The organism is Kribbella sp. CWNU-51 (assembly GCF_054073265.1).
In genome coordinates this window covers 1-53,812 of the sequence record NZ_JBSXMZ010000011.1, presented here as the reverse complement: position 1 = coordinate 53,812, position 53,812 = coordinate 1, and the positions used below count along the sequence as shown (strand labels likewise).

At 68.8% G+C, this 53,812-nt stretch carries 50 protein-coding genes and 1 pseudogene; 21 read left to right on the top strand and 30 right to left on the bottom strand.

What is annotated here, in order from left to right; all coding sequences use genetic code 11:
- Nucleotides 1-102: 102 nt before the first annotated feature.
- A pseudogene (locus ACXC9Q_RS15835) lies at nucleotides 103-760 on the bottom strand (GDSL-type esterase/lipase family protein); the annotation flags it as partial.
- Between the two features lie 856 nt (nucleotides 761-1,616).
- Here ACXC9Q_RS15835 and ACXC9Q_RS15830 point away from each other — a divergent pair.
- Nucleotides 1,617-4,118 carry a DEAD/DEAH box helicase gene (locus ACXC9Q_RS15830; protein WP_457057269.1) on the top strand — a complete coding sequence of 834 codons (2,502 nt, stop codon included), beginning with the start codon at nucleotides 1,617-1,619 and terminating at the stop codon, nucleotides 4,116-4,118.
- Here ACXC9Q_RS15830 and ACXC9Q_RS15825 read toward each other — a convergent pair.
- Nucleotides 4,105-5,316 (bottom strand): MFS transporter, encoded by a 1,212-nt coding sequence (locus ACXC9Q_RS15825; protein ID WP_457057268.1) that lies wholly within the window; start codon nucleotides 5,314-5,316, stop codon nucleotides 4,105-4,107. The genes ACXC9Q_RS15830 and ACXC9Q_RS15825 overlap by 14 nt on opposite strands.
- A gap of 128 nt (nucleotides 5,317-5,444) precedes the next feature.
- On the opposite strand from ACXC9Q_RS15825, the gene ACXC9Q_RS15820 reads away from it, so the two are divergent.
- Entirely contained in the window at nucleotides 5,445-5,996 is a 552-nt protein-coding gene (locus tag ACXC9Q_RS15820) for a CGNR zinc finger domain-containing protein (RefSeq protein WP_457057267.1), read from the top strand.
- A gap of 15 nt (nucleotides 5,997-6,011) precedes the next feature.
- On the opposite strand, the gene fabV is transcribed toward ACXC9Q_RS15820, so the two are convergent.
- Both fabV and murA read right to left on the bottom strand, forming a co-directional pair.
- Nucleotides 6,012-7,181, bottom strand: a complete 1,170-nt coding sequence (gene fabV / locus ACXC9Q_RS15815; protein ID WP_457057266.1) for an enoyl-[acyl-carrier-protein] reductase FabV — start codon at nucleotides 7,179-7,181, stop codon at nucleotides 6,012-6,014.
- A gap of 71 nt (nucleotides 7,182-7,252) precedes the next feature.
- Complete coding sequence (gene murA / locus ACXC9Q_RS15810) at nucleotides 7,253-8,539, bottom strand: UDP-N-acetylglucosamine 1-carboxyvinyltransferase (RefSeq protein WP_457057265.1); 1,287 nt, start codon at nucleotides 8,537-8,539, stop codon at nucleotides 7,253-7,255.
- Nucleotides 8,540-8,588: 49 nt separating this feature from the next.
- On the opposite strand from murA, the gene ACXC9Q_RS15805 reads away from it, so the two are divergent.
- Entirely contained in the window at nucleotides 8,589-9,176 is a 588-nt protein-coding gene (locus ACXC9Q_RS15805; RefSeq protein ID WP_405068172.1) for a cob(I)yrinic acid a,c-diamide adenosyltransferase, read from the top strand.
- Nucleotides 9,177-9,183: 7 nt separating this feature from the next.
- Here the strand turns inward: ACXC9Q_RS15805 and sppA are convergent, their stop codons facing one another.
- The 5 genes from sppA to ACXC9Q_RS15780 form a co-directional block, all read right to left on the bottom strand.
- Nucleotides 9,184-10,836: a signal peptide peptidase SppA gene (gene sppA, locus ACXC9Q_RS15800; protein ID WP_457057264.1), complete on the bottom strand. Its 1,653-nt coding sequence runs from the start codon at nucleotides 10,834-10,836 to the stop codon at nucleotides 9,184-9,186.
- A gap of 79 nt (nucleotides 10,837-10,915) precedes the next feature.
- On the bottom strand, nucleotides 10,916-11,866 hold the full coding sequence (locus ACXC9Q_RS15795; RefSeq protein WP_457057263.1) for a hypothetical protein: 951 nt from the start codon (nucleotides 11,864-11,866) through the stop codon (nucleotides 10,916-10,918).
- A 110-nt stretch (nucleotides 11,867-11,976) separates the two neighbouring features.
- Complete coding sequence (locus tag ACXC9Q_RS15790; RefSeq protein ID WP_457057262.1) at nucleotides 11,977-13,098, bottom strand: CU044_5270 family protein; 1,122 nt, start codon at nucleotides 13,096-13,098, stop codon at nucleotides 11,977-11,979.
- The gene (locus tag ACXC9Q_RS15785; protein ID WP_457057261.1) at nucleotides 13,095-13,712 is read right to left on the bottom strand and encodes an RNA polymerase sigma factor; all 618 of its coding nucleotides are present in this window, start codon (nucleotides 13,710-13,712) and stop codon (nucleotides 13,095-13,097) included. The genes ACXC9Q_RS15790 and ACXC9Q_RS15785 overlap by 4 nt, the downstream gene beginning before the upstream one ends.
- Nucleotides 13,713-13,844: 132 nt before the next feature.
- Complete coding sequence (locus ACXC9Q_RS15780) at nucleotides 13,845-14,177, bottom strand: hypothetical protein (RefSeq protein WP_457057260.1); 333 nt, start codon at nucleotides 14,175-14,177, stop codon at nucleotides 13,845-13,847.
- 127 nt (nucleotides 14,178-14,304) lie between these two features.
- On the opposite strand from ACXC9Q_RS15780, the gene ACXC9Q_RS15775 reads away from it, so the two are divergent.
- The 3 genes from ACXC9Q_RS15775 (at nucleotide 14,305) to ACXC9Q_RS15765 (ending at nucleotide 19,055) form a co-directional block, all read left to right on the top strand.
- Entirely contained in the window at nucleotides 14,305-14,673 is a 369-nt protein-coding gene (locus ACXC9Q_RS15775) for an STAS domain-containing protein (RefSeq protein ID WP_457057259.1), read from the top strand.
- A gap of 74 nt (nucleotides 14,674-14,747) precedes the next feature.
- Nucleotides 14,748-16,730, top strand: coding sequence for a protein meaA (locus ACXC9Q_RS15770; protein ID WP_457057258.1), 1,983 nt, complete (start codon nucleotides 14,748-14,750; stop codon nucleotides 16,728-16,730).
- Between the two features lie 687 nt (nucleotides 16,731-17,417).
- Nucleotides 17,418-19,055, top strand: coding sequence for a hypothetical protein (locus ACXC9Q_RS15765; protein WP_457057257.1), 1,638 nt, complete (start codon nucleotides 17,418-17,420; stop codon nucleotides 19,053-19,055).
- On the opposite strand, the gene ACXC9Q_RS15760 is transcribed toward ACXC9Q_RS15765, so the two are convergent.
- Nucleotides 19,024-19,626 carry a TetR/AcrR family transcriptional regulator gene (locus ACXC9Q_RS15760; RefSeq protein WP_457057256.1) on the bottom strand — a complete coding sequence of 201 codons (603 nt, stop codon included), beginning with the start codon at nucleotides 19,624-19,626 and terminating at the stop codon, nucleotides 19,024-19,026. The genes ACXC9Q_RS15765 and ACXC9Q_RS15760 overlap by 32 nt on opposite strands.
- Before the next feature lie 77 nt (nucleotides 19,627-19,703).
- Here ACXC9Q_RS15760 and ACXC9Q_RS15755 point away from each other — a divergent pair, with 77 nt between their 5' ends.
- Entirely contained in the window at nucleotides 19,704-20,660 is a 957-nt protein-coding gene (locus ACXC9Q_RS15755) for a patatin-like phospholipase family protein (protein WP_457057255.1), read from the top strand.
- 182 nt (nucleotides 20,661-20,842) lie between these two features.
- Complete coding sequence (locus tag ACXC9Q_RS15750) at nucleotides 20,843-21,673, top strand: aldo/keto reductase (RefSeq protein WP_457057254.1); 831 nt, start codon at nucleotides 20,843-20,845, stop codon at nucleotides 21,671-21,673.
- Here ACXC9Q_RS15750 and ACXC9Q_RS15745 read toward each other — a convergent pair.
- From ACXC9Q_RS15745 to ACXC9Q_RS15730, 4 genes are all read right to left on the bottom strand, one after another.
- The gene (locus ACXC9Q_RS15745; protein ID WP_457057253.1) at nucleotides 21,628-22,860 is read right to left on the bottom strand and encodes an MFS transporter; all 1,233 of its coding nucleotides are present in this window, start codon (nucleotides 22,858-22,860) and stop codon (nucleotides 21,628-21,630) included. The genes ACXC9Q_RS15750 and ACXC9Q_RS15745 overlap by 46 nt on opposite strands.
- A 41-nt stretch (nucleotides 22,861-22,901) precedes the next feature.
- Nucleotides 22,902-24,089, bottom strand: coding sequence for an amidohydrolase (locus ACXC9Q_RS15740; RefSeq protein WP_457057252.1), 1,188 nt, complete (start codon nucleotides 24,087-24,089; stop codon nucleotides 22,902-22,904).
- Nucleotides 24,067-24,747 carry a GntR family transcriptional regulator gene (locus tag ACXC9Q_RS15735; RefSeq protein ID WP_457057251.1) on the bottom strand — a complete coding sequence of 227 codons (681 nt, stop codon included), beginning with the start codon at nucleotides 24,745-24,747 and terminating at the stop codon, nucleotides 24,067-24,069. The genes ACXC9Q_RS15740 and ACXC9Q_RS15735 overlap by 23 nt, the downstream gene beginning before the upstream one ends.
- Nucleotides 24,748-24,832: 85 nt before the next feature.
- On the bottom strand, nucleotides 24,833-25,321 hold the full coding sequence (locus tag ACXC9Q_RS15730) for a pyridoxamine 5'-phosphate oxidase family protein (RefSeq protein WP_457057250.1): 489 nt from the start codon (nucleotides 25,319-25,321) through the stop codon (nucleotides 24,833-24,835).
- 84 nt (nucleotides 25,322-25,405) lie between these two features.
- Between ACXC9Q_RS15730 and ACXC9Q_RS15725 the strand changes: the two genes are divergently transcribed.
- A complete protein-coding gene (locus ACXC9Q_RS15725) occupies nucleotides 25,406-27,295 on the top strand; it encodes a hypothetical protein (protein ID WP_457057249.1) in 1,890 nt (629 codons plus the stop codon).
- A gap of 15 nt (nucleotides 27,296-27,310) precedes the next feature.
- Here the strand turns inward: ACXC9Q_RS15725 and ACXC9Q_RS15720 are convergent, their stop codons facing one another.
- From ACXC9Q_RS15720 to ACXC9Q_RS15710, 3 genes are all read right to left on the bottom strand, one after another.
- Nucleotides 27,311-28,033, bottom strand: coding sequence for an isocitrate lyase/PEP mutase family protein (locus ACXC9Q_RS15720; RefSeq protein WP_457057248.1), 723 nt, complete (start codon nucleotides 28,031-28,033; stop codon nucleotides 27,311-27,313).
- Nucleotides 28,034-28,039: 6 nt separating this feature from the next.
- On the bottom strand, nucleotides 28,040-28,504 hold the full coding sequence (locus ACXC9Q_RS15715) for a carboxymuconolactone decarboxylase family protein (RefSeq protein WP_457057247.1): 465 nt from the start codon (nucleotides 28,502-28,504) through the stop codon (nucleotides 28,040-28,042).
- A gap of 184 nt (nucleotides 28,505-28,688) precedes the next feature.
- On the bottom strand, nucleotides 28,689-29,405 hold the full coding sequence (locus ACXC9Q_RS15710) for a TetR/AcrR family transcriptional regulator (RefSeq protein ID WP_457057246.1): 717 nt from the start codon (nucleotides 29,403-29,405) through the stop codon (nucleotides 28,689-28,691).
- 127 nt (nucleotides 29,406-29,532) lie between these two features.
- Between ACXC9Q_RS15710 and ACXC9Q_RS15705 the strand changes: the two genes are divergently transcribed.
- From ACXC9Q_RS15705 to ACXC9Q_RS15680, 6 genes are read left to right on the top strand one after another with little or no spacing between them, the layout of a single operon-like run.
- Nucleotides 29,533-30,531: an NAD(P)-dependent alcohol dehydrogenase gene (locus ACXC9Q_RS15705; protein ID WP_457057245.1), complete on the top strand. Its 999-nt coding sequence runs from the start codon at nucleotides 29,533-29,535 to the stop codon at nucleotides 30,529-30,531.
- The gene (locus ACXC9Q_RS15700; RefSeq protein ID WP_457057244.1) at nucleotides 30,528-31,427 is read left to right on the top strand and encodes an ABC transporter ATP-binding protein; all 900 of its coding nucleotides are present in this window, start codon (nucleotides 30,528-30,530) and stop codon (nucleotides 31,425-31,427) included. The genes ACXC9Q_RS15705 and ACXC9Q_RS15700 overlap by 4 nt, the downstream gene beginning before the upstream one ends.
- Nucleotides 31,424-32,227, top strand: coding sequence for an ABC transporter permease (locus ACXC9Q_RS15695; RefSeq protein WP_457057243.1), 804 nt, complete (start codon nucleotides 31,424-31,426; stop codon nucleotides 32,225-32,227). Before ACXC9Q_RS15700 ends, ACXC9Q_RS15695 begins: the two co-directional genes overlap by 4 nt.
- 4 nt (nucleotides 32,228-32,231) lie before the next feature.
- Nucleotides 32,232-33,092 carry an SDR family oxidoreductase gene (locus ACXC9Q_RS15690; RefSeq protein WP_457057242.1) on the top strand — a complete coding sequence of 287 codons (861 nt, stop codon included), beginning with the start codon at nucleotides 32,232-32,234 and terminating at the stop codon, nucleotides 33,090-33,092.
- Between the two features lie 25 nt (nucleotides 33,093-33,117).
- On the top strand, nucleotides 33,118-34,494 hold the full coding sequence (gene pdxR / locus ACXC9Q_RS15685) for a MocR-like pyridoxine biosynthesis transcription factor PdxR (RefSeq protein ID WP_457057241.1): 1,377 nt from the start codon (nucleotides 33,118-33,120) through the stop codon (nucleotides 34,492-34,494).
- A gap of 2 nt (nucleotides 34,495-34,496) precedes the next feature.
- Nucleotides 34,497-34,895: a VOC family protein gene (locus ACXC9Q_RS15680; RefSeq protein ID WP_457057240.1), complete on the top strand. Its 399-nt coding sequence runs from the start codon at nucleotides 34,497-34,499 to the stop codon at nucleotides 34,893-34,895.
- A gap of 1,057 nt (nucleotides 34,896-35,952) precedes the next feature.
- Here ACXC9Q_RS15680 and mmuM read toward each other — a convergent pair.
- From mmuM to ACXC9Q_RS15645, 7 genes are all read right to left on the bottom strand, one after another.
- Complete coding sequence (gene mmuM, locus ACXC9Q_RS15675; protein ID WP_457057239.1) at nucleotides 35,953-36,885, bottom strand: homocysteine S-methyltransferase; 933 nt, start codon at nucleotides 36,883-36,885, stop codon at nucleotides 35,953-35,955.
- On the bottom strand, nucleotides 36,869-37,795 hold the full coding sequence (locus ACXC9Q_RS15670; protein WP_457057238.1) for an FAD-dependent oxidoreductase: 927 nt from the start codon (nucleotides 37,793-37,795) through the stop codon (nucleotides 36,869-36,871). The genes mmuM and ACXC9Q_RS15670 overlap by 17 nt, the downstream gene beginning before the upstream one ends.
- A 51-nt stretch (nucleotides 37,796-37,846) precedes the next feature.
- Nucleotides 37,847-38,929 (bottom strand): esterase-like activity of phytase family protein, encoded by a 1,083-nt coding sequence (locus tag ACXC9Q_RS15665; protein WP_457057237.1) that lies wholly within the window; start codon nucleotides 38,927-38,929, stop codon nucleotides 37,847-37,849.
- Nucleotides 38,930-39,005: 76 nt separating this feature from the next.
- Nucleotides 39,006-40,328, bottom strand: coding sequence for an enolase C-terminal domain-like protein (locus tag ACXC9Q_RS15660; protein ID WP_457057236.1), 1,323 nt, complete (start codon nucleotides 40,326-40,328; stop codon nucleotides 39,006-39,008).
- Nucleotides 40,325-41,239 (bottom strand): 5-dehydro-4-deoxyglucarate dehydratase, encoded by a 915-nt coding sequence (gene kdgD, locus ACXC9Q_RS15655; RefSeq protein ID WP_457057235.1) that lies wholly within the window; start codon nucleotides 41,237-41,239, stop codon nucleotides 40,325-40,327. The genes ACXC9Q_RS15660 and kdgD overlap by 4 nt, the downstream gene beginning before the upstream one ends.
- Before the next feature lie 52 nt (nucleotides 41,240-41,291).
- The gene (locus ACXC9Q_RS15650) at nucleotides 41,292-41,984 is read right to left on the bottom strand and encodes a FadR/GntR family transcriptional regulator (protein ID WP_457057234.1); all 693 of its coding nucleotides are present in this window, start codon (nucleotides 41,982-41,984) and stop codon (nucleotides 41,292-41,294) included.
- Entirely contained in the window at nucleotides 41,981-43,102 is a 1,122-nt protein-coding gene (locus ACXC9Q_RS15645; RefSeq protein WP_457057233.1) for an L-talarate/galactarate dehydratase, read from the bottom strand. Before ACXC9Q_RS15645 ends, ACXC9Q_RS15650 begins: the two co-directional genes overlap by 4 nt.
- A 104-nt stretch (nucleotides 43,103-43,206) precedes the next feature.
- Between ACXC9Q_RS15645 and glsA the strand changes: the two genes are divergently transcribed.
- Complete coding sequence (glsA, locus tag ACXC9Q_RS15640; protein WP_457057232.1) at nucleotides 43,207-44,562, top strand: glutaminase A; 1,356 nt, start codon at nucleotides 43,207-43,209, stop codon at nucleotides 44,560-44,562.
- 19 nt (nucleotides 44,563-44,581) lie between these two features.
- Here the strand turns inward: glsA and glmS are convergent, their stop codons facing one another.
- The 5 genes from glmS to nucS all read right to left on the bottom strand — a co-directional run bounded on the left by glmS (nucleotide 44,582) and on the right by nucS (nucleotide 48,019).
- Nucleotides 44,582-46,402, bottom strand: coding sequence for a glutamine--fructose-6-phosphate transaminase (isomerizing) (gene glmS, locus ACXC9Q_RS15635; protein WP_457057231.1), 1,821 nt, complete (start codon nucleotides 46,400-46,402; stop codon nucleotides 44,582-44,584).
- A 34-nt stretch (nucleotides 46,403-46,436) separates the two neighbouring features.
- Nucleotides 46,437-46,718 (bottom strand): hypothetical protein, encoded by a 282-nt coding sequence (locus tag ACXC9Q_RS15630; RefSeq protein WP_442914021.1) that lies wholly within the window; start codon nucleotides 46,716-46,718, stop codon nucleotides 46,437-46,439.
- Nucleotides 46,719-46,789: 71 nt separating this feature from the next.
- Nucleotides 46,790-47,098 carry a metalloregulator ArsR/SmtB family transcription factor gene (locus tag ACXC9Q_RS15625; RefSeq protein WP_457057230.1) on the bottom strand — a complete coding sequence of 103 codons (309 nt, stop codon included), beginning with the start codon at nucleotides 47,096-47,098 and terminating at the stop codon, nucleotides 46,790-46,792.
- Entirely contained in the window at nucleotides 47,095-47,346 is a 252-nt protein-coding gene (locus ACXC9Q_RS15620; RefSeq protein WP_457057229.1) for a hypothetical protein, read from the bottom strand. Before ACXC9Q_RS15620 ends, ACXC9Q_RS15625 begins: the two co-directional genes overlap by 4 nt.
- Before the next feature lie 13 nt (nucleotides 47,347-47,359).
- On the bottom strand, nucleotides 47,360-48,019 hold the full coding sequence (nucS, locus tag ACXC9Q_RS15615; protein WP_457057228.1) for an endonuclease NucS: 660 nt from the start codon (nucleotides 48,017-48,019) through the stop codon (nucleotides 47,360-47,362).
- A gap of 73 nt (nucleotides 48,020-48,092) precedes the next feature.
- On the opposite strand from nucS, the gene ACXC9Q_RS15610 reads away from it, so the two are divergent.
- The 4 genes from ACXC9Q_RS15610 (at nucleotide 48,093) to ACXC9Q_RS15595 (ending at nucleotide 51,673) form a co-directional block, all read left to right on the top strand.
- Nucleotides 48,093-48,416 carry a hypothetical protein gene (locus ACXC9Q_RS15610; RefSeq protein ID WP_457057227.1) on the top strand — a complete coding sequence of 108 codons (324 nt, stop codon included), beginning with the start codon at nucleotides 48,093-48,095 and terminating at the stop codon, nucleotides 48,414-48,416.
- Nucleotides 48,413-49,294 (top strand): class I SAM-dependent methyltransferase, encoded by an 882-nt coding sequence (locus ACXC9Q_RS15605; protein ID WP_457057226.1) that lies wholly within the window; start codon nucleotides 48,413-48,415, stop codon nucleotides 49,292-49,294. Before ACXC9Q_RS15610 ends, ACXC9Q_RS15605 begins: the two co-directional genes overlap by 4 nt.
- Nucleotides 49,291-49,746 carry an NUDIX domain-containing protein gene (locus ACXC9Q_RS15600; RefSeq protein ID WP_457057225.1) on the top strand — a complete coding sequence of 152 codons (456 nt, stop codon included), beginning with the start codon at nucleotides 49,291-49,293 and terminating at the stop codon, nucleotides 49,744-49,746. Before ACXC9Q_RS15605 ends, ACXC9Q_RS15600 begins: the two co-directional genes overlap by 4 nt.
- Before the next feature lie 148 nt (nucleotides 49,747-49,894).
- Nucleotides 49,895-51,673 carry a 3-hydroxyacyl-CoA dehydrogenase family protein gene (locus ACXC9Q_RS15595; RefSeq protein WP_457057224.1) on the top strand — a complete coding sequence of 593 codons (1,779 nt, stop codon included), beginning with the start codon at nucleotides 49,895-49,897 and terminating at the stop codon, nucleotides 51,671-51,673.
- 4 nt (nucleotides 51,674-51,677) lie between these two features.
- On the opposite strand, the gene ACXC9Q_RS15590 is transcribed toward ACXC9Q_RS15595, so the two are convergent.
- Complete coding sequence (locus tag ACXC9Q_RS15590) at nucleotides 51,678-52,466, bottom strand: phytanoyl-CoA dioxygenase family protein (RefSeq protein WP_457057223.1); 789 nt, start codon at nucleotides 52,464-52,466, stop codon at nucleotides 51,678-51,680.
- Between the two features lie 121 nt (nucleotides 52,467-52,587).
- On the opposite strand from ACXC9Q_RS15590, the gene ACXC9Q_RS15585 reads away from it, so the two are divergent.
- Nucleotides 52,588-53,385: a helix-turn-helix domain-containing protein gene (locus ACXC9Q_RS15585; RefSeq protein ID WP_457057222.1), complete on the top strand. Its 798-nt coding sequence runs from the start codon at nucleotides 52,588-52,590 to the stop codon at nucleotides 53,383-53,385.
- The last annotated feature ends 427 nt before the right edge of the window (nucleotides 53,386-53,812 follow it).

Below are 53,812 nucleotides of genomic sequence, written 5' to 3'. Positions count from 1 at the left end.
GGCTGTTCTTGTCTAGTTGCAGCGGAGTGCGTCGAGGTTCGCCGCATTCCCCATCGCGTGGTTCCCGGCGTCGTTGGGATGGAGGCCGTCGCCACCGTCGTACGCGGCTTGCAGGCGAGTGGGATCGGCGGGGTCCCGCGTCGCAGCGTCGAAGTCGACCACGCCGTCGAACTCACCACTCGTGCGGACGAACTGGTTGACGGCCTGCCGCGTCGCCTCCTTCTCCGGGGTGTAGACGAAGGAGCCACCAACCGGGGTCAGCGTCCCACCGACAATGCAGCGCCCGGACGCATGGACGCGCGCGATCAACTGCCGATACCCCGGCGATCAGCTGATCGGACGTAGTACCCGCATAGATGTCGTTGATCCCTTCCAGCAACAACACCGTGCGTACGCCGGGCTTCGTCAACACATCCTTGTCGAGCCGCGCCAACGCACTCGCCCCCGCACTGCCGGCCTTCGCGACCCCACCGAGCACCCGGTTACCCGAGATGCCTTCATTGGAGATCGCCAGCCGCCGAGGCTCAGGCAGTTGACCGTACCGATCCGCCAGTACGTCCGGCCACCTGCGGTTCGTGTCGATCGTCGTACCGACCGACGACGTGATCGAATCGCCCAGCGTCGCCACCGTCTCCACCTGCCGCGGCGCCTCGACGATCGCCGCGTTGAGGAAGTACCAGGCTGACGACTCGGTCTGGTACGCCGCCGCCGACTCATCCGCCGCGTGATCACCGGACGTCGACTTGTAGCTGTGCTGCATGGCCCGGTTGTGCGCGGTGATCACCCCGGTTGTCCCGAGCACATGCAGACTCACCGTCAAACTCGTCCGCGCCGGCACCGGCCCCGGCAGCGGATCACTGATCGCCATCGCCCCCGGCGGTATCTCCACCGACGTACTCCCGCTGAACGTCAACCGCCGACTGGACCCCGGTACGACGCCCGCCCCCGCCTCCTGCCGGCCGACGTACACCGAATCCGTCACCAACGGCTGATCCCCGTTCGCGTTCGACACCCGGATCCGCAGGTCCTTCCCACCCACGCTCGTCCGCAGGATGTTCCGCACCGTCACGTCCTTCAAGGTGCCACCGGCAATGTCGTCACTGGCACCCCACGTAGTCACCTCCGTAGACCCACCCCGTCCATCACCGCCACCGCCACCGCCACCGCCCGGCGTCACGGCCCCCACCAGGCCTGCCGCGCCAACCGCCGTCACCAGGAAACTCGCGCCCATCCGGCGCCACGAGATCGTCATGCCCATCAAGTCACCCTCGAATAGGCATGCCTGCAATCGTTTGCAGAGGATTCAGCGCCGAGCGGCCCGATTGCTGAGCCGAGCGGTCGACCCTACCTGGTGCCTCGCCAAGAAACGTCGAGGTCGTTGCCGCACACTTGCCTTCCGCGGGGCAATTTCAAGGGAGAACCTCGCAGTTGAACCCTTCTACCCGCCGCATTCGCGGGGTGAAGGGACCAGATCAGGGGTGAACCCCGCACCTGGCCGCGGGTCCGGCTTCGGGGTGGTGGTCACTCCGGATTACCTCCCCAACCTTGCTTGACGCGGCACTGGCTGGTGACCTGGTCGGGCGGGTGTTCCCAGGGGTAAGGGACAATAGTTGGCGATGACGCTGACTGAGCAACTGCCGGGGACGACTGGGCCTGACGACCTGTACGACGCGTTCGCGCGTTGGGTGGGGGAGCAGGGGATCTCGTTGTACCCGGCGCAGGAAGAGGCGTTGATCGAGGTGATGACGGGGTCGAACGTGATCCTGTCGACGCCGACGGGGTCGGGGAAGAGTCTGGTCGCCACAGGGGCGCACTTCGCGGCGCTGGCCCACGGGCAGCGGACGTTCTACACGGCGCCGATCAAAGCCCTGGTGTCGGAGAAGTTCTTCGCGCTGTGTGACGTGTTCGGCGCGGACAAGGTCGGCATGCTGACCGGGGACGCGTCGGTGAACCCCGGCGCGCCGATCATCTGCTGCACCGCCGAGGTGCTCGCCAACGTCGCGCTGCGCGAAGGCTCGGCCGCCGACGTCGGTCAGGTGGTGATGGACGAGTTCCACTTCTACTCCGAGCCCGATCGCGGCTGGGCGTGGCAGGTGCCGCTGCTGGAACTGCCGAACGCCCAGTTCGTCCTGATGTCCGCGACCCTCGGCGACGTCGAGCGGTTCAAGATCGACCTGTCCCGGCGGACCGGCCGCCCGACCGCGATCGTCGCGTCGGGCGAACGCCCGGTGCCGCTGATCTACAAGTACGTCACCACGGCGCTGCACGAGACGCTCGAGGAGCTCCTCACCACCCACCAGGCCCCGGTGTACGTCGTCCACTTCACCCAGGCCGCCGCCCTCGAACGCGCCCAGGCGCTGATGAGCATCAACGTCTCCTCGAAGGAGGAGAAGGAGAAGATCAACGAGCTGATCGGTCACTTCCGGTTCAGCAAGGGCTTCGGCCGGACCCTGCAGCGGCTGGTGAAGCACGGCATCGGTGTCCACCACGCCGGCATGCTGCCGAAGTACCGCCGCCTGGTCGAGCAGCTCGCCCAGGCCGGCCTGCTCAAGGTCATCTGCGGCACCGACACCCTGGGTGTCGGCATCAACGTCCCGATCCGGACCGTCGTACTGACGGCTCTGAGCAAGTACGACGGACGCCGGCAGCGGATCCTGAAGGCGCGGGAGTTCCACCAGATCGCCGGCCGGGCCGGCCGGGCAGGTTACGACACCTCGGGGACGGTCGTCGTCCAGGCGCCGGATCACGTGGTGGAGAACGTGAAGGCGCTGGCCAAGGCGGGTGACGACCCGAAGAAGCAGCGCAAGGTGCAGCGGAAGAAGCCGCCGGAGGGATTCGTCACCTGGGGCGAGGACACGTTCGACCGCCTGGTCGCGGCCGAGCCCGAGGCGCTGCAGTCGCGGATGCGGGTCAGCCACGCGATGCTGCTGAACGTCATCGCCCGCGACGGCAACGCCTTCGAGAGCATGCGGCACCTGCTGCGCGACAACCACGAGGACTCGAGGGTCCAGGTCCGGTTGATCCGGCGCGCGATCCAGATCTACCGCACGCTCGTCACCGCCGGTGTGGTCGAGCGGCTTGACGAGCCCGACGAGAACGGCCGGCTGCTGCGCCTCACCGTCGACCTGCAGAAGGACTTCAGCCTGAACCAGCCGCTGTCGACGTTCGCACTGGCCGCGCTGGACCTGCTCGATCCGGAGGATCCGCTGTACGCGCTCGACGTGGTCTCGGTCGTCGAGGCGACGCTGGAGGATCCGCGGGCCGTGTTGTGGGCGCAGGAGCACCACGCCCGCGGCGAGGCCGTGAACGCGATGAAGGCCGAGGGCATCGAGTACGACGAGCGGATGGAGCTGCTCGAGGATGTCACCTGGCCGAAGCCGCTCAACGAGTTGCTTGAGGCAACGTTCGAGATGTACCGGCAGACCCACCCGTGGATCGCTGAGGCGGGGTTGTCGCCGAAGGCGGTGGTCCGGGACATGTTCGAGCGGGCGATGACGTTCGGCGAGTTCATCGGGTTCTATGGGCTCGCGCGCTCGGAGGGCGTCGTACTGCGTTATCTGAGCGACGCCTACAAGGCGCTTCGGCAGACGGTGCCGCCGGACAAGGTGAACGAGGATCTGACCGACCTGATCGAGTGGCTGGGTGAAGTGGTCCGGCAGACCGACTCCAGCCTGCTCGACGAGTGGGAGGAGCTGACCAACCCCACCGACGAGCCGGAGGCCGAGGTCGTGCCGGCGGGTCCGCGCCGGATCACCTTGAACACCAGGGCTTTCCGGGTGCTCGTCCGCAACGCGATGTTCCGCCGGGTCGAGCTGCTCGCCCTGCACCGCTGGGCCGAGCTCGGTCAGCTCGACGCCGAAGCAGGCTGGGACGCGGGCCGCTGGGCCGAGGCGGGTACGGCGTACTACGCCGAACACGACGTGGTCAACACCGGCCCGGCTGCTCGCGGCCCGGCGCTCTTCCTGATCGAGGAACACCCTGGCTACTGGGAAGTCCAGCAGATCATCGACGACCCCGAGGGCAACCACGACTGGCGCATCACGGCATCCGTCGACCTGGCCGCCTCCGACGAGGCCGGCGACCTGGTCCTCGAACTGGCCTCGTTCAAACCGTTGTAGCCACTGGCGTCTGGAGCGTCCGGACTTCCCGCACGAACATGGGCAGGGCCGACAGCGCGATGCCGATGGTGCCGACGGCAACGGCCGTCGTCGTGCCGAAGGTGCTTCCGAGGACGCCGCCGATCGCGGCGCCGATCGGGAGGACGCCGAAGGTGAACGTGCGGTAGGCGCCGTTGCTGCGGGCAAGGGCTGTGCGGGGGATGAGCAGCTGGCGGATCGTCACCGACAACACGTTCGCGCTGCCGAGGCCGATCCCGGCGAGGAATTGGACTGCTCCGAGGAGTACGCCGTACTGCAGTCCGCGGCCGGGAAGGAAAGCCAGCAGGAGAGGAAGTCCGGTGGACAGGATGAGTGAGGTGCCGAAGGCGCGGCCGTAGCCGAGTCGCTTGGCGAGGCGGAGGCCCAGCATCGCACCGACGAAGGCGCCGGCGCCGCCCGCGCTCAAGGCGATGCCGTAGCCGCCTGCGGACAGTCCACGTTCCTTCACGGCGAGGATGACCAGGTTGACGACGAGGATCTGCGCCGATGCGTTGTACAGGGCGGCATGCGCGGTCAGGGACCTGAGGAACGGGCTCACCTTGAGCTGTCGCACGCCTTCCCACAAGCCGGCTCGCTCGTCGGTCGCTTGCGGTGTGGGCTCAGCGCGTCGGGCTGAGGCGATGCCCGTCGCGCTGGCCAGATAGGAGGCGGCGTCGACGAGTAGTGCGATGGCCGGACCGAGGAGTTGGACGAGAAGACCGGACACGCCAGGGCCGCCGACCTGGGCTGCGGTCGACGAACCCTGCAGGGCGCGGTTGGCTCCCGGTAGGTCCTGCTCGGGCACGAAGTCCGGCAGATACGCGAACGACGCGATGTCGAACACCACGCTCGCCGCGCCGACGAGGAACGCGACGACGATCAGCAACGGCAGTGTCAGCTGCCCGAAGGCCCAGGCGAGCGGGATGACCGCCACCGCGGCGGCCCGGATCACGTCGGTCGCGATCATCACGCCGCGCTTGCGCCGACGCTCGAGCCAATGGCCGGCCAGCAAGGGGAGGGCCGCGCTCGGCAGGTAGCTCGCGGTGGCGATCGCGCTGACCCCGGCCGCACCCGCGTCCAACGTGAGCGCCGCGGTCAGCGGGAGCGCGACCGCGGTCACTTGCGTGCCGACCGCGGAGACCGTGTGGCCCGCCCAGAACCGCCTGAAGTCGCCGTCCACCAGTGCCTCCACCTCATCCGGTAACGGCCATCGCGTCATCGCTGCCGCCGTCGTGAATGGTTACCGCTACGAGCTCTTATCCGGTAACCGTTACCGGATCATGCCTCATGAGCGGTAACGTGGCAAACGTGATTCAGCCAGGTGAGCGCAGTCCGGCCCCCGAGCCGCTGGTGCTCGTCCAGGACCTGGTCAACACGGTCGACCTGGAAATGGAGCAGGACGCGTTGACGAAGCCTGCGGAGCTGAGCACGTTCTGTGCCGACCACGGGCTGCCTGGTTTGCGCTTCGACTGGGACGATCTCGAGCAGGTGGTGACGCTTCGCGAGGCGGTCCGCGACGTCTGCCAGGCTCACGCGGGAGTCGACGTACCCGCGCAGTCGCTGGCGGTTCTCGACCGGCTGCTCGCCGAGGCGCCGCTGCGGTTGGCATTGTCAGCCGACGGCGGTGCGGCGGTCCGTCCAGCTGAGGGGCTGCGCAACGTACAAGCCATGGTCGCCCAGTTGGCCGCGGACATCACTGCATCCGTCGCAGCCGGCACGTGGCCACGTCTCAAGGCATGCGCCGCCGACACCTGCCGCTGGGTCTACTACGACCGCAGCCCGGCAGGCCGCAGCCGCTGGTGCACGATGTCACTCTGCGGCGCCCGCAACAAAATGCGAAAGTACCGCGCCCGCACCTAAGGCCGGCTGGGTGGGTCAGGGCCAGGGGGTGTCGACTTCGGTGGGGGATTCGTAGTTGGTGGTGGGGACGTCGAAGCCGTAGAGGCGGCGGACCTCGGCGAGGAACCAGGCTGTGTCGGCGACGTTGGTGATGTTGTCCTGGGTGGCGGACTCCCAGCGATCGCGGACGGCGGACTGGACGTCGTCGTTCAGCTCCCAACGGTCGAGCCTGATCCGGCCCTCGTCGTCGAGGTCGAGTGGGGTCGCGCCGGTGAGCTGGTCCCAGAGCGCGATCGACTGCTGGATCGGGGATTGCAGGTCGTCGCCGAGGACGTTGTGCAGGAGGCTGACGTAGAGGCCGATGCCGGGGATCGCGGAGGATGCCTGGGTGACGGCGGCGCCGTTGACCGAGGTCATCGCCTGGACGCCGTCCTTGCTCAACGTGAGGGCGGTCTGTTCGAGGTCGGCCTTCGCGGCGCCGATCGAGCCCTGGCGGTAGATCGGGCCGGTCAGGTCGGAGCCGATGTAGGTGAGCGCGACTGTGGTGAAGCCGGGGTTGAGCAGACCTCGCTCGGACAGGGCCTCGACCCAGCGAGCCCAGTCCTCGCCGCCCATCACCTTCACGGTCTGCGCGATCTCGTCGTCGGTCGCGACCTCGATGCCGACCTCTTGGAGGACCGGTTGGCCGTCGTCGAAGGTGAGGCTCTTGGTGGTGTGCGGGGCCCCGATCGCCTTGATCGCCGATTGGTACGTCTCCCCGTTCCGCGGATCCACCCGGCGAGGTGCGGCCACGCTGTAGATCAAGTGGTCGATCCCGCCGAACCGCTCGGCGATCAGATCGAGCACCTCGGTCTTGGTGGTATCCGCGAAGGCATCCGCGTTCACGAAGGAAAACGAGCTGCCGAGCTCGGCGGCGAGCGCCGCGGTCTCGGCGGTGCGATACCAACCGGCGGTCGCGGTACGACGGGCAGTAGGCGCCTTCTCGAAGGACACACCGACCCCATCGATCGCGTAGCGCGCGAGGCCGGCGATCGTCGTCGCCAACCCGTAGCCGGAACTGGAGCCGATCACGAGTGCCGTGCGGCGTTCCGGCGTACGGCGATCGACTTGGGCGGCCAGGTCGCGGACCAGTTGGGCACATCCGGCGGGATGTGAGTCCAGGAACAGGAATCCACGGCCTACGGGCTTGATCACGCGCTCACTCATGCCGACGACCCTAACCCGTCGGATCGGCTCCGCAGGGCGGAATGCGGGGAGAATGCGCCGAAAAGGCGAGGTCAGTTCCAGTACAGTTCCGCGTCGTCCGGCTCGACCGTGACGTCCGCGCCGAGGCGGCGGAGGTTGCCGGCGAAGTCGGTGTAGCCGCGGTGGACGTGATGCGCCGCGGACACCAACGTCTCGCCCTCGGCCGCGAGGCCGGCGAGCACCAGCGCAGCGCCGGCCCGGATATCACTCGCCACCACGGGAGCGCCAGAGAGCCGCGGTACGCCGCGAACCACCGCATGGTGACCGTCGGTCTGGATGTGCGCGCCCAATCGAGTCAGCTCCTGCGCGAACGTGAAGCGGCCCTCGAACAGGTTCTCCGTCACCATCGCCGCGCCGTCACTCAGCGCGTTCAACGCGATCACGAAGGCCTGCAGGTCGGTCGCGAAGCCCGGGTAGGGGAGCGTCACCACGTCGACCGGCTTCGGCCGATCGTGCATCCGCACCCGGAAACCGGACTCGAGCACGGTGATCTCCGCGCCGGCCTTGTGCAGCTTGTCCAACGGCAGCTCGAGGTGCTCGGCGCGGCCGTTCGTGATCGTCACGTCGCCCTTGGTGATCGCGGCCGCGAACGCCCAGCTCCCGGACACGATCCGGTCCGCGACCACGGTGTGCTCGACCGGCTTGAGCAGACCGGTCACTCCGGTGACCTCGATCCGCGGCGACCCGGCGCCGTCGATCTGGGCGCCCATCTCGACCAGCATCGCGGCGATGTCCTGGATCTCCGGCTCCCGCGCGGCGTTCTCGATGATCGTCGTACCGCTGGCCAGCACCGCGGCCATCATGATCGTCTCGGTGGCGCCGACGCTCGGGAAGTCCAGCCAGACCTCGGCGCCGTGCAGCCCCTGCGGTGCCTCGGCGATCACGAAACCGTGCTCGATGTGCACCTTCGCGCCCATCGCCTCCAGACCGGCGACGTGCATGTTCAGTCCGCGGGAGCCGATGTTGTCGCCTCCTGGCAGCGCGACCTCCGCGCGGCCACAGCGGGCCAGCAGCGGTCCGAGCACCGAGATCGACGCCCGCAGCTTGCGCACCAGTTCGTAGTCGCACTGGTGACCGATCTCGTGCGGTACGGCGATGGTCGCGATCTGCTCGTCCGCGTCGACCTTCGCCGAGCATCCGAGGGTGTCCAGCAACTGGGCCATGAAGGTCACGTCGAGGATGCCCGGCACCTGCCGCAGCGTCGTCGTGCCCTCCGCCAGCAGTGCCGCAGCCATCAGCTTGAGCACGCTGTTCTTCGCCCCAGCGACCTGCACCGCCCCAACGAGGCGTGCCTCACCCGCGATTCGAAACCGTTCCACCGCACGACTGTAGCGAACCGTCGTCCCGGCACTTGCGTAGAGTCCTCGCATGGCTGTGAACTTGACGCGGATCTACACCCGCACCGGTGACGCTGGCGAGACCCGCCTGGGCGACAACTCCACCACCTCGAAGACGGATCCGCGGCTGGCGGCGTACGGCGAGGTGGACGAGGCGAACTCGGCGATCGGTGTCGCGATCGCGGCCGGACATCTGAACAGCACCCTGGTGGTGTTGCTGACCCGGATCCAGAACGATCTCTTCGACGTCGGCGCCGACCTGTGCAACCCGATCGCGCCGGATCCGGAGTATCCGCCGCTGCGCATCACCCAGGAGTACATCGACCGGCTCGAGAGCTGGTGCGACGACTACAACAGCCGCCTGACCAAGCTCCGGTCGTTCATCCTGCCCGGTGGCACCGAGGGCGCCGCCTATCTGAACGTCGCCCGCACAGTGGTCCGCCGGGCCGAGCGAGCCGGCTGGGTCGCCGTCGAGGCGCACGGCCCGTCGGTCAACCTGCTCGCCATCACGTACCTGAACCGCCTGTCCGACCTGCTCTTCATCCTCGGCCGCGTCGCCAACCTGTCCTCCGGCGGCGACGTCCTCTGGGTCCCGGGCGGCGAACGCACCACCCCGTGACGTCGCTCTAGCTCAGCTGCCAGCTCAGCGGCATGGTCAGCAAGCCGGTGGGGGGCAGACCGAGGGCCGTGTAGATGCTGCTGGTGACGCCGTCGAGAGTGAGCGGCTGCGTCGTGACGGCGAGGTCGTCGGTGGTCCTCGGAGCGCGAAGCTGGTCCAGCAGGTTGCGATGCGGAACGTTCGCCAGCCCGATCTCGTCGCGGTCCAGACCGGCGCGGTTGCAGGCCAGTGTGAGCGCGTGCTGGAAGCCGCCGAGCTCGTCGACGAGCTTGCGGGCGTGCGCGTCGGCACCGGTCCAGACCCGGCCGCGGGCCAGTGCTTCCAGCTCCTCCTCCGGCAGACCGCGGTCCTGCGCCGCCTTGGCGACGAAGTCCTTGTAGATGCGGTCGAGGGTCTCCTCGAGCCGCGCCCACTGCTCGTCGGTGAACTCCTCCTGCGCCGAGTACATCCGCGCGTTCGTACCCTCCGACACGGCCTCCTGCGAGATCCCGATCCGCGCCAGTGCGTCCCGTACGACGCCCTTACCGGTCAGCACGCCAATGGAGCCGGTGATCGTGCCCGGCTGCGCGACGATCACATCGGCCGGCATGGCGACGAAGTACCCACCTGATGCCGCCACACTGCCCATCGACGCGATCACGGGCCGACCCGTCGACCTCAGCCGCAGCACCTCGTTCCGGATCGCGTCCGACGCGACATACGAGCCACCTGGGCTGTCCACTCGCAGTACGACGGCCTTGACCTTGTCGTTCTCGCCCACGGCTCGCAGTGCGGCGCCGACCGTGTCAGAGCCGGACCCAGGACCGCCAAGTGGGCTGCTCGAGTTGCGACCGACGGTGATCCCGCCAGACACGCGTACGACGGCCACCAGCGGCTTCTGTGGCCAAGGGAGTGTCTTGCGCACGTCCTGCAGAGTGCGCGGACCACGCCGGATGTAGCGCTCGGCCAGCAGCCGACTGTCGTAGCCGAGTTGCTTCTGCAGTTCGTCGTACACGTTAGAGCGGTAGCCGAGGCTGTCGACCAGTCCGGCATCCAGTCCGGCCTGTGCGTGGAGCGGTGCGCTGTCCACGAGCTCCCGCACGCGTGCGGTGTCCAGACGCCGCCGTACGGCGATCCCCTCGACGATCTGTTCGTACGCCGACTCCGCGAGCCGCGATGCCATCTCGCGGGCCGGTGCGGTCATCTCCTTCTCGGTGAACGTGTCGGCGGCGGTCTTGTACTCACGCCGCTTGCCGAGCTGGGGGATCACTCCGGCCTTGTCCAGCGCACCGCGGATGAAGACGGCCTGCACCGAGACACCGGTGATGCCGAGGTCCCCGGACGGCTGGACCCAGATCTCGTCGAACGCGGTGGCCAGGTAGTACGCCACGGTGCCGCTGCCGCCCTCACCGAACGACTCTGTCCAGGCGACCGCGGGCTTGCCCGACGTACGGAAATCGGCGACCGCCTCGCGCAGATCCTGCACCTGGGCGAGCGAGAGCCGCTGTCCGCCCAGATGGGCGACCACGCCGGCCACCGCATCGTCGCGGGCGCCCTTCCGCAGGGCCGCCACCAGCTCCCGCAATGTCGGCAGGTGGCGCGCACGGAACGCGGCCACCGGCGAAGCGGGCGGCGTCTCGAGTACGCCGCGAGTCAGATCCAGCTCCAGCAGAATCGCCATACTCCGACCCTAAACCCGCGCAAAAGCCCTGCCCCCGTCCGGCAGGGCCGAGCGGGGGCAGGGGAGTGCGACTAGTGGATCATCCGCCGACGCGCTGCGGACCGTAGGCTCCGGTCAGCAGGAAGTGGACCTTCGCACCGAAGGACGCCTGGAAGCTGCCGTAGCTCTTGATTGCCGTGGTGGGGCCGGTGGCGCGGCCGACGGCGAAGATCGTGCCCAGGTTGGTGTCATGGTCGAACGCCGCCAGCAGCGTGCTGGTCGCGCCGCAGCGCTGGGCCACAAGCGACTCGTACGAGCCGAACCCGCTGGCCCGGACCTGCGTCACGATCGGCTTCATCGGCGCGGTCACCGGCACCCGCACCGTGTACAGGGCACCGCCCCGGGTCGTGACGAGCAGGGTGTCGTACGTCGCGGTCTCGGCGATCAGTGTCATCGCCTTGACCGAGCCGAAGCCCGGCGCCGAGCCGTAGGCCCGGGCCGCGGTCGACACCTTGTAGCGGTAGAGCGAGCCGTTGGCGTGCAGGCCGTACAGGAAGTAGTGCTGGTTCGCGCCGTACACGTAGTTGGAGTCGGTGATCTGGTTGAAGCCGCTCCAGCCGGAGCCCAGCTTGGTCGCCCGGACGGTCGGTGTGGTGGCCGTGCCCGTGTAGCTCGACACCGCTGCGTACAGGTTCCCGCCCTGCAGGACCATGCCGTAGAACGTGTCGTTGCTCCCGCTGGATTCCAGGTACCAGGTGGAGCTGGCCCGGACGCCGAACAGCTTGTACTGGTCGAGAGCAGCCACCGTCGGCGGCTTGGTGGCAGTGATGTCGTAGCCGCCGGCGGTACCGGTGGCGTTGACGGCGCCGACCGACACGCCACAGGCCGCGGTGGCGGCCTGCGCGGCGGTGGTCGGCAGCTTGGCCGCGGCCTTGCCGGCGGACCGGAACGACTCCGGCTTCGGCTTGGTCGCGCCCGCGGTCACGGGGACCGCCGCTGCCGCGACCAGGCTGAGCCCGGCCATCGTCAGCGCAACACGTCGCATCGTCATCTGGAGACTTACCTTTCGAGTACTCGATGCCCGCTCGGGCATGCGCCCGTACATCGATTTCGCGATACTCGGCGTTACAGCAACAATTTGACGAGCCCGATGGCGGAGGGCTAGCCGATTCTTGCCGATGGTGGGGTGGGGTTCTCGTCGGTCCAGCCGGACTCGAGGATGACGGTGGAGCTGTGCTTGGGGGCGCCGATCGACAAGCTCAGCAGACGCCCGGTGCCTGGGTCGATGATGTACGACGCGCCGCTGCCGAACAGGAACGTCTTGTCGCCGCTGGCCTTCGACAGGTCCGCGGTGAACGTGATCTCCGTGCCGACCCGGCCGATGGGGTCCTTGACGCCGGCTCGGAGGTGGGTGCCGGGCAAAGCCGCGAGTACGCGCAAAGCGGCGCCGCGCAGCTTCGGTGGCGAGGGCAGGTCGAACAGCAGGCGACCGGCCGCGGCAAAGACTGGATAGTCCCGCTCGGCTGCGGCGTCAGCCGGGCCCGCGCTCCCGCTGAGCATCGCCTCGAGGGCGACCGGGTCGGTCGGGAGCGCTGCGATCTGCTGGGCGCTCAATGGCTTGTCGCCGGTCAGGTAGTAGCCGGGCGGGACGTCGCGGAACGACATCTTGTTCACGACCGGCGCCTCGTCCTGCGTGGTGATCGGGTCCACCTCGTACGGCAGCTGCCAGGACGTCGGTGATCCCTGCGCGCGCCACTTGGCCGCGTCGGCCGCGGTCGCCGGACGGTAGGCGAGATTCACCCAGCCGAACCATGACTGGACGCCCGGCTTCATCGGCATCCAGCTCTCGCTGATGGATCGCCGTTCGAGCGTGTACTTCGGACTCCCGACCCGGGTGTTCGCACTCAGATGAAGACTCCGGACCCGGAAGTACTTCCCCGAGACCTTCTCATCCACCTCCTGCCGCACCGCCGCGGCAATCAGAACCTGAGCCGCCGTCATCAGCCGCGGCGCAGTCGGCGTCACCGTCGCACCGGGCGCGGCTTCGCCGCCATCCCCACCGCCGCCGACCAGCAACGCCCCACCGAGGCCCACCACGGCCACCACTGCGGTCACTGCAGTAACAGCAGTCCCCACCCACCCCGCACGTGCCCCAGGCCACCTCTGACGGGTCCTCTCCTCGCGGATCAGCGCTTCCACCTGGCGTCGCGCAGCCGCGGCGGCTTCGGGAGTGGGCGCTTCCGCATCCGGGAAGGCGCGGCGGAGCTGTTCGAACTCGTTCATGACGGGTCCTCGAGGGTGGCGCGGAGGGTGCGGCGGGCTCGGGAGAGGCGGGAGCAGACCGTGCCGTACGCGATCCCGAGCGCCGCGGCGACCTCGTCGTACGTGAGGTCGCCGAGGGCGACCAGGAGCAGCACCTCGCGGTCCTTGGCGGAGAGCTCGGCCAGGGCGGCGGCGAGTTCGCGGCTCGCGCCCTGCGCCGTGACCTGGGCGGCGATCCGGTCCTCGGGAGCACTGACCGGCACCGGCAGCGGCAGTTTCGCGATCGCCCGCCAGGCACGCACCTCGTCGCGGCGATGCCGGCGGATCAGGTTCGTCGCGATCCCGTACAGCCAGGCCCGCACGACTCCGTTGCGCCGGTCGAACCGCTCCCGCTGCCGGAACGCGATCAGGAACGTCTCCGCCGCCAGGTCGTCGGCGATATCGGTCCCCAGCCGGCGAGCGACGTACGCGTGCACCTGGCCGAAGTACCGATCGAAGATCACCGTGAACCGGTCCGGCTCCCGCACCGACGCCTCCAGTACGCGGCCGTCCTCGTCCATCACGGTGTCCGGTACGGCGGCACCCGGCCAGCGACCGGGGAAGGCAACGGCCGTCAAGGCCACGTCGGGCGTCATCGAACTCCTCACGTCTGGTGCGCTGCCGCTCGGCTCACCTCGTTCTTGTCCGATGTCCCCAGACCCCTTCTCGCTACCCCGAGCTGCCGGGATATGGACGCGCGAGAGCGCTCCCTGGAGGACAGAGAAGAGTTAGGAAGCGTCGAGCAGGCCGCGGGCGGCGGCCTCGTCCTGCGGCCAGACGTAGACGGTCCAGCCGTCCTTGGTGCGCGCCGCGGTCGCCTTGATGCCGAAGTCCTTCAAGGTCGACACCGTCACGCGGGCCTCGTTGTAGGTGCGCACGCTCCGCACGTCGGTCAGCAGCCCGAACGCGTCCCGCTCGGCGGGACGGTCGTCGACCCGGCGAACCAGCGACCCGCCCTTCGCCTTCGAGAAAGCCCAGCGGCAGAGCAGTACCATCAGTCCGGCCAGGGCGATGGCCAACACCGGAAAGACGAAGTACTGGTCGGCGAACACGGACACCATTGTCTCGCGAAAAGAAAAGATCGTGAGGTCTTGGCAACCTTCCCTGTCGCCAGGGAGTCTTTACCAACACAAACGCTGCCACGCGGCCGATGACTCGGGGGCCGCCGGAAGAGCGGAGGGCACGGACATGCTCGCACCGACCCACGACACGACAACTCTGCACACAACCGCTCCATCCTCGACGGTGACCCCGGCCGAGAACAACGTGGTGCATCTGACCGGCATCCTGGACGTCCGCTCGGTGGGCGACGTCCGGCAGACCCTGAACACATTGATCGACACCTCCGACGGCGACGTCATCGTCGACCTGGAGACGGTCGACGCGGTCGACGCGACCGGCCTCGGCCTGCTCGTCGCGACCCATCGCCGGACTCAGCTCCTCGGCCGCCAGCTCGTGCTCTGGCACCCGATGCCCTCGGTCGTCCGCATCCTCGCGGTCACCCGGCTCCATCGCATCCTGCACGTCGAACGCAGCCCCCTGCCGATCAGCGCCTGAGTGTGACGTAAGCCCTGGTGACACCGGTCACGAGGTGCGGACTCACAAGGGAACACAGTCCTACTCTCGGGTACATGGCGACCGAGAAGGATCGACCGTGGGTGATGCGGACGTACGCGGGCCACTCGTCCGCGGCGGAGTCGAACGCGTTGTTCCGGCGGAACCTGGCCAAGGGCCAGACCGGGCTGTCGGTCGCGTTCGATCTCCCGACCCAGACCGGGTACGACGCGGACCATCCGCTGGCCAAGGGTGAGGTCGGGAAGGTCGGCGTACCGGTCGCACACCTCGGCGACGTCCGCGCGCTGTTCGATCGGATCCCGCTCGCGCAGATGAACACGTCGATGACGATCAACGCGACGGCGATGTGGTTGCTCGCGCTCTACCAGGTCGCCGCCCAGGAGCAGGGCGCGCTCCCGGACGAGCTGACCGGCACGACGCAGAACGACATCGTCAAGGAGTACCTTTCCCGCGGCACCTACGCGTTTCCGCCGGACGCGTCGCTGCGGCTGACCACCGATGTGATCGCTTACACGGTCGCTCAGATGCCGAAGTGGAACCCGATCAACATCTGCAGTTACCACCTACAGGAGGCCGGTGCGACGCCGGTGCAGGAGCTCGCCTTCGCGATCTCGACGGCGATCGCCGTACTGGACCGGGTCCGCGACGCGGGTCAGGTGCCGCCGGAGCGGTTCGGTGATGTGGTCCAGCGGATCTCGTTCTTCGTGAACGCCGGCGTGCGGTTCATCGAGGAGACCTGCAAGATGCGTGCGTTCGTCCGGCTCTGGGACGACCTGACGCTGAACCGGTACGGCGTGACCGACGCGAAGGCGAGGCGGTTGCGGTACGGCGTACAGGTGAACTCACTCGGGTTGACCGAGGCGCAGCCGGAGAACAACGTCCAGCGGATCGTGCTCGAGATGCTCGGCGTCACGCTCTCCAAGAACGCCCGGGCCCGCGCGGTCCAGCTGCCGGCCTGGAACGAGGCCCTCGGTCTGCCACGTCCGTGGGATCAGCAATGGTCGCTGCGGATGCAGCAGGTACTCGCGTACGAGTCGGACCTCCTGGAGTACGACGACATCTTCGACGGATCGCATGTGATCGAGGCGAAGGTCGACGAGTTGGTCGCCGGTGCGCGCGAGGAGATCGACCGGGTGCAGGCGATGGGCGGCGCGGTCGCGGCCGTGGAGAGCGGCTACTTGAAGCAGGCGTTGGTCGCTTCGCATGCCGAGCGGCGGCAGCGGATCGAGTCGGGGGAGCAGGTCGTCGTCGGCGTCAACAAGTTCGAGAACACCGAGCCGTCGCCGCTGACCGCAGACCTCGACACCGCGATCCAGACCGTCGACCCGGCGGCCGAGTCCGCGGCGTTGGAGTCATTGCGGAACTGGCGGGCAGGGCGTGATGGTGCTGCCGTCGAGACCGCGCTGGCCAAACTGCGCGAGGTCGCCAAGACGACCGACAACCTCATGCCCGCCACCCTGGAGTGCGCCCGCGCGGGCGTGACCACGGGGGAGTGGGCCGGGGTGCTGCGGGAGATGTACGGCGAGTACCGTGCGCCGACCGGCGTGTCCGGATCGGTCGGCGTCTCCGGCGGTGGTGCGGCGATCGCCGCCGTACGCGAGAAGGTCGCCGCGACGTCCGAGGAACTCGGCGGCCGGTTGCGCTTCCTGGTCGGCAAGCCCGGCCTCGACGGTCACTCCAACGGCGCCGAGCAGGTAGCCGTCCGGGCGCGTGACGTCGGCTTCGAGGTGATCTACCAGGGCATCCGCCTCACACCCGAGCAGATCGTCGCCGCCGCGGTCGCCGAGGACGTCCACTGCGTCGGCCTCTCGATCCTCTCCGGCTCCCACATGGAACTGGTCCCCCAGGTAGTAGCCGGCCTCCGCAAGGCCGGCCTGGAAGACGTCCCCGTCGTCGTCGGCGGCATCGTCCCCGACGCCGACGCCCGCGCTCTGGTGACCACCGGCGTAGCCGCCGTCTACACCCCCAAGGACTACGACCTCACCGGCATGATGTCCAACGTCGTAGACGTAATCCGCCACGCCAACAACCTCGCGTAACCCACTTGTGCTGGGTGTGTGGGTGATAGGGGCCGGGGCTGCGGTGCGGTCGGTGGGTCCGGGGGCTGCGGGGTCACCCGTTGGGGAGTGCGGACATTAGGTGTGGTGTCCGCGGTCTCGATCAGGTGTCCGAGGGTTCGGAGAGGGTTGCTTGATCGAGTCCCAGGGAGGACCCGGCGTACCGACGAACGGGTAGTCGTCGGCCACGCCCACCCGCCCGGCCGGCGTTCAGGCTGAACCGCCTCACCCAGGTGCTCGCGCCGGCTGACCACTACCCGTCCGTCGGTACACCGGGGCCTCTCCCCCTCCCTGTCCTCCGCCCCCGAGCCGTCAGGACCCGATCGGTATGTCGCCCTCGGGCGGGGGCGCGGGGTCGACTTTGGGCACGGGATGGTCGTTGTGTGGGCGGTTTCGTGGTTGAACCGTGCCCAAGGTGGCGAGCCGGGCCTGGGTACACCCACGGAAACGACAGGGGAGGTCTGGTGTGCGGAGCGGACCGCTGCCACTCACCAACCTCGATCGATGACTCCCGGCCACGCTCGCATCAGACAGCACTCGACCGGAAACTGCAGGTTGGTGAGTGCCAGCGGTCCGCCATCACGAGCGGTTATGAAGAGGCGAGGTTTGTAGGGACCGGGCGTCGGTAGTGTTCACGGCGAATGGGGTTCAGGCAGGCGAGGAGGCGTGGTGGAGCCAGCAGCGGGTGGCGCCATGCGGGGTGACGGGGATCGGCCGATTACCTCGCCGGAGTTCGTCATCGAGCGGGATTTCGTTGCGTACGGCGTGAGTGGTGGGGACTACGAGTTCGTGTGTTGTCTGAACTTGTTGGTGGGTGGGGAAGTCGTGCGGAGTGCGACCGGGCGGAACAGTGACACTCTCGTCGCGGGTAGTTGGGATGTGCGGGAGTACGCCGGTCGGCGGGCTCGGTTGCAGGTGGTTGATCGGGCTCATGGTCACGTGATCGTCGGCTATGTGGTGCAGACCGACCATCCCGACGTACGTCCGGTGGCGACCGAGCCGTTGTACGGCGAGCGGTGGCGGCCGCGGTATCACTTCACGGCGCGGCAGTTCGTGATGGATCGGCTGAATCCGGGGATGCGCCAGGAGGGCTGGCTGAACGACCTGAACGGGCTGGTGTACTGCGACGGCGAGTACCACCTGTTCGACCAGCGATGGAACAAGTGCTGGATCCATGCCGTTAGCAACGACTTGGTGCACTGGACCGAGCTGCGGCCCGCGTTCTTCGAGGAATCGCTGGACACGGGTGTGCAGTCCGGGTCGGTGGTGATCGACTACGGCAACACGTCCGGCCTGTCACCTGATCCGGCCGAGCCGCCGATGGTTGCCTTCTGGTCGCGCAACGACAACCGGAGTCAGTGTCTGTCGTTCAGCCTCGACAAGGGGCGCACCTGGCAGCACTACGCCGGCAACCCGATCATGACGATGGCCGAGCGCGACCCGAAGGTGTTCCGCTACCACGCGGGCGACCACTGGGTGATGATGCTGTACGGCGATCAGCAGTATCACCTGCTCACCTCGACCGACCTGTTGCACTGGAGCGACACCGGCAACGTCGTGCCGAACAGCTATGAATGCCCCGACTTCTTCGAGTTGCCGCTGGACGGCGGCGAGACCAAGTGGGTGCTGGTGCGGGGAGATGGGAAGTACTCGGTCGGCGACTTCGACGGGACGCGATTCACCGAGGAGTCCGAGCAGGTACTGTCCGACGCCGGCCTCAACTTCTACGCCACCCAGACCTGGAACAACACAGAGACCGGCGACGGCCGCCGTATCCAGGCCGCCTGGATGCGGGACGGGGTCTATCCGGACATGCCGTTCAACCAGCAGGTCACGTTCCCGTGCGAGCTCACCCTGCGCACCCTCGACGGCCGCCCACACCTCTTCCGTACGCCGGTACGCGAGCTGGCCACCCTGCACTCCGGCACCAGGCAGTGGTCCGGCCTGGTCAAGCCGGGTCACGACCAGGCCCTCACCACCAATCAACTCGAAGCCGACCTGCACCTCGAGGTAGCGATCCCACCCGACGCGACCCTCACCCTGAACGTCTCCGGCACGCCCATCCACCTCACCAGCGACAAGGTGACCTCAGGCGCGGAGCCCCAAGCCGTCTCCGGCCCACTGCGCACCGTTCAGGTCCTCATCGACCGGACCTCGCTGGAGCTGTTCGCCAACGACGGCGAAGTCTCGATCTCCCGCTGCTACCTGCCGACCGGCCGAGGCGTCGTCCTTAGTTCGACTGCACCGGTCTCCGTCACCTCGACGCTCCACACCCTCAACTCGATGTGGGTGGCCGGAAGCCGTTGAGGAGGGCGTTGACGCCGAGACGCCAGCGGCGGTTGATGGACTGCTTCGACGTTCCCAGCCGGTGCGCGTTCTCGGCTGCGGCCAGGCCCTCGACGAAGGTGAAGAAGACGAGGGCGATGTCGGTCGGATCGCCGGTGAGGAGCTCCGCATCGACCGCGTCGCGGACGTGCTGCACGAAGATCCTGCGGACCTTCACACCGGCCTTGGTCTCGTCGTGCGTGGGATCGAAGGCGGCGAACGGCCGGGAGAACATGACCTCGGCGAGCACCGGATGCGCCTGGATGAAGCCGCGGAAGGCATCGGCAAGACCTCGCAGGGCCTCGAGTGGGTCCGCGGCCGGGGGGAGTGCGGAGAGTTCGTCAGCCAGCATCCGGAAGCCCTCGAAGAAGACCGCCCGGACGAGCCCCGCCTTGTCGCCGAAAACCTCGTAGATCGCCGGGACGGAAGCATTCGCGCGGCGGGCGACCGTCCGGGTGGTCAGGCCCGCCACGCCCGCTTCGTCGAGCACTGCCAGCGCGCTTGCCAGGCCGCGCTCGTGGAGCGCTTCGGTGCGTTGTTTCAGCCGGGGCACGACCCGACCGTAGCATGCGCCGGTGCATCCGAACCAACGTTATGGAACGACGATACAGAACGAGGTATAAAGGAGCTGTGACCGACACCGTCCTCCAGTTGCTGCGTGAGCGTCAGGAACAGCGAAGTACGCCCGGGCGCCGCAGCGACGACGCCCGCCTGGTGCTGCTTGTCGAGGGCGGGAGCTCTCGCGGTGCGTACTCGAGCGGGATGACGATCGCCATCGAGCAGCTCGGACTGTTGCCGAGCTTCGATGCCGTCTACGGAAGCTCCGCCGGAGCGCTCAACGCGGCCTGGCTGTTGTGCGGCCGCGCTGAAAGCACCATGCATGCCTGGTGGGATCCCATGATCATGGGGACGACCATCAATCCGAGACGCGTCCTGCGGCGCGGCCGGCCGGTGGTGGACACCCGCTACCTCGTGCACACCGTCTACACCGAGATCATGCCGATGGGATTCCAGGAGATTCTCGACAACCCCGTCGAGCTCCACCCGATCGCCACGGACGCTCTGACCGGCAAGGCCGCCGACCTGCACGGGCACATCCACGACCAGGCCAGTCTCCAGGCCGCGCTCCGGGCTTCGGCGGCGATGCCGTTGCTCGCCGGCGAACCGGTCGAGATCGACGGACGAGCGTACGTCGACGCCGGGCTCAGCGAAGGGACGCCGGTAGGCACGGCCCTCGACCAGAAGGCCACGCACATCGTCGCGTTTCGTACTCGGCGCATGGACGAGACCCAGTCGGCTCCGTCCCGGGCGGAACGGATGCTGATGTCACGATGGTTCGCTCGGCACGCGCCGGGTGCGCTGGATCCGTGGTTGCGTCGCGTGGAGATCCGGGCGGAGGAGGAGCGGCTCCTGGCGTCCCACCCTGCGACGCTGCAGATCCGCCCGCCGTTGGGGAGTGTGCGCATCGGCCGCACCGAGCGGCGGCCGGGTCCGCTCCAGACAGCCGTCGACACCGGCCGGCAGGCGGCGCTGGACGTCCTGGCTGCCGGCGCGGACGCGCCCTTCCGTGGTTCAGAGGCAGGCTGAGGAGGCCGGGGCGAGACGCCAGGCGCTTCATCGCCGGCGTGGACAAGAAGTACACCTTGGGTGCCGCGGAGTCGCTGACCGGTTCCGCAAGTCGGTGCCCCTGGAGGACCAGCCCGGCGAGCTGGCCCGGCTGATCGTGGACTTCGCGACGGATTGTCGAGCTGACGTGGTAGAAGAAGAGCATGGCTGCTAACGACGCTCAGTTGACGCGGACGCTCTCCAACGGCACCGAGATCCCCCTGGTGGGTCTCGGGGTGTGGCAGGTGCAGGACGGCCCGGAGTGTGAGCGGGCGGTCGAGTGGGCGCTCGAAGAGGGCTACCGGCTGATCGACACCGCGCAGGCGTACGGGAACGAGTCGAGCGTCGGGCGGGCGATCCGGAACAGCGGCGTACCCCGGGAGGAAATCTTTCTCACGACGAAGTTCTACCCGGGTGGCCGGGACCCGCACGCCGAGGCGGCGAAGAGTCTGGAGCGGCTCGGGACCGACTATCTCGACCTCTACCTGATCCACTGGCCGCAGGGTGGGCCGACGTGGGCCTGGCCCGGGATGGAGCAGGCCAGCGAAGCCGGTCTGACGAAGGGCATCGGGATCTCGAACTTCAGCGCCGGGGAGATCCAGGAGCTGCTCAAGGTGAGCCAGATCCAGCCGGCGGTCAACCAGATCCAGTTCAGCCCGTTCGAGTACCGCGCGGGTCTCGTCGAAGCGTGTGAGCAAGCGGGCATCGTCGCCCAGGCGTACAGCCCGCTGGGCACCGGCCGGCACCTCGGGGATCCGGTCGTCGACCGCATCGCGTCCGCAGCCGGACGTACGCCGGCGCAGGTCCTGATCAGGTGGGCCATGCAGAAGGGCCTGTCGGTCATCCCCAAGTCGACCCACCGGGAACGCATCAAGGAGAACTTCGGCGTCTTCGACTTCGAGCTCGACGACGACTCCATCGCCGCACTGGACGCCCTCGACACCACTCGTCAAACCTCCGACGCGCTGTCCCGCGACGGCAAGTGGTGGTCCTGACCGCCGTAGCGGAGGAGTTGAGGGGTCCACGCAGCTAAGGCGAACATCAGGAGGACCAGCAGGGTCGCACTGAGGAAGGCGGTCGCGCTGATGCCGAAGTGCTGCGCGAAGGCGCCGAGAATCAGGGACGTGACGGGCATGACGCCGATGGCCAGCTCCTGGACTCCCAGGGCCCGGCCGTGCAGACGTACGTCGGTGGTCATCAGCAGCAGCGTGGTCTGCAGGACACCGAACGCCGCGCTCAGCACTCCGATACCTGTCATCAGCACGAACGACGCCGCCGGAGTCCGGGACACGGCGAACAGAGCCCACAACGCGCCCCATGCCGCAGTGCCGAAGACGAATACGCCGCCCTTGAAGCGGAAGTCGCCGAGCCAGGCGATCACCAGCGAGCCGGTCAGGCCGCCGAGACCACTGCAGGTCAGCAGCCAGCCGAGGCCCGCGGCATCCAGCCCGAGCGACTCCTGCGCGAAGACAGGGATGAAGGACTGCGCGATCGGCCACACCAGGGTGTTCGCGGCCAGCGTGACCAGCAGAACCGTTGCCGCCATGCGGTTCCGGCAGATCGCGCGCAGCCCGCTGACGACCATCCGGACCGAGGAGCCGGTGTGCTCGTGAACCACCTGGCCGAGTCCGCGTAAGGGCAGCAGCAGGACGAGCGAAACGGCGTACCAGATCGTCGAGACCCAGAGCGCGGCCGGCGCGCCGACAGCATTGATCAAGAGGCCGCCGGCTGCGGGGCCGATGACCTGCGTCATGTTGAGCGCCATCGAGTTGAGCGCATTAGCGTTACTGAGGTTCTGACGCCCGACCAGGTCGAGCACCAGCGAGGCCCGCGCCGGTTGCGACGGTGACTGCGCGAGCCCGAGCGCGAGGCCGCCGATCAGCAGTACGCCGTACGACGCTCTGCCGAGCGACGCGAGCGTGGCCACGACACTGACGGCCGCCAGCGCCCATGAGCACGCGATGACCAGCAACCGGACCCGGTTGTGCCGGTCGGCGAACGCCCCGGCGAAGGGCCCGAGCAGCAACGGCGCCAACCGCACCGCGCCGAACACCGCGAGCAGGAAGTCGGAGTGCGTGGTCTCCCAGGCCAGCCATCCCAGGACGAGCGTCTGCGTCCACACGCCGCCGAAGAAGAACAGGTTGGAGAACCAGAGCAGCCGGAACGGGCGGTTCTCTCGCAACGAACCGAGTGTCCGCCCGACCACCGCGGTGCGCCGGGTATTCACATCTGGAGTTCGCCGTTGTGGACGACGATCCGTCCGCCGGCGACGACCAGTTCCCGGCGAGGCGCACGGACGAGTACGTCCGGCACGTTCTCGGCGTCGATCAGGACGATGTCCGCGCGTGCTCCCGGGACGAGGTCATGGTTCTCGCGATGGACGAACCGTGCGCCGGCGGTCGTCGCGAGCTCGACCGCGTACGTGAGGTCCTCGTCGGTGCGCAGCCCGTGCAGCCGGGCGAAACCGCGGGCGACCTGCAGCAGGTCGCCGTCGCCGTACGGCGACCACAGGTCGCGGATGCCGTCGGTGCCGAGGCCGATCGCGACGCCCGCCGTACGCATCTCGCGCCAGGGGAGCGGCGCCGAACCGACCGGTGCCACCGTCGTCCACGAGATCCCGGCCGCGCCGAGCTCGTCGACGAGCTCGGCCTGGCGCGCCGCGGACAGCTCGCCGAGGGCGAACCCGTGGGACACGTTCACCTCCCCCGCGAGACCGGCCTGCCGGGTGCGCTCGATGATCAGCTCGTACTGGAATCCGCCGAGCTGACCGCCGTCGTGCAGATGGATGTCGATCCCGACACCTCGTCGGACGGCGATGTCGAACAGCGCGTCCAGCTGACCGACCGGGTCGCGGTCGATCGACGCCGGGTCGAGGCCGCCGATACTCGTGGCGCCCGCTGCCGCGGCTTGGTCCAGCAGGTCGAGTACGCCGGGACGCCGGAGTACGCCGTCCTGGGGAAACGCGACGATCTCCACTTCGACCGCGCCGTCGAGTGCGGCGACGGCCTCGCGGACAGTGGCGATACCGCGCAACCCGACCCCGAGATCGACGTCGATGTGGGTGCGGGTGGCCGTCGTACCGTGCCTGAGGAACTCACGCAGGACCGCGGTGGCACCGGCGACACTCGGGATTCCGTACTTGTCCCGCTCGGCGCGCTCGTGGGCGATCCGACCTTGGGTGGTCGGCTGACCGCCGTACGAGACCCATGGCTGGCCCCACCAGCTCTTGTCGACGTGCGCGTGGGCGTTGACGAACCCCGGAAGCGCCAGCAGGCCGCGCCCGTCAACACGCTCCGCCTGGTCAGCCGCGGTACCGGCCGGGGTGATGTCCGTGATCACGCCGTCGGCGATCACCAGATCAACCAGGTCGCCACCCCAAGGGCGGACGTCAGCGAGCCGCAGGAAGGTCATGATCCGATGGTATACCAAATGAAGATGAGCCCCGGCCGGCCCGCAGCAGGGCCTGGGAGTGGGCGAGGTGCTCGACGGCGAGCCGCTCGGCCTCGGCGACATCGCGGTTCGCGATCGCGGCGTACAACTGCTGATGCTGGCTCGCGACCGCCGGCAGATCGTCGTGCTGCGACATCAGCCAGCGCATTCGGCTGCGCAGCGGGCGTTCGATCTCGACCAGGAGCTCGTTGGACGCCAACTCCGTCACGATCTCGTGGAAGTCGGCGGCCTTCCGCCGGGCCAGGACGGAGTCGCGTGCCTGGGCCGCAACGATGTGCTCGTCCAAGGTCCGCCGCAGCCGGTCGAGACCCTCGCGGGTACGGCGTTCGGCCGCGAGCCGGAACGTCAGTGGCTCGAACGCGGCGCGAACCTCGTTCAGATCGGCGATATCGGAGTCGGTGAACTCGCGAACGACGGCCCAGGACCGCGGTCGCAACGTCACCAGCCCCTCGGCGACCAGGGCCTTGAGTGCGTCCCGGACCGGCACCCGGCTGACGTCCAGCGCCCCGGCCACCTCGCGCTCGACGAGCCGTTCCCCTGGTAGGCGCACCCCGTCCAGGATCTCGCCCCGCAGCCGCCGCGTCACCCGCTCCGTCTCGGACTCTCGACTCTCACTCATCGGCTCTCCTGATTGGTATACCACCACCCAGGATGCCCCAAGAGTCCACAATCCCCGGCCTGCCTCGCCGAGAATGTGCCTGGACTCAACCCGCCGACTTCTCCTTGATGAGGTCTTCGACTGACTTCGGGATTGTGGTTTCGAAGTCGAGGAGTTTGGCCCAGGTGGGGGTGACCGTGATCCGGACCATCTCGGAGTAGAGGCCTTTCACGCCGGCCTCCCACTCGGGGTACTGCTCGTCGGTCATCACCTTGTGGCCGGCGGCTAGGTAGCCCTCCGGGACGCCCTGGACCAGCTCGACCTCGGCGGTGCCGCGGATCAGGAGCGCCTTCGGCGGGAACGCGCCGGTGTCGACGGTGAGGGCGACCTTCGGGTTCTTCCGCAGCGCCGCGACCTTGGCCGACTTCGGCACCGTCCCCATCAGGATCCGCTCACCTTCGATCCAGAAGCCGATCGGGATCACCCGCGGGTCGCCGTCGAGACCGTCGTAGGCGAAGCGGGCCGGCTCGGGGCCGTTGAGCAGTTGCTGGGCGTACGGCTTGGCCAGAATCGCGGCGATCTCGTCCTTGGTCATGGTGCTGAACCTTCCACTCGGAGGTGTTCTCATCAAGGGGACGGAGCCGCTTGCCGATCCTCGACATCGATAGGTTGACGAATCGTGGAGATCTTTCGCTGCGGTGCCGGGACGGTCCACGTCGGGGACGACGGAGCGGTCGAGCAGGTCGTGCATCCGGACGGTCGGCGGGTGCTCCTCGACGACGGACCGGTGCACGACAGCCTGCATGCCTGGGGCAAGGGCTTCGTCATCACCGACCGCGGCAGCCATCGCTTCGACAGCCCGGCGATGGTCCGCTGGCGGCAGACCGGGATCGACCTGCTCTACCAGTTCGGCGAGTTGGAGTTGCGCGTCGGCCGCCGGTTCGGGGATCAGTGGACCGAGACCTACGAGCTCCGCAACACCGCGGCCGACCCCGTCGAGATCGGTTCCCTCGCGATCAGTACGCCGTACCGCGACGTCTACACGTCGAGCCGGGAGAGCCTGACGGGTGCTGTCCACGCGCACGTCTGGACCGGTGGGGCCGACGCGTGGGTGTGGGCGGTCCCGATGGACGGCAGCGGTCCCGGGCTCGGCCTGCAGCTGAAGGAGGGCGAGCTGTGGGCGTACTCGATCGAGTCGCGCGAGCCCGGGACCAGCAGCAACGTCCGCGGCCACATCTACCTCCACGTCACCGACCACGCCCGCGCGCCGCACGCGATGGGCGGTCAGCCGGCTGTGTCACTGGCTCCCGGCCAGTCCTATCGCTGGACCTGGCAGCTGGCCTGGTACGACGACCTGCCCGCGTTCCACTCGGATCGTGAACCACTCATCAACGCCGACCACTTGGCTGCGGAGGTGGGTGAGACGATCCAGCTCGCCGGCGCCGGCCCGAGCGAGGTCGGCAGCGACGAGCCCGGGGTGATGTACGTCGACGCGACCGACGGCAAGCGGGCCGCGCGGATCGCCGTACTGTTTCATCAACCACTGCAGGAGATCGCGGAGCGGCGGGTGCGGTTCGTCCTCGACCGGCAGCGGCGTCCGGAGCTGTCGGACAGCCGCAAGTACGCCTTCGTGCCCTACGACAACGACAGCGGCCTGACTGTGCTGTCCGGCGCCTGGCGGGACTGGTCCGACGCGCGCGAACGGATCGGGATGGCGCTTCTCCTGCAAGAGGTCCGCGCCCGCGGCTGGGGCGACAGGGCGGAGCTGGACGAGGCGCTCGCCGGGTATGAGCAGTTCGTCCGCGAGCACCTCGTCGACGCGGACGGCACAGTTCACGACGACAGCATCCACAAGACCGCCGTGCGGCTCTACAACTTCCCGTGGTTCGCGCGGTTCTTGCTCGGTCAAGGTGATCGAGCCGGAGCGACCCGCATCCTCAACCGGTACTACGAGCTCGGGGGCGACCACTTCCTCGCCTTCGACCTCGGTCCACTGCTCAGCGAACTCGGTCTGCGTGACCATCTGGTCCGGCATGCGCGCACCTTCATCGAGTACGGCGATGAGCTGCCGCCCCACGAGGTCAACTACGAGCAGTCGATGGTCGCGCCGCTCCTCGAGCTCCTGGTGGCGGCGTACCGGACGGCGCCCGACGAGATCGATGGCGCCGAGCTGAGCCGTCGCCTGCCCTGGCTGACCGCGTTCGCTGCGGACCAGCCCGACGTACGCCTGCGACACGTGCCGATCCGGCACTGGGACGGGTACTGGTTCGGGCGGCTGCGGTTGTGGGGCGACGTCTTCCCGCACTACTGGTCCGTCCTGAGTGCAGCGGTGTACGCCGCTTGGCCGCGCGAGCTCGTGGACACCGAGCAAGCAGCCTGGCTGGATGCGGCGGCCGACGCGATTCTTCGCGCGAACCTGGCCAATTTCGCGGCAGACGGCTCAGCGACGTGTGCCTTCGTCTATCCGAGTTGTGTGAACGGACAGCCCGCCCACGTGGCGGATCCGCTCGCCAACGACCAGGACTGGGCTCTGGTGTACGCAATCAGGCACAGTGATGGGCCGTCCTGAGGACGGCCCATCACCTCACGCCAGCGTTGGAAGCAGTTCCCGCAGCGAATCCATCAGGTGCTTGTGCAGGCTGGTGCCGTACGAGATGCGCGTGGCCCCGGCGCCCACCAACTCGGCGGCCGTCGGTCCGCCCGGTGCCGCATGGGCGTTGACCGGTCCACCGACGCCCTCGACCACCGCGGCCAGTTGGTCTGTCGGCGCCATGATCGGGTACACGCAATCCGCACCGGCCCGGCGGTACTCGCGGCCCCGGCGCACCGCATCATCGACCGCGCCGGCCTGGTCGGCGCCGGGACGGACGAAGGTGTCGATGCGGGCGTTGATGACCAGGTCGGCTCCCGCAGCGGCGCGAACCTCGGCGAGGTAGTCGGCGTGCCGGCCCGGGTCGGTCAACTGACCGCCGACCGAGTCCTCGAGGTTGCAGCCGACCGCGCCCGTCTCGAGCAACCTGTCGACGAACTCCTTGGCCGGCAAGCCGTACCCGGCCTCCATGTCGGCGGTGACCGGTACGTCGACCGCACGGACGATCCGAGCGACGGCAGTGAACATCTCGGCGGGCGGTGTTAACTGTCCGTCGTCGTACCCGAGGACGCGGGCGACCGCCCCGCTGCTCGTGGCGACAGCGGGGTAGCCGGCCTCGGCGATGATCCGGGCACTCACCGGATCCCAGGCGTTGGGCAGGACCAGGGGAGTGCCGCCGTGGTGGAGGGCGCGGAATTGTTCGGCTGTGGCTGTCATCGGGACTCAGCTCGGCTTGTAGTGGCCGGGCTCCATCCTTCCGGTAACGCCCACCCGGGTCCACATGTTGATCGTGATGATCAATGCGATCAACTGTGCAAGGTCCTTCTCGTCGAAGGCCTGCGCGGCAACGTCGTACACCTCGTCCGGCACATGGTCGACGCTGATCAGCGTGATCGCCTCGGTCAGCGCAAGCGCGGCCTGCTCCTGCTCGGAGTAGAACTTCCGCGCCTCCCGCCAGACCGGCAGCAAGGTGATCCGCTGCTGGTCGTCGCCGACGTGGAGCAGATCCAGCGAGTGCATATCGGTGCAGTACGCGCAGCCGTTGATCTGCGAGGCCCGGATCCGCACCAGGTGAGCCAGCTTCGGGTCCAGCCCCCGATCGGAGACCGCATCCAGTTCGATCATCGCCTTGTAGAAATCAGGAACCACGGTGGCGAGCTTCACCCGCCGCGTCATCGTTGAACTCATACCCCCACGCTATGACCACACCGGCCCAACCCCCTGGTCCACTTCCCACCAAGATCCAGGGGCCAATGCAGCCAGCAGGCGTCCGGCCACACAGCTCTTCGAGCAGGCCGAACAGCCGGTGTGTGCCGAGTTGGAGCAGGACGCGAGTACGAAGGAGATGATCGGCCGGATCCGGACGCTGAAGTCATCGGTGCAGGTCCCCGCTACCGGCGTCGCCGCCATTTGCTGACGGGAGGGATGCGCTGAGGGCGTCGAGGATGAGGTTGAGGCCGAAGTCGAATTCGTCGGCGAAGTCGTAGGTGGTTTTGAAGTAATAGCCGGTGGCCATCTCGACGAGGTGGGGGTAGTCGCCGGCGGTGAAGTGGTCCATGATCGACTCCGCGACCGGCGCCACGGTGTCGGGGCCTTCGAACGGGAGGCCGGCTTCCTGGAGCGCGAAGCCGTAGGTGTAGCTGTCGATCAGGGCGTAGGCGTGCGCGGTCATCTCCAGCGAGAAGCCCGCCGCGCGCAGGGTGGCCAGGACCGCGTCGTGGTGGCGCAGCGTCGCCGGGCCCGGGGCGGTCCGCGACTCCATCAACCCGATCGCCCAGCGATGCCGCCGCAGCACCTGACGGGCGGACGCAGCGCGCCGGCGCAGTTCCGAGCGCCAGTCGCCGCCGGGTGACGGCAGGTCGATCTCACCGAAGACCACGTCGACGATGCCGTCGAGGATCGCCTCCTTGCCGGCGACGTGGTAGTAGACCGACATCGGTTTCGCGCCGAGCTCCTGAGCGAGCGAGCGGATCGTGAGTGCACCGAGCCCGCCGGCGTCGGCCACCCCGACGGCGGCGTTCAGCACCCGCTCCCGGCTGAGCCGCTGGCGTCCCCGCGGTGCGTCGCTGTCGCGCACGGACTTTTCCACCCCCGGACCATAGCAGTTTCGTACAAAGTACGATACGTTGGCCGTACTTAGTACGAAAAGCCATCGGCGCTGGGGGCTCCGAGATCCGGCACACGCTCCGAGATCCAGCACACCAGGGGGAACCACCATGGCCATCACGACCACGACCACGATGCGGGCGATCGTGCAGGACAGGTACGGCGAAGCCGACGTCCTGCGGGTCGGACAGATCGCCCGGCCCGAACCGGCCGCGAAGGAGGTGCTCGTCCACGTGCACGCCGCCGGTCTCGACCGCGGCACCTGGCACGTCATGACGGGCAAGCCGTACCTCCTCCGGCTCGCCTTCGGGTTCCGCGGCCCGCGGAACCCCGTGCCCGGACGAGATGTCGCCGGCACGGTCGAGGCCGTCGGATCTGCGGTGACCAAGTTCTCCGTCGGCGACGAGGTGTACGGCGTCGCACCCGGCTCGTTCGCCGAGTACGCCGTCACCCGCGAGGACAAGCTCGCCCCCAAGCCGGCGAATCTCTCCTTCGAACAGGCCGCCGTGGTCCCGGTCTCCGCGCTCACCGCCCTGGATGCGTTGACCACCGGCCGGGTCGAGGCCGGTCAGCACGTCCTGATCATCGGCGCATCGGGTGGCGTCGGCAGCTACGCCGTACAGCTGGCGAAGGCCTCGGGGGCGGAAGTGACCGGCGTGGCCAGCACCGCCAAGCTGGATCTGGTCCGGGCGCTCGGCGCCGATCACGTCATCGACTACACCCGCGACGACTTCGCCGAGACCGGGAACCACTACGACCTGATCATCGACATCGCCGGCAACCCCAAGCTCTCGAGGCTCCGGCGCGCGCTGACGCCCACCGGGACGGCCGTCATCACCGGTGGTGAGGACGGCGGCAGCCTGAGCGGCGGTATGAACCGGCAGTTCCGCGCGCTCGCCCTGTCGCTGTTCGTGCGCCAGCGCCTGACCTTCTTCGTCAACAAGGAACGCGGTAGCGACCTCGAACGGCTCACCCCCCTCATCGAGGCCGGCAAGGTCGTCCCGAGCCTCGACCGGACCTACCCGCTCGACCAGGTCCCGGACGCGATGCGCCACCTGACCACCGGCAGGACCCGCGGCAAGATCGCCATCACCGGTCTGTCCGCATGATCACCGTCGAGCGACTCACGAAGAAGTACGGCGCCACCCTCGCGGTCGACGACGTCAGCTTCACCGCCGCCGCGGGCCGGGTGACCGGATTCCTCGGCCCGAACGGCGCCGGCAAGTCGACCACGATGCGGATCATGGTCGGGCTCACCCGGGCCACGTCCGGAACCGCCACGATCGACGGGCGGAGGTTCGCGGACCTGCCCAACCCGGGGCTCGAGGTGGGCGTCCTGCTCGACGCGTCCGCGCAGCACGCCGGTCGCACCGGCCGGGAGATCCTGACCCTGGCCCAGCGCCTGATGGGCCTGCCGCGCACCCGGGTCGAGGAGATGCTGGCCGCGGTCAGCCTGACCCCGGACGAGGCCTCCCGGCGGGTGGGGGAGTACTCACTCGGCATGCGGCAACGGCTCGGTATCGCGACCGCCCTGATCGGCGACCCGGAAGTACTGATCCTCGACGAGCCCGCGAACGGACTGGACCCGGCCGGCATCCGCTGGATGCGCGACCTGCTCCGCGGGTACGCCGACCGCGGCGGAACGGTGTTGCTGTCTTCGCACCTCCTCCACGAGATCGAGGTCATCGCCGACGACATCGTCATGATCGGCCACGGCAGGATCGTCTCCCAAGGCACCAAGACCGAACTGCTGCACGCGGCCGGCACCATCGTTCGCGCCGTGGACCTGGCCCGCCTCGAGCAGGCTCTGACGGACTGGGGACTCACCGCGAGCCCGACCGGCGACGGCGCGCTGCGGACCGACTCGGACGCCGCGCTCGTCGGGACGGTGGCGCTCGAGTCGGGTATCGCCCTCACCGAACTACGGGCCGCCGAAGGCGCCGGCCTGGAGGAGATGTTCCTCGAGCTCACCTCCACGACCCAGCGCGAAGGAGCACCGGCATGACCGCCACCGCAGTAGAAGCCGTCCGGCCGCGCCGAGCCGTCGTCCAGCCGGTCCCGCTGACTCGCATCATCGCCGTCGAGCTCCGCAAGATGTTCGACACCCGATCCGGTTTCTGGCTGATCGCCAGCATCGCGATCACCGCCGTACTGGCCGCCGCCGGCGTCATCCTGTTCGCCCCGGAGGACCAACTCACCTACTCCACCTTCGCGACCGCGATCCGCTTCCCGGTGGTGATCATCCTGCCGCTGGTCGCGATCCTGGCCGTCACCAGTGAATGGAGCCAGCGCACCGGCCTGACCACCTTCACGCTGACCCCGCACCGCGGCCGGATCATCACCGCGAAGGCGATCTCGTCGGTCGTCATCGCGATCGCGGCGATGGCACTGACGTTCGCGGTCGGGGCCCTCGGCAACCTGTTGGGCGCCGCCGTCACCGGCGCCACGCTGGTGTGGGACGTGACGATCACCCAATGCCTGTACTACGTCCTCGGCATGGTCCTGAGCCTGCTGATCGGCTTCATGCTGGGCGTCCTGATCCGGGCCTCGATCGGGGCGGTGGTGGCGTACTTCGTCCTCACCTTCCTGCTGCCCACGATCTTCAGCCTGCTGGCCGCCGGCTCGCAGTGGTTCCACGACCTGCAGCCCTGGGTCGACATCCAATTCGCGCAGAGCGGCCTGTTCGTCTTCGACAAGTCGCTGACCGGCGAGCAGTGGGCCAACATCGTCGTCACCGGTATCGTCTGGCTTGTCATCCCGCTGCTGATCGGGCTCCGGATGGTGATGCGAGCAGAGGTCAAGTAGGCAGATGACACCTGACCACGAGGGTCCGATGGCCGGCCGGACGGTGCTGGTCACCGGCGGCACCGGCGGTATCGGGAAGGCGACCGCCGCCGGCCTGGCCATCCTCGGCGCCCGCGTCGCGATCACCGGTCGCGACCGCGGGCGCGCCGAGGCTGCCGCAGACGAGATCCGTACGGCGACCGGTGCGCAGGTGGACGTGTTCGTCGCGGACGTGTCCTCGCAGGCAGAGGTACGGCGGTTGGCCGCCGAGGTACTCGCGGATCGCGCCCGCATCGACGTGCTGGTCAACAACGTCGGCGGCTACTGGAACACCCGGCACGTCACCGCCGACGGGCTCGAGCGCACCTTCGCCGTCAACCATCTGGCACCGTTCCTGTTGACCCAGCTGCTGCTGGAGCGGCTCGGGGAGAGCGGGACGGCCCGCGTGGTCACGGTGTCCTCGAACGCACACACCGCGGGGCGCATCGACTTCGAGGACCTGCAGGGGGAGCGGTCCTACTCCGGCGACCGGGCTTACAGCCAGTCCAAGCTCGCCAACATTCTGTTCACCTACGAGCTCGCCAGGCGGTTGCAGGGAACCTCGATCACCACCAACGCGCTGCACCCGGGCGTGGTCCGCACTGCCTTCGGTGCCGAGGACCCCAGCGGCGTGCAGCGGGTGGTCGTTCCGGTGCTGCGGCCGTTCCTGAAGTCTCCGGCGAGGGGTGCCGCCACGTCGATTCACCTGGCGTCGGCACGGGGTCTCGCGCAGGTGTCCGGAAAGTACTTCGTCAACGGCAAGCCCAAGGCGTCCTCGGCGCGCAGCTACGACGAGGCGGCCGCGCGGCGGCTCTGGGAGATCAGCGAGGAACTGGTCGCGGGCTGACCGCGGCGGGATAAGGTCCAGTCTCATGGAGGATTCCGATGTGGTCGGGGCGGATCTTCATCTGGATCTGGCCGCGGCACGGGGACGCAACGAGCTGGTCCGGGCCTTGCACGACTCGATCCGGAGCGGGCGGTTGCCGGCCGGGACGCGGTTGCCGTCGTCGCGGTCGCTCGCGCGCGATCTGGGGATCGCTCGCAACACAGTCGCCGACGCGTACGGGCAATTGGTCGCCGAGGGCTGGCTGACCGCACGCCAGGGGTCCGGTACGGTCGTCGCCAACCGGGTCAGCACGCCGGCGGTCGCCGTACCGACGTTGCCTGAGGCAAGGAGTTTCCGGTACGACCTGACGCCGGGGTCGCCCGATGTGTCGACGTTCCCGCGGGGTGAGTGGCTGGCCGCGGCGCGGAAGGCGTTGCCCGCGGCGCCGAACGAGGCGTTCGGACTGGGTGATCCGCGCGGCCGGATCGAGTTGCGCCGGGTGCTCGCCGACTACCTGGCCCGGGCGCGTGGGGTCCGGGCCGATCCGGAGCGGATCCTGATCTGCTCGGGGTATGTGCAGGCACTGAGTCTGCTCAGCGAGGCCGTCAAGACCCAGGGCGGTACGACGATGGCGGTGGAGGAGTTCGGGTACGGCCTGCATCGGGACGTGATCCGGGCGCGCGGTCTCGAACCCGTGCCGGTACCAGTGGACGAGCTGGGTGCGCAGGTGTCGGAGCTGTCCGGTCAAGGAGTGCTGCTGACGCCGGCACACCAGATGCCCACGGGCGTGCCGCTCGCGCCTGAGCGTCGTACGGCGGCGGTCGAATGGGCACGGGAGTCCGGGGCGGTGCTGATCGAGGACGACTACGACGGGGAGTTCCGCTACGACCGGCAGGCGGTGGGCGCGTTGCAGGCGCTCGATCCCGAGCGGGTCGCGTACACGGGTACGGCGAGCAAGAGTCTCGCACCGGGCCTTCGGCTCGCCTGGATGGTGTTGCCGCAGCGGCTGATCGAGCCGGTGATCGAGGCCAAACGGACCGCGGACTACCAGACCGCGACGCTCGACCAGCTGACGCTGGCGGAATTCATTGCCTCCGGCCACTACGACCGGCACGTCCGGCGCTCGCGCCTGCACTACCGCCGGCGTCGGGACCGCCTGGTCGAACTGCTCGCGGTCCGCGCTCCCGACGTCAAGGTCGCCGGCATCTCGGCCGGAATGCACGTCCTCCTCGACGTACCGGGTGACGCCGAGGACATCGTCGCCCGCGCCGCCCGCCAGGGTCTCGGCCTCGCCAGCCTCAGCAGGTACCACTTCGACCCGACCCCGGCCACCCGCCAAGCCGTCATCGTCGGCTACGGCACCCCACCCGACCACGCCTACCCCGGCGCCCTCGACCTCCTCTGCCAGGTCCTAGGAGTGTGACCATGCCAGCCGATGCGTCGTCACCGATCCACAACCGGATCGGCGCAGTCTTCGTCCACGTCACCGACATGCAGCGGGCGATCGGCTGGTACAGCGCGCTCCTCGGCGTGCCGCCGTCCGCGACGAGCCATGAAGGACTGATCTACGACGTCCCGATGGACGGTCCGACCGGGCTGACCCTCGACGGTCATGCGCATGCCCGCGGCGCGTTTCAGCCGGGCGGGCCGCTGCTGATGCTGCCCGCCGAGGACATCCACGCGGCGCACGCCTTCGCCTGCGAGCACGCACGGGAGGTCGGACCGGTGGAGGACATCGGCACCGTCAGCGTCTTCCACCTCGCCGACCCCGATGGGAACAGGCTCATCGTGTACGCCGAGAACCAACCAGGCGACACCAGCTAGCTCTGCCAAGAAGCGTGGAGGTCGTTGCCGCACGTGGCTTTCCGCCCCGGGGCAATCGCAGCGGTCGACCCCGCAACTTGTGGGTTCCCCCTAGAAGTACGAGGGTCAACCGGCTCTTCTGCTGAATGTGTCGGATGAACTCGCGCGGCGCAGCGAGATCGGCCGGATCGGGCGCAAGGCCCAAGGCGGGACTGGTGGGTGGTGGCCGGCCGTGTCGTGGTCGCCGGGCGGACCCAGGTGCGGTGACTTGAGACGGTCCCTGGTGGGCGGCGATCTGAAATACCCGGTCCCCGCCCCGCCCGGTGTGGTCGCGGCTCTCGGCCGGCCGCGCCGGCACCGGGCGTCCGGGCGTGGCCCGTCGGTTCCCGGTATATCCGGCCCGGCCGGCGGCAACCAGACGCCAGGGCGCCGAGGCGCCGCAGTTCCTGCATGCTTGCGTCGCCGGGGTGGTGAGCGGTGGGATTGCTGCGACTTCGGACAGGTAGTCGGGACCTCGGACACGGCACAGCTTGTCCGAGGTCCCCAGCTGGTGTCCCCGATCCCGGGGACCGGGACCGGGATCGGTCCGGGTCGCGGGGATCGGTGCCGGTCCTACGGCGGGCACGACGAATGCGCAATCACCGCCGCCCGCCGGTGCGGGCTCGTCGGGTGCGGACGGTGGCAGCCCGGGCATGCGGACGGTGGTTGGGGGTGTGCAAGGTCAACAGGAGGTGTCCGCCCTGGCTCCGGCCTGGCCGGCCGGGGTCAGGCGTGAATGCCACGCCCGACCAACGCCCCGGACCGACACCTCCTGTCCAGCTTGCACACCGGCCGACCTCGCCCACACATCCAGTAGTAGAGCCCAATTCCAGGGGACCAGTTCACAGCTGCACCCTTCTATCCACCGCATACGAGATGTGAAGGGACCAGATCAGGGGTCAACCTCGCGGTTGCACCCTTCTATCCACCGCATACCAGATGTGCAGGGACCAGATCAGGGGTGAACCCCACACCTGGCCTCCCCGGCTGACTTCGGGTGGTGGTCACTCCGGATTACCCAACCTGGCTTGACGCGGCACTAGCTTCGACCGATAGCGCGGGCCAGGGCGCGGATGTCCGCTGGGCCGACCCGGCAACAGCCGCCGATGTACTCCGCTCCCGCCCGCCGCCAACCGGGGGAGAGGGAGGCGAGGGCGCGCCCGGTGGTGGGGGCGGCGGTGGGGCCGGCGGCCGGGGTGGTGGTTGTCGGGGTTGCGGTCCACTGGTGGGCGGTGGCGTCCCAGGATTCGCCGCTGTTCGGGTAGGCGATGGCGGGTTTGCCGGTGACCGCGACGGCTGTCTCGACCGCGTGCTGCACGTCGTCCGGCCGGCAGCAGTTGATGCCTACGGCAACCACCTGGTCGATCGCGGCGATCGCGAAGGCATCCTTCAGTGGTTGGCCCGCGCGCGTGTGCGAGCCGTCGATCGAGTACGAGAACCAGGCCGGGAAGTCCAGCTCGGCCAGCAACTCCACCAGCACCTCGGCCTCGTCCGTATCCGGGATCGTCTCGACCGCGAGCAGATCCGGCCCGGCGCCGATCAGCAGCTCCAGCCGCGGCCCGTGGAAGTCGCGAAGGACGGAAGCCGGCACGCCGTACCGACCGCGATACTCCGAGCCGTCCGCGAGCATCGCGCCGTAGGGCCCGACCGACGCGGCGACCAATCGACCGCCGCCGCCCAGGTCGTCTCGTACGTCGCGGGCGAGCCGCACGCTGCTGGCGATCAGCCGCTCGGCCTCACCCCGCGACACCCCGGCGCGCTCGAAACCGATCACGCTCGCCTGATAGCTGGCGGTTGTCGCCACCATCGCCCCGGCTTCGTAGTACGCCCGGTGCACCGCGGCAATCTCCTCCGGCGCATCCTTCAGCAACCGCGCCGACCACAACGCGTCGGACAGATCATGCCCGTGATCCTCGAGCGCGTTCGAGAGGCCGCCGTCGAGGATGACCAGGTGATCAGACGCTTTGGACAAGTTCGAAGACCTCGTCGGCGCAGCCCCAGGAGAGGGTGACGCCGGAGCCGCCGTGGCCGTAGCAGTGGATGACAGGCTCGCCGGTGCGGGTGCGGACGAGCTCGCAGCGGATCGTCGGGCGGGCGGGGCGGAGCCCGACGCGCTGCCGGAGGATCTTCGCCTGGCGGAGTTGCGGGACGAGTTCGGCGGCGCGGGCGAGGATCTGGTCCGTGGTCTCGGGGTCGACGGCCATGGTCCAGTCGCCGGGCTGGCTGGTGCCGCCGACGACCACGTCGTTCTCGCGGGGGATGACGTAGGTGAGGTCGTAGGGAGGGCGGTCCGCGATCAGCCACTCGGACAGACCGCACTGGTCGACCGTCATCACCTGACCGCGGACCGGCGTCACGGTCGGGTCGGCGGCGGTCAGCCGGGCGCCGAGGCCGGTGCAGTTCACCACCAGGTCGGCCGAGGTCGGCAGCGCGGACAGCGCCGAGCGCGTCAGTGTCCCGCCGGCCTGCTCGAGCCGCTTCACCAGCGCTTGCAGATAGACCGGCATCTCGATCACCGGCGCCGTGAACGACCATCCGTCCACGAACCCGGCCGGCGGCGACGGCACCCGGGCCAGATCAGGCAGTACGTCGGCCCAGCGCGGATCCGGCGTCCGCTCCTCCAGGAACTCGCGCCCGTGCCGCATCCGCACCGACGGCTCGAGCTCCGCCAGCTTCGCGAACTCCTCGTAGGCCGTCCTGGACCAGGCGGCGACGCGATCCTCGGGGGCCGACAGGTACGGGTACCAGATCGCAGCCGCCACCGCCGACGTCGTCTCCAACGGCAGGTCGCGGGCGAACACGGCCACGTCGTACCCACCCTCGGCGAGCCGGACGGCACAACTCAGCCCGATCACGCCCGCACCCACCACGATCACGCGCATCTACAGATTGTTACCCGCTGACCGCGATCACGCCACCGGTTGCCTGCGGCATCAGTGCAGCTCGACCGCCAGCGAGTACAGGCGGGTGATCTGGGTGGCACCGTTGTTGTCGTCCGACAGCAGGTACAGCTGCCGCCGCCCACCCGGCAGATAACCACCGAGCGCGAGGCCCTCCACGTTGTCCAGCAACGGGTTCGGCTGCGGCTGCTTGGCGACCGCGCCCGACGGCGGGCAGTTGACCAGGTCGAACAGCAGCTTCTTCTGCAGGAAGACGCGCTCAGGCGCATCCGCCAGCGAGGCCCGGGACGTCACATCGGCGGCCCGGCGTAGCGACACCGTGAACACCCGGATGGTGTTGCCAACACCCGGTGTGAACGTGCGCTCCATCGATACCAGTTCGTCCCGATTGACCCAGGCGAGCTCGACCAGCGCGAGCCCTGGGTCCGGCTTGTAGGCGTACTGCGCGACCGGCCGGTAAGCGTGGCCCGGCAGACCGGCGTACCGGATGATGCGGTTGCGCGTGCGGCCGTCGGCGTCGGTGCCGTCGGGCGCGAGCGGACCCTCCATCCCGGCGAACAGCGACAGCCCGTCGCCACTGACCGCGAGCGACTCGAAGGTCGCGTTGGACGTCGCTTCACCGGCCGGCGCGACCTGGAAACGGGACGGGACCGGCAGCGACGCGATCTCCCGGCCGTCGGAGAGCCGGAAGCGGCGGATCGACGGCTCGCGCTCGGAGGTCGCCAGAATGGTTCGATCGCCCCGCTCGACGACCAGGCCTTCACCGTCGAAGTCGGCGCCGTTGTACGGCGTCCCGTCCGGTCGGCGAAGAATCGTCATCCCGTCGACGCTCACCGACGTCGGCTTGCTGTTGATCTTGAGATCGAACACTCGAGCCGGCGTCGTCGCGACGTTGTCCACCAGCGCCACCGCGCTGTGCCGGCCGGTCACGTTCAGCGCGGACAGTCCGGCCACCGGTTGCCCGTCGAACGTCGTCTTGTCCAGCGCGTCGCTGAACCCGAGGAACGTCGCGTCTGGCGAGCATGCACCACCCACCGCGGGTTTCGCGGACGCGGTCAGCGTGGTGGTGAGAGCGGTCAGGACAACAGCAGCGGCGAGCGGTTTCTGCCAGCGCATTCTGTGCACGTTCAGGGCTCCTCGATCGAGACGACAGCACCGATCGAAACCTATCGCGCTCAACAGCGGGTGAACATCAGCGCACCAGACAGGGCCGCTTCGAGTCGAAGGTCCAGCCGTCGATCAGGTACTGCATCGCGACCGCGTCGTCCCGCGCGCCGAGTCCGTGCCGCAGATACAGCTCGTGCGCGGCGGCCAGTGCGTCGCGATCGAGTTCGACACCGAGACCAGGACGGGTCGGTACGGCGATCTCGCTGCCGACGATCTGCAGTGGCTCCTTGGTCAACGACTGCCCGTCCTGCCAGATCCAGTGCGTGTCGAGCGCGGTGATGTCGCCCGGCGCGGCCGCACCGACCTGGGTGAACATCGCAAGCGAGATGTCGAAATGGTTGTTCGAGTGCGACCCCCACGTCAGCCCGAAGTCGTGACACAACTGCGCGACCCGCACCGACCCGGCCATCGTCCAGAAATGCGGATCCGCCAGCGGGATGTCCACCGCGTCGATCCGGATGGCCTGCGCCAGTTCGCGCCAATCGGTCGCGATCATGTTGGTCGCCGTTCGCAACCCGGTCGCTCGCCTGAACTCGGCCATCGTTTCCCGCCCGGAGAAGCCCGCCTCGGCGCCACACGGATCCTCGGCATACGCGAGTACGTCGTGCAGCCCCGAGCACACCGCGGTCGCCTCGCGCACCAGCCAGGCGCCGTTCGGATCGATCGTGATCCGGGCGGACGGGAATCGCTCCGCCAGCGCGCGCACCGCGGCGATCTCCGCGTGGGCGTCGAAGACCCCGCCCTTCAGCTTGAAGTCCGCGAACCCGTACCGCTCCTGCGCCGCCTCGGCCAGCGCTACCACCGCGTCCGGTGTCAATGCCGGCTGTCGCCGTAACCGCGACCAGCGATCGCCGAAGCCGTCGTCGGTCAGATACGGCAGCTCCGTGCGCCCCGGATCACCGACATAGAAGAGATAACCGAGCACCGGCACGGCAGACCGCTGCTGCCCGTCGCCCAGCAGCTCGGCGACCGGTACGCCGAGATGCTGCCCGAGCAGATCGAGCAGAGCCGACTCGAGTCCGGTCACCGCGTGGACCGTCGTACGGAGGTCGAAGGTCTGCAGACCGCGGCCACCTGAGTCGCGGTCGGCGAAAGCGCGGCCGACGTCCCGCAGCAGCTGGCGGTAGCGCGCGATCTCCTGGCCCGTCACCAAGCCCGCGGCCTCGCGGATGGTCGACGCGATCTTCTCGCCGCCCGGCACCTCGCCCAGCCCGGTGTTGCCCGAGCTGTCGGTCACGATCACGACGTTGCGAGTGAAGAACGGGCCGTGCGCGCCGCTCAGATTGAGCAGCATGCTGTCGTACCCGGCGACCGGCACGACCTCGACCGACGTGATGGTCGGCGTCACTGGACCTTGCCGATCAGATCGGTCAGCTGGGCGAGCTCGTCGGTGGTCAGGTCCTGCAGCGGCGGCCGGACCGGGCCTGCGCTGCGCCCGATCGCGGTGAGGCCGGCCTTGACGATCGAGACGGCGTACCCCTTCATCCGGTCGCGGATGTCGAGGTAAGGGATGACGAACTCGTTCAGCTTGCGGTAGACCGACTCCCGGTTCTGCGCGACGACGTCGGCGTAGAAGCCGAGCGCGAACTCGGGGACGAAGTTGAAGATCGCCGATGAGTACGTGCTGACGCCGAGCTGCAGCAGCGGCAACGCGAACGTCTCGGCCGTCGGCAGGCCGCCGATGTACGTGAGCCGGTCGCCGACGCGGGCGTAGGTGCGAGTCATCATCTCGACGTTGCCGACGCCGTCCTTGAGGCAGACCAGGTTCGCGTTCCGGTCGGCGAGTTCGGCGACGGTGACATCGGTCAGGATCGCGTTCGCCCGGCTGTAGACGGTGACTCCGAGATTGGTACTGCGACAGACCGCCGACACGTGCTCGCTCAAACCACGCTGACCGGCTTCGGTCAGGTACGGCGGGAGCAGCAAGACCCCATCAGCGCCGGCGGCCTCGGCGGCCTGCGCTTGCTCGATGGCGGTCGCCGTACCGCCGGTGGCGGGTGCGATCACCGGGACCCGGCCATTCACCTCGGACACCGCCGTACGGACGACCTTGTCGATCTCCGCCGCGGTCAGGGAGAAGCCCTCGCCCGTACCGCCCGCGGCGAACAGGCCGGCGACGTCGTACTGGCTCAGCCAGGAGAGGTGCCCGCGGTAGCCCGCCTCGTCGAAGCTCAGGTCAGGAGTGAAATGCGTGACCGGGAAGGACAGCAGTCCGGTCTTGAGCTGGGCAGCCAGTTCCGCGGGGGAGTAGTGGGTCACGCTCGTGAGCCTAGGAAGCATTCTGAATACCTGTCCAAGTTCGTTTTTGGATCTATCGATGCTCTGTGGGCATCGCGAGGCGGTGGCGGGTGTTCGCCAGGTGCACCCGCGCTGCGGCTCGGGCCGCTTCGGGATCGGAGCGGGCGATCGCGGCGTGGATGTTCTCGTGCTCGTGCACGACGCGGGTGAGATGGTCGGGATCCGACATCTCGTACGCCGGGTCCAGCCGGGTCCGTGGCAACAGGATCATCATCGGCCCGAGCGACCTGATCAGGTCGGAGTAGAACCGGTTCCCGGCCGCGGCCGCGACCTTCAGATGGAACGCGAAGTCCGCCTCCACCGAGCGGCTCGGGTCGTCCCCGATCCGCCGGAAGTCGGCCAGCGCCCGCTCGATCCCCAGCAGCTGATGCTCGGTACGCCGTACCGCGGCAAGGCCCGCCGCCTCACTCTCGACGCCGATCCGGAAGTCCATCAACTCCAGCACGTCCTGATGCGACCGAACCTCCCGCAACCCAGAGGTTCGCTCCGGCACCTCGAGGACGAACGACCCGCGTCCCTGGAACGTCTCCACCAGCCCGGCGGCTTGCAGTCGCGAGACAGCCTCCCGCACCACCGTCCGACTGACGCCGAACTCTTCGACCAAGCTGTTTTCGGCGGGCAACTTGTCGCCGGGCGCGATCTCTCCGCTGAGGATGCGCCGCTTCAGCTCCTCGACCAGCTCGTAGGCCAGCCCTCGTCCACTCATCGGGTGCCGAACTCACACGCGTCGACCGTCCACGCGGCGTACTGCTCGCTCGTGGTGAAGCCCAGGCCCGGGCGGTCGGGCACGAGCATGCGGCCGTCAACTGTCTCCAGACGCTCGTTGAACAAGGGATTCAGCCACTCGAAGTGCTCGACCCACGGTTCGCGCGGATAGGCCGCGGCCAGGTGCAGATGGATCTCCATCGCGAAGTGCGGAGCGAGTTGGAGACCATGATGATCGGCCAGCGTCGCCAGCTTCAGGAACGGCGTGATGCCGCCGATGCGAGGCGCGTCCGGCTGGATGATGTCGGCCGCCCGCGCCTCGATCAACCGGACGTGTTCGCCGACGCTCGACAACATCTCCCCCGTGGCGATCGGCGTGTCCAGCGCAGCCGCGAGCTCCGCATGTCCGAGCGCGTCGTACGCGTCGAGCGGCTCCTCGATCCAGACCAGGCCGAACTGCTCCAGGACGCGGCCGAACCGGAGCGCCGTCGGCCGGTCCCATTGCTGGTTCGCATCCACCATCAGCGGTACGCCGTCGCCGAGGTGCTCGCGGACCGCGCGGACCCGCTCGAGGTCGACCCTCGTGTCCGGCTGCCCGACCTTGATCTTGATCCCGCCGATGCCCTCCGCCAGCGATTTCGACGCGCGCTCCTTGACCTCCTCGATCGGCGCGTGCAGGAAGCCACCGGACGTGTTGTACGCCCGCACCGAGTCGCGATGCGCGCCGAGCAACTTGGCCAGTGGCAGACGGGCACGCTTCGCCTTCAGATCCCACAGCGCGATGTCGATCGCCGCGATCGCCTGCGTCGCCACCCCGGACCGCCCGACCGACGCGCCCGCCCACAGCAGCTTGTCGTACACCTTCGCAATGTCCGACGGATCCTCGCCGATCAACCCGCCCGCAACCTCCTTGGCATGCGCGTACTGCGCCGGCCCACCGGCCCGCTTCGAGTAGCTGAACCCGATCCCGTGCTGCTCCTGCGCGGTCGCGATCTCCGCGAACAGGAACACGATCTCGGTCATCGGCCGCTGCCGGCCGGCCAGCACCTTGGCGTCGCTGATCGGCTGGTCGAGCGGCAGGACGACGGAGGACAGCCGGACATGGCGGATGTGGTCCATGCAGTGATCATACAAGTAATGATCTTGTACGACGACTAGCTGTTTGACGGTCTCGTAACACCAGGGAACCAGGCCGGAAACACACGCCGGAGAAGGTCTGTCGCATGGCCGAATTCGATGTGGAGAGTCTGTTCCGCTCGCTCGACACCGACCGGGCGAACGTGGTCTGGAAGTGGAAGCTGCTCGAGGAGCTGAAGCAGGCCGGCCTCCGCGCCGACGACCCGCGCGTCGAGCGCGCGGTCAGCTCGACGGTGGACTCCGGTACGCCGTTCGAGCCCGGGCAGCCGGAGTGGCTCGACCTCGAGCAGTTCCGGAACGTGGTCCGGGAGCCGGTGATCTGGCGTGCGTTGCAAGGGCAGCTGTCGATGCGGCCGGACGAGTTCGCCGAGTTCACCCAGGGGGTCGAGCGGATCTACGCCGAGCTCCTGGACGAGCGGTCCGGCGAGGTCGCGCAGTACATCCCGACCCTGCGGAACGCCGACCCGGAACGCTTCGGGATCGCGGTCTGCACGGGGGACGGGCAGGTGTTCCAGATCGGCGACGCGACCGTCGGGTTCAGTGTGCAGTCGACGTCGAAGCCGTTCAGCTACGCGATGGCGCTCGAGCAGCTCGGCGCCGCCGACGTGCACCGGTGGGTCGGTCAGGAGCAGAGCGGCGGGACCTTCAACGACCCGAGGCTGTCGCTGGACGCGGCCGGCAAGCCGCAGAACCCGATGATCAACGCCGGCGCAATGGCGACGCTCGCGCTGGTCGAGCCCGACCTGGACGTGTCCGAGCGGTTCGCCAAGGTCGAGCAGACCTGGGCCCGGATGATGGGCGCGCCACCCGGTTTCGACCACCGGACCTTTCTGGCCGAGCGCGACACCGGCCACGGCAACCGCGGCCTGGCCAACCTGATGGCCGCGAAGGACATGCTGAACGTGGACCCGAAGGACCGGGACGCGCCGCAGAAGGCGGCCGAGTTCTACTTCGCGGTCTGCTCACTCGAGGTCGACGCCCAGCGCCTCGCCGCGGCCGGGGCCACGCTGGCCAACGGTGGCGTCGCGCCGTACTCGGGTGAGCGGGTGTTCTCCCAGGAGACCGCCGGGCGGGTGCTGTCGGTGATGGGACACAGCGGGATGTACAACGACTCCGGGCAGTTCGCCGGCCAGGTCGGGCTGCCGGCGAAGTCCGGCGTCTCGGGCAACGTGATGCTGGTGGTGCCGGAGAAGAGCCTCGCGGTCGTCACGTTCTCGCCGCGGCTGGACGAGGCCGGCAACTCGGTCCGCGGCGTCGAGGTCTGCAAGCGGCTGGTCAACGAGTTCGGCCTGCACCCGTACCAAAGCCTGGGCGCCGAGCGTGAGGTGGCACGGCTGGCGTTCGGAGGGGTGACGAGGCCGGGTGGCGGACGTGCAGGCCAGCACAATGCAGCGGCCCCCGCCACGGCGAGCGTGACGAGGGCCGGCGAGCTGCAGTTGTGATGGCCTGGAGGTCCCCGACCTACTCGACCGTGACGGACTTGGCCAGGTTGCGGGGCTTGTCGACATCGTGGCCGAGGGCAACGGCCGCGTAGTACGCGATGATCTGCAGCGGGATGGTGAGCAGGATCGGGTCCAGCTCGGGCTCGTTCTTCGGTACGACGATCTTCGCCGCGACCCCGTCCGGGACCTCGACGCCCGGGTGCGTGACGACGTACAGCGGACCGGAGCGGGCGCCGATCTCGTGCAGCGCACCGATGTTGCGGTCGAGCAGTTCGTCGTCCGGGACGATCGCGACACTCGGCACGTCCGGCGAGATCAGCGCGAGCGGGCCGTGCTTCAGCTCCGACGTCTGGTACGCCTCGGCGTGCCGGTAGGAGATCTCCTTCAGCTTCTGCGCACCCTCCCGGGCGACCGGGTAGCCGCGGGTCCGGCCGACGAAGAACAGGCTCTCGTGCTGGGCGAGCCGGCCGGCGATCTTGGCCAGCTCCTCCTCCTGGGCGACGATCGACTGGATGTGCTCGGGGAGCTTCTTCAGGCCCTCGATCAGCCGCCGGCCGTCGGCGGGGGAGACGTCGCGGATCCGGCCCAGGTGGATGCCGAGCATCGCGAACGCGACCGCCATGTTGGTCAGCGCCTTCGTCGATGCCACCGAGACCTCCGGGCCGGCGTGCAGGTAGACACCGCCGTCGACCTCCCGGGCGATGCTCGAGCCGACCGCGTTCACCAGGCCGATCACGCGACCGCCCTTGCGCTTCAGCTCCTGCACCGCGACCAGGGTGTCCAGCGTCTCGCCGGACTGGCTGACCGCGATGTACAGGGTGTCGCGCTCGACGACCGGGTTGCGGTAGCGGAACTCCGAGGCCGGCTCCGCGTCGGCGGGGATCCGGGCGACCTCCTCGATGAACTGGGCACCCATCTGGCCGGCGTAGTACGCCGAACCGCAGCCGAGGATCTTGACCCGCTTGATCTCCCGCGCCTCGCGGGCGTCCATGTTCAGGCCGCCCAGGTGGACGGTGTGGAAGCGCTCGTCGAGGCGGCCGCGGATGGCCCGGCCCACGGCGTCCGGCTGCTCGTGGATCTCCTTCATCATGAAGTGCTCGTGCAGGCCGCGCTCGTACTCGTCGGCCTCCCACTCGACCGTCTTCGCGGTCTTGGTGGTCGGGGCGGCGTCCTGAGTGAAGGTGCGGTAGCCGTCGGCGCGGACGGTGGCCAGCTCGCCGTCGTCCAGGTAGACCACCTGGCGGGTGTAGCGGATCAGCGCGGCCGCGTCGGAGGCGACGTGCATCTCGCCGTCGCCGATGCCGAGGATCAGCGGGCTGCCGTTGCGGGCGACCACGATCCGGTCCGGGAAGTCCAGGTCGATCACGGCGATGCCGTAGGTGCCCTCGATCCGGCGCAGAGCGGCCATCACCTTGTCCTCGAGCGTGGCGCCCTCGGCCTGCTCGATCAGGTGCGCGAGGACCTCGGTGTCGGTCTCCGAGCGCAGCTTGACACCGGACTCCTCCAGCTGGGCACGCAGCGCGCCGGCGTTGTCGAAGATGCCGTTGTGCACGACCGCGATCCGCTCGTTGCCACTGGCGTGCGGGTGCGCGTTGTCCTTGCTCGGACCGCCGTGGGTCGCCCACCGGGTGTGGCCGATGCCCAGCTTGCCGCCGAACCGCTTCGGCAGTGACGCCTCCAGCTCACGCACCCGGCCGGCGTCCTTGTGCACCTTCAGCTCGCTGGACCCCAGCACGGCGACCCCCGCCGAGTCGTACCCGCGGTACTCCAGCCGGGCCAGTCCGTCCACCAGGATGGGCGCGGCCGGCTTGGTGCCGACGTACCCGACGATTCCGCACATGTAGTGGTGCCTTTCGAAGGTTGGAGTGTGCCGGTCAGCCGTAGACGATCCGTCGCAGCTGCCGGGCGGAGAGTTCGGGTGAGCGGACCGGCCAGTGCCGGAGCTCGGTGCCGAGCCGGGCGAAGATCTCGTCGTTGCGGGCCCCGTAGGTCTGCAACTCCCGGTGCCGGCGCCGGACGTACTCCTCGGTCGTCTCGGTGAAATAGGCCAGGACGTCGGCGACCACGCGCCGCGCGTCGTCCGCGGACAAGCCGGTCGTCCGGCTGACCTGCTCGGCCAGCTCGTCCACCGGCCCCACCGCCGCCTCACTGATCACGCGTCAACTGTGCAGCGGTTCCAGGGCCAACACAAAGGATCTGCCCGAAATCGGGCAAAAAAGCTCACCTGTCAGGAAGTGGATTCGAATCTGCGCAGCCAGGAACCGCCGACCGCGAACAGCGGGCCGGTGTCCAGGCGGTAGACGCGCTCACGGCCCCGCAGGATGACGTGGACCAGCCCGGCCTGCTCGAGGATCCGCAGATGCCGCGTGATCGTCGGCCAGGAGTGGTCGAACCGGCCCGCGATCTCGCCTGACGTCATCTCGCCGCCGCGCAGCTGCAAGACCAGCAGGATGGTCCGGCGCGAGTGATGGGCGAGCGCGCTGAACACCCGGTCGAGGTCGTCCAGATCCCGCCCGCCGCGGGAGCCGGCGGTCAAGCGGACAGGTCCTGCGGCACGTAGTGCGGGAACTCCCACTTCGGCCGCCCGTCCCGCTCCTCCAGCAACGGGTCCATCCGCTCCCACAGCGTGAGCACGTCCGGGTGCTCGTGGGCCCGCCCGAATCCGCCGTCCACCCAGGTGAAGATCTCGACGTACGTCGGTTCGTCCGTCGACCGCAACACCACCGACCGCTCCTCCGTGACGAAGCCGAGCTCGCGAAGCGTCGACGCCGAGCGGGCTGTCAACGCTTCGGGGTGGTCAGAAGAGGCGCAGTACGTCGGATTCCATGCCGCGGAGGGCGTCGTAGTCGACGGTGACGCATTCGAGGCCGCGGTCGGTGGCGAGGAACTGGGCCTGGGGCTTGATCAGCTGGGCGGCGAAGATGCCGCGGACCGGGGCCAGCAAGGGGTCGCGGTTGAGCAGTTCGACGTACCGGGTGAGCTGCTCGACGCCGTCGATCTCGCCGCGGCGCTTGATCTCGACCGCGACGTGCTTGCCGTCGGCATCGCGACAGAGCAGGTCGACCGGGCCGATCGCGGTCGGGTATTCCCGGCGTACGAGCGTCCAGCCTTCGCCGAAGGTGTGCACGTGCTCGGCCAGCAGTTCCTGCAGGTGCGCCTCGACGCCGTCCTTGATCAGGCCGGGGTCCGTGCCGAGCTCGTAGGCGGTGTCGCTGTGCACCTCCTCGATGGTGATCCGCAGCTCCTCGCCGGCCTTGTTGGTGACGCTCCAGACGTCGTCGTCCACGGTCAGCTTGCAGGGCGGCGACATCCAGTTCAGCGGCTTGTACGACCCGCCGTCGGCGTGGATCAGGACCGACCCGTCCGCCTTCACCATCAGCAACCGCGGCGCCATCGGCAGATGAGCCGTCAGCCGTCCGGAGTAGTCCACAGAACACGTAGCAATCACCAAGCGCACGAGAAAGCACCGTAGTCCACAACCTGCCCGAAACCCATGTCGCCTGGCCGCACGGAGTGGGAGGCTGGACGCCATGATGCCGAAGGTCAGCGAACAGGCGATCGCCGCGTACGACGCGGTCGCCGCGGGACTGGTGTCGGCCGGGGTGGTCCGGGGCAGCATGTTCGGCATGCCCTGCCTCAAGGTCGGCAAGTTGGTGCTCGCCGGGATGTTCGGTGACGCAATGACGTTCAAGCTCCCGCCCGAGCCCCGGGAGAAGGCGCTCGAGCTGCCCGGCGCCGAGCCGTTCGACCCCGGCATGGGCCGCCCGATGAAGGAGTGGGTGGTGATCCCGCTGGCGCAGTCGGCGGCCTGGCCGGACTACGCCGCCGATGCGCTGGAGTACGTCGCCGGATGAATCTCATGTGCCCCGCGCGGATTCTGCTGCTCCCTGGGGATGTGCAGGATCCGGCGGTCGGGGAGCCGATCGCCCAGGTGTACGCCGGTCCGTTCGAGGCCGCGGCCGGGTCCCGGCTGGCGGACCACCTCGGCGTGCCGCTGACCGTCGTACCCGAGCTGGTCCGGCGTCCCGACGACGAGTTGCTGGCGATCGCGGATCTGCATCGGGGCGAGACCGTGGTGGTGCTCGGGCTGGATCTCGGGCTCAGGCTGCCCGCGATCGTCGAGCACACCGGCGACGGGTGGACGCGGGTGCCGAGCGACAACGAGGTGACGCTGGCGACGTACGAGCAGGCGGCCGACCGGTTCCGGGAGTCGATCCCGAAGGAGCCCAATCATCAGTTGATCGACCTGCTGGCCGAGCGGGTCGGGCCGGGCGGGCGCGTGCTGGAGCTGGGCAGCGGGACCGGGCGGGACGCGGCCGAGCTCGAGCGCCGGGGGTTCGCCGTACGGCGGACCGACGCGACGCGGGCCTTCCTCGACATGATGCGCGCCGACGGGTACGCCGCCGATCCGCTCGACGCACTCCGGGACGACTTCGGCGGCCCGTACGACGCGGTGTTCGCCGACGCCGTGTTCCTGCATTTCGATCGTGCCCAACTGGCCGACGTACTGCGGAAGGCGGCGCGGGCCGCGGCCGTGCTGGCCTTCAGCACGCGGGAAGGTAAGGGCGAGGAGTGGACGAACCGGCTCCTCGACCTACCGCGGCATTTCGTCATGTGGCAGGAGGATCCGTTGCGAGATCTGCTCACCAGCACCGGCTGGACCGTCCAGCACCTGCGGCGGGGCGAATCCCCGTTCGGTGGCTGGTTCTACGTCCTGGCGACGCGCGCATGATCCGGGCCGGAGTCGTGCTGCTGTCCGGGCAGGGTGTCGCGGCGATCGAGCGGGTCCGGGACGGTACGACGTACCACGTGCTGCCCGGTGGTCAGGTCGAGGACGGTGAGAGTCCGGCCGAGGCAGCCCGGCGGGAGGCGCACGAGGAGCTCGGCCTGCTGGTGAAGATCCGCGGGCTCGTCGCGGTCGTGCACTTCGGCGACAGCACCCAGCACTACTTCCTGGCCGAGACGATCGGCGGCGAGTTCGGCACCGGGGACGGGCCGGAGCTGGCGAGTCCGGCCGAGTCCGAGCAGGGAAGTTATCGGGCGGTGTGGTTGCGGGTCGGGGAGCTGGACGGGCGGCAGCTGCGGCCGAAGCCGATCGCGGCGGCGTTGGCCGGGGCGCCGGATCCGGAGTGGTTGATGGACGGCTGGCTGGAGACGCCGGTGGCGTTCGACGAGGGTGTGTGAGCCCCGGACGCGATGAGCTGTCCAAATATGTCCGGACGCGATGAGCTGTCCAAATATGTCCGGACGCGATGAGCTGTCCCAATGTGAGCAACCTCGCGGGTGACTCAGCTCATGGGCGGACCAGTGTGCGGGCTGGCATAGTGCAGGCATGGCTCGGGAACTGAAGACGGTGGGTGTGGTGGGTCTCGGCACGATGGGCGCCGGGATCGCCGAGGTGTTCGCGCGCAACGGGCTGACCGTGGTCGGCGTCGAGCGTGACGAGGAGGCCGCCGAGCGCGGCCGCGGTCACATCCAGCACTCGACCGATCGGGCCGTGAAGCGTGGCAAGCTGTCCGTCGAGGACCAGCAGGCGCTGTTCGACCGCGTCACCTTCGCCACCACGATGGACGCGCTCGCCGACTGCGACCTGGTGATCGAGGCGGTGATCGAGCGGCTCGAGCTGAAGCGCGAGATTTTCGCCGAGCTCGACAAGGTCGTCCGGGAGGACGCCATTCTCGCGACGAACACCTCTTCGCTCTCGGTCACGGAGATCTCGGTCGCCACCCAGCGCCCGCGCCGCGTGGTCGGCATGCACTTCTTCAACCCGGCGCCGGTGCAGGAGTTCGTCGAGGTCATCAAGACCGTCGTCACCGAGCCGGACGTGGTCGACGACGTGCTCGCGCTGGCCCGCCGGCTCGACAAGGTTCCGGTGGTCGCCGCCGACCGGGCCGGCTTCATCGCCAACGCCCTGCTGTTCGGTTACCTCAACCACGCCGTCTCGATGGTCGAGTCCCGCTACGCGACCCGTGAAGACGTGGACGCGGCGATGCGGCTCGGCTGCGGCTACCCAATGGGCCCGCTGGCGCTGCTCGACCTGATCGGGCTGGACACGACGTACGAGATCCTCGACACGATGTACAAGCAGGGCCGCAACCGGCTGCACGCGCCGGCCCCGATCCTGAAGCAGATGGTCACCGCCGGCCTGCTCGGCCGCAAGACCGGCCGTGGCTTCTACACCTACGAGGCTCCGGACTCGCCGGTCGTCGTGGACGACGACCTGACCCCTTCGACCTCAGGTGACGCTCCGGCTGTCCGCCCGATCAAGCAGGTCGGCGTGGTCGGCTCCGGCACGATGGCGGTCGGCATCATCGAGGTCTGCGCGAAAGCCGGGTACGACGTTCTGTACGTCGCCCGCGGCACCGAGAAGGTCGACCAGGTCCGGGCCGGACTGGAACGCTCGCTGGAGAAGGGTGTCCAGCGCGGCAAGCTCTCGTCCGACGAGCGCGATGCGGCCCTGCGCCGGATCACCGGTACGGCGAAACTCGACGACCTCGCCCGGGCCGACCTGGTGATCGAGGCCGTGGTCGAAGAGTTGAGCGTCAAGCAGGCGCTGTTCGAGACCTTCGACGAGATCTGCAAGCCGGGCGCGATCCTGGCCACCACCACGTCGTCCCTGCCGGTGATCGACCTGGCGATGGCGACCAAGCGGCCGGCCGACGTGGTCGGGCTGCACTTCTTCAACCCCGCGCCGGTGATGCAGCTGGTCGAGGTGGTCAGCACCGTCAGCACCGCACCGGAGGTCGCCGAGACGGTCGCGGCGCTGACGGTTGCCGCTGGCAAGCATCCGGTCCGCTGTGGCGACCGGGCCGGCTTCATTGTCAACGCATTGCTCTTCCCGTACCTGAACGACGCGGTCCGGATGCTCGAGGCGCACTACTCGAACGTCGACGACATCGACGCCGCGATGAAGCTCGGCTGCCGCCTGCCGATGGGTCCGTTCGAGCTGCTCGACGTGGTCGGTCTGGACGTCTCGCTGGCGATCCAGAGGACCCTCTACCTCGAGTTCCGCGAGCCCGGCTTCGCACCCGCCCCGCTGCTCGAACACCTCGTCACCGCCGGCTACCTCGGCCGCAAGACCGGCCGAGGCTTCCGCGACTACACCAGCTGACCGCTTACGGCTCCGCGTCGGCGTAGTCGCCGCAGGGGCCGCCGCCGATGGCTTCGGGGAGGACCGCCGTACGACGATCCGGTCGCACGAGCGGGTTGTAGAAGGCGGCGATCTCGGTGCTGTCCTCCGGGATGTAGTGGAAGATCAGCGCGCGGCGGAAGCGGTCCACGCTCGTGTTGGGCCGGGAGCCGTGCACGACGCTGCCGTGGAAGAACAGCACGTCGCCGGCCCGCATCTTTGTCTGCACCTTGGTCAGACCGTCGGGCACCGGGACCTCGGCGTTGGTGAACGACTCGGTCAGGTCGGCCGGTTCCGGGCAGACGAGCTCGGTCTGATGCGAGCCGGGGACGACCGCGAGCCCGCCGTTCTCCGCGTCCACGTCGTCGACCGCGATCCAGGCGGCCAGGCAGGTCTCGGGATCCGCGCGCAGGAAGGTGTTGTCCTGATGCAGGGCCTGCCCGCGGGCGCCCGGCGGCTTGAAGTAGAACATCGACTGGGCACCGAGCGCCGGTCCGATCAGCACGGTGACGACATCGAGGATCCGGCTGTCCAGCATCAGCTCCAGCGCAATCCGGCCGGCCGCCACATCGGTCCGGCGGTGTGGGTGCACGAACCGCGGGAACCGGGCCAGCGGATCGTCGTCCGGTACGCCGTCGTCGATCGCGAGCGAGTGGTCTTCGGCGACCTGGTCCATGAAAACCGTCTTGAGCTGCTCGACCTCGGCGGCGTCGAGCAGTTGGGGGACCTGCACGATCCCGTCCCGCCGGTAGATATCGGCGACTGTGCCGGTCACGCGGCCTCCCGGCCTGGACTGAGGAGCGCAGGGAGCCCGCCGCGCCGGAGGCGTGGCATGAGTAGAGTCATGAGTCCAGGATCTGCGCCGGCAGCCCGGACGGGCGATAGTCTATCGAGCTGTGAACCTTCGAGATCCTGCTGAGTCTCCGCATCCGGTTGTCCGCCGGCTGGAGACCGGTGAGTTCGACGAGGGTCCGGAGTACGCGACGTATCGCCGCCGCGGGACCACGGACTGGCTGCTGGTGCAGACTCTCGACGGCACCGGCAGGTTCGGAGCTGTCGCGGCGGACCCTGGCACGGTCGTCCTGGTCCGGCCGCGAACCCGCCACGACTACGCCACCACTGGGCCGCGCTGGCACTTCCTCTACGCTCATCTGCACCCGAAACCCGACTGGTTGCCACTGCTCGACTGGCCTGAAGTTGCCCCCGGCATCCTTCTCCTCCAGCCGGCACCCGCGGCCGCTGAACGAATCGCCGGCCACCTCCGGGACGCCGTCCGGCACCAGCGCAGCGTCCTCACCCAAGGCGAGCAGCTGAGCGCGAACGCCCTCGAGGCCGCACTGCTCTGGTGCGACACCCAGAACCCCAAAGCAGTCCGGATCGACGACCGCCTGCTCCGCGTCATCGAGCTGATCGACCAGGATCTCAAGGCGCGGTTCGACCTGCCCAGGTTGGCGCGCGCGGTCAACCTGTCGGTGTCACGGTTCGCCCATCTCTTCCGCGAGCAGCTCGGTGTCAGCCCTCAGCAGTTCGTCGAACGCCGCCGCCTCGACGCGGCCTGCCGCCTGCTCGAACTCACCGCCCGCCCGATCGCCTCGGTCGCCGCCGAGGTCGGCTACCCCGACCCGCTCTACTTCTCCACCCGCTTCCGCCACCACACCGGCCTGAGCCCAACGGCGTACAGGAGCCGCTCTTGAACCGCGGACGGCACGGGATGTCCGGCGCTCTGATCGGTTCGGTGGGTGTTGCCCGTGCCGTCGACCGGATCGCCAGGCCATCACAACGAGGCGAGGACGAAGGCCTCCCGCCGACGATCGCGGAGTCTCGGCGATTGTGATGGCCTGCAGGTCCGCCACACCCCGCCGCGCGGCAGTGGCGGGTCTGGCGATGCCAGGCCGCTGACGGACCTGCGCCACTCACCAAGCAGCGCGATGCCACAGAGGCCCCGCTCGGCTGCGGGCAGTCGGTGGCTGCCGGACCGGGTTAGTGAGTGCCCCACGTCCGCCCAGGCCTAGACCCACGGGCGGCCTGGCCAGGCTGGGGAGGATCTTCCACGGCGAGATCAGGGGGTGGTCGCAACGCGGTGTAGGTCGTCGATGAGGAGGGTAGCGAACATTTCGCGGG

Coding starts and splice junctions, on each gene's coding strand:
- ACXC9Q_RS15700 (WP_457057244.1), top strand. CDS start 30,528: ATGATCACCGTCGAGCGACTCACGAAGAAGTACGGCGCCACCCTCGCG.
- ACXC9Q_RS15830 (WP_457057269.1), top strand. CDS start 1,617: ATGACGCTGACTGAGCAACTGCCGGGGACGACTGGGCCTGACGACCTG.
- ACXC9Q_RS15605 (WP_457057226.1), top strand. CDS start 48,413: ATGAATCTCATGTGCCCCGCGCGGATTCTGCTGCTCCCTGGGGATGTG.
- ACXC9Q_RS15805 (WP_405068172.1), top strand. CDS start 8,589: ATGGCTGTGAACTTGACGCGGATCTACACCCGCACCGGTGACGCTGGC.
- ACXC9Q_RS15645 (WP_457057233.1), bottom strand. CDS start 43,102: ATGGACCACATCCGCCATGTCCGGCTGTCCTCCGTCGTCCTGCCGCTC.
- ACXC9Q_RS15735 (WP_457057251.1), bottom strand. CDS start 24,747: ATGAGTGAGAGTCGAGAGTCCGAGACGGAGCGGGTGACGCGGCGGCTG.
- glmS (WP_457057231.1), bottom strand. CDS start 46,402: ATGTGCGGAATCGTCGGGTACGTCGGCACCAAGCCGGCCGCGCCCATC.
- fabV (WP_457057266.1), bottom strand. CDS start 7,181: ATGAGTGAGCGCGTGATCAAGCCCGTAGGCCGTGGATTCCTGTTCCTG.
- ACXC9Q_RS15665 (WP_457057237.1), bottom strand. CDS start 38,929: ATGCGCTGGCAGAAACCGCTCGCCGCTGCTGTTGTCCTGACCGCTCTC.
- ACXC9Q_RS15750 (WP_457057254.1), top strand. CDS start 20,843: ATGGCTGCTAACGACGCTCAGTTGACGCGGACGCTCTCCAACGGCACC.
- ACXC9Q_RS15595 (WP_457057224.1), top strand. CDS start 49,895: ATGGCTCGGGAACTGAAGACGGTGGGTGTGGTGGGTCTCGGCACGATG.
- ACXC9Q_RS15670 (WP_457057238.1), bottom strand. CDS start 37,795: ATGCGCGTGATCGTGGTGGGTGCGGGCGTGATCGGGCTGAGTTGTGCC.
- ACXC9Q_RS15780 (WP_457057260.1), bottom strand. CDS start 14,177: ATGGTGTCCGTGTTCGCCGACCAGTACTTCGTCTTTCCGGTGTTGGCC.
- ACXC9Q_RS15695 (WP_457057243.1), top strand. CDS start 31,424: ATGACCGCCACCGCAGTAGAAGCCGTCCGGCCGCGCCGAGCCGTCGTC.
- pdxR (WP_457057241.1), top strand. CDS start 33,118: ATGGAGGATTCCGATGTGGTCGGGGCGGATCTTCATCTGGATCTGGCC.
- ACXC9Q_RS15690 (WP_457057242.1), top strand. CDS start 32,232: ATGACACCTGACCACGAGGGTCCGATGGCCGGCCGGACGGTGCTGGTC.
- ACXC9Q_RS15795 (WP_457057263.1), bottom strand. CDS start 11,866: ATGACGATGCGACGTGTTGCGCTGACGATGGCCGGGCTCAGCCTGGTC.
- ACXC9Q_RS15775 (WP_457057259.1), top strand. CDS start 14,305: ATGCTCGCACCGACCCACGACACGACAACTCTGCACACAACCGCTCCA.
- ACXC9Q_RS15730 (WP_457057250.1), bottom strand. CDS start 25,321: ATGACCAAGGACGAGATCGCCGCGATTCTGGCCAAGCCGTACGCCCAG.
- ACXC9Q_RS15680 (WP_457057240.1), top strand. CDS start 34,497: ATGCCAGCCGATGCGTCGTCACCGATCCACAACCGGATCGGCGCAGTC.
- ACXC9Q_RS15785 (WP_457057261.1), bottom strand. CDS start 13,712: ATGACGCCCGACGTGGCCTTGACGGCCGTTGCCTTCCCCGGTCGCTGG.
- sppA (WP_457057264.1), bottom strand. CDS start 10,836: ATGGCGATTCTGCTGGAGCTGGATCTGACTCGCGGCGTACTCGAGACG.
- ACXC9Q_RS15715 (WP_457057247.1), bottom strand. CDS start 28,504: ATGAGTTCAACGATGACGCGGCGGGTGAAGCTCGCCACCGTGGTTCCT.
- ACXC9Q_RS15705 (WP_457057245.1), top strand. CDS start 29,533: ATGGCCATCACGACCACGACCACGATGCGGGCGATCGTGCAGGACAGG.
- glsA (WP_457057232.1), top strand. CDS start 43,207: ATGGCCGAATTCGATGTGGAGAGTCTGTTCCGCTCGCTCGACACCGAC.
- ACXC9Q_RS15740 (WP_457057252.1), bottom strand. CDS start 24,089: ATGACCTTCCTGCGGCTCGCTGACGTCCGCCCTTGGGGTGGCGACCTG.
- ACXC9Q_RS15770 (WP_457057258.1), top strand. CDS start 14,748: ATGGCGACCGAGAAGGATCGACCGTGGGTGATGCGGACGTACGCGGGC.
- ACXC9Q_RS15600 (WP_457057225.1), top strand. CDS start 49,291: ATGATCCGGGCCGGAGTCGTGCTGCTGTCCGGGCAGGGTGTCGCGGCG.
- ACXC9Q_RS15790 (WP_457057262.1), bottom strand. CDS start 13,098: ATGAACGAGTTCGAACAGCTCCGCCGCGCCTTCCCGGATGCGGAAGCG.
- ACXC9Q_RS15650 (WP_457057234.1), bottom strand. CDS start 41,984: ATGAGTGGACGAGGGCTGGCCTACGAGCTGGTCGAGGAGCTGAAGCGG.
- ACXC9Q_RS15610 (WP_457057227.1), top strand. CDS start 48,093: ATGATGCCGAAGGTCAGCGAACAGGCGATCGCCGCGTACGACGCGGTC.
- ACXC9Q_RS15720 (WP_457057248.1), bottom strand. CDS start 28,033: ATGACAGCCACAGCCGAACAATTCCGCGCCCTCCACCACGGCGGCACT.